This is a genomic window from Micromonospora sp. NPDC093243 (assembly GCF_044753725.1).
Taxonomy (GTDB): domain Bacteria; phylum Actinomycetota; class Actinomycetes; order Mycobacteriales; family Micromonosporaceae; genus Micromonospora.
Map to the genome: position 1 here is coordinate 1 of NZ_JBIVNT010000002.1, position 57,671 is coordinate 57,671.

The 57,671-nt window shown below is 72.4% G+C and carries 48 protein-coding genes and 1 pseudogene (1 of these 49 running past the window's edge); 26 read left to right on the plus strand and 23 right to left on the minus strand.

Annotated features, from left to right (window positions below; genetic code table 11):
* Positions 1–331 precede the first annotated feature (331 nt).
* Both ACIP9D_RS04725 and ACIP9D_RS04730 read right to left on the minus strand, forming a co-directional pair.
* Positions 332–1,009, minus strand: a complete 678-nt coding sequence (locus ACIP9D_RS04725; RefSeq protein WP_350868759.1) for an A24 family peptidase — start codon at positions 1,007–1,009, stop codon at positions 332–334.
* An 11-nt stretch (positions 1,010–1,020) separates the two neighbouring features.
* Entirely contained in the window at positions 1,021–2,037 is a 1,017-nt protein-coding gene (locus ACIP9D_RS04730) for an EamA family transporter (RefSeq protein ID WP_350868757.1), read from the minus strand.
* Positions 2,038–2,391: 354 nt separating this feature from the next.
* On the opposite strand from ACIP9D_RS04730, the gene ACIP9D_RS04735 reads away from it, so the two are divergent.
* From ACIP9D_RS04735 to ACIP9D_RS04745, 3 genes are all read left to right on the plus strand, one after another.
* Complete coding sequence (locus ACIP9D_RS04735) at positions 2,392–2,880, plus strand: hypothetical protein (RefSeq protein ID WP_350868833.1); 489 nt, start codon at positions 2,392–2,394, stop codon at positions 2,878–2,880.
* Between the two features lie 409 nt (positions 2,881–3,289).
* Positions 3,290–3,694 carry a hypothetical protein gene (locus tag ACIP9D_RS04740; RefSeq protein WP_350868832.1) on the plus strand — a complete coding sequence of 135 codons (405 nt, stop codon included), beginning with the start codon at positions 3,290–3,292 and terminating at the stop codon, positions 3,692–3,694.
* Positions 3,695–3,827: 133 nt separating this feature from the next.
* Complete coding sequence (locus ACIP9D_RS04745) at positions 3,828–5,069, plus strand: ATP-binding protein (RefSeq protein ID WP_350868755.1); 1,242 nt, start codon at positions 3,828–3,830, stop codon at positions 5,067–5,069.
* 57 nt (positions 5,070–5,126) lie between these two features.
* Here the strand turns inward: ACIP9D_RS04745 and ACIP9D_RS04750 are convergent, their stop codons facing one another.
* Positions 5,127–5,672 carry an N-acetyltransferase gene (locus ACIP9D_RS04750; protein ID WP_350868753.1) on the minus strand — a complete coding sequence of 182 codons (546 nt, stop codon included), beginning with the start codon at positions 5,670–5,672 and terminating at the stop codon, positions 5,127–5,129.
* Between the two features lie 134 nt (positions 5,673–5,806).
* On the opposite strand from ACIP9D_RS04750, the gene ACIP9D_RS04755 reads away from it, so the two are divergent.
* A complete protein-coding gene (locus ACIP9D_RS04755; protein WP_350868752.1) occupies positions 5,807–6,352 on the plus strand; it encodes a DoxX family protein in 546 nt (181 codons plus the stop codon).
* A gap of 218 nt (positions 6,353–6,570) precedes the next feature.
* Positions 6,571–8,046, plus strand: a complete 1,476-nt coding sequence (locus tag ACIP9D_RS04760; protein ID WP_350868750.1) for a glycosyltransferase 87 family protein — start codon at positions 6,571–6,573, stop codon at positions 8,044–8,046.
* A 31-nt stretch (positions 8,047–8,077) separates the two neighbouring features.
* Here the strand turns inward: ACIP9D_RS04760 and ACIP9D_RS04765 are convergent, their stop codons facing one another.
* From ACIP9D_RS04765 to ACIP9D_RS04785, 5 genes are all read right to left on the minus strand, one after another.
* A complete protein-coding gene (locus tag ACIP9D_RS04765; protein ID WP_350868748.1) occupies positions 8,078–8,506 on the minus strand; it encodes a molybdenum cofactor biosynthesis protein MoaE in 429 nt (142 codons plus the stop codon).
* Positions 8,503–9,762 (minus strand): molybdopterin molybdotransferase MoeA, encoded by a 1,260-nt coding sequence (locus ACIP9D_RS04770; protein WP_350868746.1) that lies wholly within the window; start codon positions 9,760–9,762, stop codon positions 8,503–8,505. Before ACIP9D_RS04770 ends, ACIP9D_RS04765 begins: the two co-directional genes overlap by 4 nt.
* 50 nt (positions 9,763–9,812) lie before the next feature.
* On the minus strand, positions 9,813–10,283 hold the full coding sequence (locus ACIP9D_RS04775) for a MogA/MoaB family molybdenum cofactor biosynthesis protein (protein ID WP_350868745.1): 471 nt from the start codon (positions 10,281–10,283) through the stop codon (positions 9,813–9,815).
* Positions 10,280–10,771, minus strand: coding sequence for a cyclic pyranopterin monophosphate synthase MoaC (gene moaC, locus ACIP9D_RS04780; protein WP_350868743.1), 492 nt, complete (start codon positions 10,769–10,771; stop codon positions 10,280–10,282). The genes ACIP9D_RS04775 and moaC overlap by 4 nt, the downstream gene beginning before the upstream one ends.
* Before the next feature lie 296 nt (positions 10,772–11,067).
* Positions 11,068–14,169, minus strand: coding sequence for an AfsR/SARP family transcriptional regulator (locus ACIP9D_RS04785; protein WP_400449345.1), 3,102 nt, complete (start codon positions 14,167–14,169; stop codon positions 11,068–11,070).
* Between the two features lie 539 nt (positions 14,170–14,708).
* Here ACIP9D_RS04785 and ACIP9D_RS04790 point away from each other — a divergent pair.
* The 5 genes from ACIP9D_RS04790 (at position 14,709) to ACIP9D_RS04810 (ending at position 20,530) form a co-directional block, all read left to right on the plus strand.
* A complete protein-coding gene (locus ACIP9D_RS04790; RefSeq protein WP_400449346.1) occupies positions 14,709–17,234 on the plus strand; it encodes a putative bifunctional diguanylate cyclase/phosphodiesterase in 2,526 nt (841 codons plus the stop codon).
* 94 nt (positions 17,235–17,328) lie between these two features.
* Positions 17,329–18,696 (plus strand): glycosyltransferase 87 family protein, encoded by a 1,368-nt coding sequence (locus tag ACIP9D_RS04795; RefSeq protein WP_350868741.1) that lies wholly within the window; start codon positions 17,329–17,331, stop codon positions 18,694–18,696.
* 9 nt (positions 18,697–18,705) lie between these two features.
* Complete coding sequence (locus tag ACIP9D_RS04800; RefSeq protein WP_350868740.1) at positions 18,706–19,338, plus strand: phosphoribosyltransferase; 633 nt, start codon at positions 18,706–18,708, stop codon at positions 19,336–19,338.
* A gap of 19 nt (positions 19,339–19,357) precedes the next feature.
* Positions 19,358–19,747, plus strand: a complete 390-nt coding sequence (locus ACIP9D_RS04805) for a zf-TFIIB domain-containing protein (RefSeq protein ID WP_350868739.1) — start codon at positions 19,358–19,360, stop codon at positions 19,745–19,747.
* A gap of 66 nt (positions 19,748–19,813) precedes the next feature.
* Positions 19,814–20,530 (plus strand): maleylpyruvate isomerase N-terminal domain-containing protein, encoded by a 717-nt coding sequence (locus ACIP9D_RS04810; protein ID WP_350868737.1) that lies wholly within the window; start codon positions 19,814–19,816, stop codon positions 20,528–20,530.
* Positions 20,531–20,584: 54 nt separating this feature from the next.
* Here the strand turns inward: ACIP9D_RS04810 and dnaB are convergent, their stop codons facing one another.
* Positions 20,585–21,991 carry a replicative DNA helicase gene (gene dnaB / locus ACIP9D_RS04815; protein ID WP_350868736.1) on the minus strand — a complete coding sequence of 469 codons (1,407 nt, stop codon included), beginning with the start codon at positions 21,989–21,991 and terminating at the stop codon, positions 20,585–20,587.
* A gap of 396 nt (positions 21,992–22,387) precedes the next feature.
* Here dnaB and ACIP9D_RS04820 point away from each other — a divergent pair, with 396 nt between their 5' ends.
* On the plus strand, positions 22,388–23,932 hold the full coding sequence (locus ACIP9D_RS04820) for a hypothetical protein (RefSeq protein ID WP_350868734.1): 1,545 nt from the start codon (positions 22,388–22,390) through the stop codon (positions 23,930–23,932).
* 75 nt (positions 23,933–24,007) lie between these two features.
* Here ACIP9D_RS04820 and rplI read toward each other — a convergent pair whose 3' ends face one another.
* The 4 genes from rplI to rpsF all read right to left on the minus strand — a co-directional run bounded on the left by rplI (position 24,008) and on the right by rpsF (position 25,651).
* Positions 24,008–24,454, minus strand: coding sequence for a 50S ribosomal protein L9 (rplI, locus tag ACIP9D_RS04825; protein WP_350868732.1), 447 nt, complete (start codon positions 24,452–24,454; stop codon positions 24,008–24,010).
* A 14-nt stretch (positions 24,455–24,468) separates the two neighbouring features.
* Complete coding sequence (gene rpsR, locus ACIP9D_RS04830) at positions 24,469–24,708, minus strand: 30S ribosomal protein S18 (RefSeq protein WP_007073789.1); 240 nt, start codon at positions 24,706–24,708, stop codon at positions 24,469–24,471.
* 41 nt (positions 24,709–24,749) lie between these two features.
* Positions 24,750–25,283 carry a single-stranded DNA-binding protein gene (locus ACIP9D_RS04835; protein ID WP_350868730.1) on the minus strand — a complete coding sequence of 178 codons (534 nt, stop codon included), beginning with the start codon at positions 25,281–25,283 and terminating at the stop codon, positions 24,750–24,752.
* A gap of 77 nt (positions 25,284–25,360) precedes the next feature.
* Positions 25,361–25,651, minus strand: a complete 291-nt coding sequence (gene rpsF / locus ACIP9D_RS04840) for a 30S ribosomal protein S6 (RefSeq protein ID WP_117668160.1) — start codon at positions 25,649–25,651, stop codon at positions 25,361–25,363.
* Positions 25,652–26,287: 636 nt separating this feature from the next.
* Between rpsF and ACIP9D_RS04845 the strand changes: the two genes are divergently transcribed.
* Together ACIP9D_RS04845 and ACIP9D_RS04850 are read left to right on the plus strand one after the other, a co-directional pair.
* Complete coding sequence (locus ACIP9D_RS04845; RefSeq protein WP_350868728.1) at positions 26,288–27,079, plus strand: deoxyribonuclease IV; 792 nt, start codon at positions 26,288–26,290, stop codon at positions 27,077–27,079.
* Positions 27,076–29,280 carry a hypothetical protein gene (locus ACIP9D_RS04850; RefSeq protein ID WP_350868727.1) on the plus strand — a complete coding sequence of 735 codons (2,205 nt, stop codon included), beginning with the start codon at positions 27,076–27,078 and terminating at the stop codon, positions 29,278–29,280. The genes ACIP9D_RS04845 and ACIP9D_RS04850 overlap by 4 nt, the downstream gene beginning before the upstream one ends.
* 46 nt (positions 29,281–29,326) lie before the next feature.
* Here ACIP9D_RS04850 and ACIP9D_RS04855 read toward each other — a convergent pair whose 3' ends face one another.
* The 3 genes from ACIP9D_RS04855 to ACIP9D_RS04865 form a co-directional block, all read right to left on the minus strand.
* Positions 29,327–30,832 (minus strand): glycosyltransferase 87 family protein, encoded by a 1,506-nt coding sequence (locus tag ACIP9D_RS04855; RefSeq protein ID WP_350868725.1) that lies wholly within the window; start codon positions 30,830–30,832, stop codon positions 29,327–29,329.
* 120 nt (positions 30,833–30,952) lie between these two features.
* Positions 30,953–33,826 carry a transglycosylase domain-containing protein gene (locus tag ACIP9D_RS04860; RefSeq protein ID WP_350868724.1) on the minus strand — a complete coding sequence of 958 codons (2,874 nt, stop codon included), beginning with the start codon at positions 33,824–33,826 and terminating at the stop codon, positions 30,953–30,955.
* A gap of 197 nt (positions 33,827–34,023) precedes the next feature.
* Entirely contained in the window at positions 34,024–34,488 is a 465-nt protein-coding gene (locus ACIP9D_RS04865) for a DUF5318 domain-containing protein (protein ID WP_350868722.1), read from the minus strand.
* 175 nt (positions 34,489–34,663) lie between these two features.
* Here ACIP9D_RS04865 and ACIP9D_RS04870 point away from each other — a divergent pair, with 175 nt between their 5' ends.
* Together ACIP9D_RS04870 and ACIP9D_RS04875 are read left to right on the plus strand one after the other, a co-directional pair.
* Positions 34,664–35,302, plus strand: coding sequence for a PadR family transcriptional regulator (locus tag ACIP9D_RS04870; protein ID WP_350868720.1), 639 nt, complete (start codon positions 34,664–34,666; stop codon positions 35,300–35,302).
* 23 nt (positions 35,303–35,325) lie between these two features.
* Positions 35,326–36,405, plus strand: coding sequence for an inositol-3-phosphate synthase (locus ACIP9D_RS04875; RefSeq protein WP_350868718.1), 1,080 nt, complete (start codon positions 35,326–35,328; stop codon positions 36,403–36,405).
* Between the two features lie 108 nt (positions 36,406–36,513).
* Here the strand turns inward: ACIP9D_RS04875 and ACIP9D_RS04880 are convergent, their stop codons facing one another.
* Together ACIP9D_RS04880 and ACIP9D_RS04885 are read right to left on the minus strand one after the other, a co-directional pair.
* Positions 36,514–36,996 carry a methylated-DNA--[protein]-cysteine S-methyltransferase gene (locus ACIP9D_RS04880; protein ID WP_350868717.1) on the minus strand — a complete coding sequence of 161 codons (483 nt, stop codon included), beginning with the start codon at positions 36,994–36,996 and terminating at the stop codon, positions 36,514–36,516.
* Between the two features lie 40 nt (positions 36,997–37,036).
* Positions 37,037–37,372, minus strand: coding sequence for a hypothetical protein (locus ACIP9D_RS04885; RefSeq protein WP_350868716.1), 336 nt, complete (start codon positions 37,370–37,372; stop codon positions 37,037–37,039).
* 159 nt (positions 37,373–37,531) lie between these two features.
* Here ACIP9D_RS04885 and ACIP9D_RS04890 point away from each other — a divergent pair, with 159 nt between their 5' ends.
* Both ACIP9D_RS04890 and ACIP9D_RS04895 read left to right on the plus strand, forming a co-directional pair.
* Positions 37,532–38,038 (plus strand): hypothetical protein, encoded by a 507-nt coding sequence (locus ACIP9D_RS04890; RefSeq protein WP_350868714.1) that lies wholly within the window; start codon positions 37,532–37,534, stop codon positions 38,036–38,038.
* Between the two features lie 28 nt (positions 38,039–38,066).
* A complete protein-coding gene (locus ACIP9D_RS04895) occupies positions 38,067–39,575 on the plus strand; it encodes an SPFH domain-containing protein (RefSeq protein ID WP_350868713.1) in 1,509 nt (502 codons plus the stop codon).
* Between the two features lie 70 nt (positions 39,576–39,645).
* Here ACIP9D_RS04895 and ACIP9D_RS04900 read toward each other — a convergent pair whose 3' ends face one another.
* Positions 39,646–41,106 (minus strand): CCA tRNA nucleotidyltransferase, encoded by a 1,461-nt coding sequence (locus ACIP9D_RS04900; protein ID WP_350868711.1) that lies wholly within the window; start codon positions 41,104–41,106, stop codon positions 39,646–39,648.
* Between the two features lie 123 nt (positions 41,107–41,229).
* Between ACIP9D_RS04900 and murJ the strand changes: the two genes are divergently transcribed.
* From murJ to ACIP9D_RS04935, 7 genes are all read left to right on the plus strand, one after another.
* Entirely contained in the window at positions 41,230–42,993 is a 1,764-nt protein-coding gene (murJ, locus tag ACIP9D_RS04905; RefSeq protein WP_350868709.1) for a murein biosynthesis integral membrane protein MurJ, read from the plus strand.
* A gap of 440 nt (positions 42,994–43,433) precedes the next feature.
* Positions 43,434–45,041, plus strand: coding sequence for a protein kinase family protein (locus tag ACIP9D_RS04910; RefSeq protein ID WP_350868707.1), 1,608 nt, complete (start codon positions 43,434–43,436; stop codon positions 45,039–45,041).
* Positions 45,042–45,084: 43 nt separating this feature from the next.
* Positions 45,085–45,858 carry an RNA polymerase sigma factor SigM gene (sigM, locus tag ACIP9D_RS04915; protein ID WP_350868705.1) on the plus strand — a complete coding sequence of 258 codons (774 nt, stop codon included), beginning with the start codon at positions 45,085–45,087 and terminating at the stop codon, positions 45,856–45,858.
* Entirely contained in the window at positions 45,855–46,967 is a 1,113-nt protein-coding gene (locus ACIP9D_RS04920) for a hypothetical protein (protein WP_350868703.1), read from the plus strand. Before sigM ends, ACIP9D_RS04920 begins: the two co-directional genes overlap by 4 nt.
* Positions 46,968–47,145: 178 nt before the next feature.
* The gene (trxB, locus tag ACIP9D_RS04925; RefSeq protein ID WP_350868701.1) at positions 47,146–48,099 is read left to right on the plus strand and encodes a thioredoxin-disulfide reductase; all 954 of its coding nucleotides are present in this window, start codon (positions 47,146–47,148) and stop codon (positions 48,097–48,099) included.
* Between the two features lie 31 nt (positions 48,100–48,130).
* Entirely contained in the window at positions 48,131–48,454 is a 324-nt protein-coding gene (gene trxA / locus ACIP9D_RS04930) for a thioredoxin (protein ID WP_350868700.1), read from the plus strand.
* Positions 48,455–48,606: 152 nt separating this feature from the next.
* Positions 48,607–49,773 carry an N-acetylmuramoyl-L-alanine amidase gene (locus ACIP9D_RS04935; protein WP_350868699.1) on the plus strand — a complete coding sequence of 389 codons (1,167 nt, stop codon included), beginning with the start codon at positions 48,607–48,609 and terminating at the stop codon, positions 49,771–49,773.
* Positions 49,774–49,814: 41 nt separating this feature from the next.
* On the opposite strand, the gene ACIP9D_RS04940 is transcribed toward ACIP9D_RS04935, so the two are convergent.
* A complete protein-coding gene (locus ACIP9D_RS04940; protein WP_350868698.1) occupies positions 49,815–50,483 on the minus strand; it encodes a GNAT family N-acetyltransferase in 669 nt (222 codons plus the stop codon).
* A gap of 291 nt (positions 50,484–50,774) precedes the next feature.
* Here ACIP9D_RS04940 and ACIP9D_RS04945 point away from each other — a divergent pair, with 291 nt between their 5' ends.
* Positions 50,775–52,088, plus strand: coding sequence for a PLP-dependent aminotransferase family protein (locus ACIP9D_RS04945; RefSeq protein ID WP_350868697.1), 1,314 nt, complete (start codon positions 50,775–50,777; stop codon positions 52,086–52,088).
* Between the two features lie 7 nt (positions 52,089–52,095).
* Positions 52,096–53,091, plus strand: a complete 996-nt coding sequence (locus tag ACIP9D_RS04950; protein ID WP_350868696.1) for a D-alanine--D-alanine ligase — start codon at positions 52,096–52,098, stop codon at positions 53,089–53,091.
* 70 nt (positions 53,092–53,161) lie between these two features.
* Here ACIP9D_RS04950 and ACIP9D_RS04955 read toward each other — a convergent pair whose 3' ends face one another.
* The 3 genes and pseudogenes from ACIP9D_RS04955 to ACIP9D_RS04965 form a co-directional block, all read right to left on the minus strand.
* Complete coding sequence (locus ACIP9D_RS04955; protein WP_350868694.1) at positions 53,162–53,971, minus strand: hypothetical protein; 810 nt, start codon at positions 53,969–53,971, stop codon at positions 53,162–53,164.
* A 2,021-nt stretch (positions 53,972–55,992) separates the two neighbouring features.
* A pseudogene (locus tag ACIP9D_RS04960) lies at positions 55,993–56,829 on the minus strand (ParB/RepB/Spo0J family partition protein); the annotation flags it as partial.
* Between the two features lie 207 nt (positions 56,830–57,036).
* On the minus strand, positions 57,037–57,671 hold the final stretch of the coding sequence (locus ACIP9D_RS04965) for a ParA family protein (RefSeq protein WP_350868690.1). The gene runs 703 nt beyond the window's last position; only the last 635 of its 1,338 coding nucleotides appear in the window; the start codon falls outside the window, past its right edge; the stop codon is at positions 57,037–57,039.

Genomic DNA, 57,671 nt, shown 5'->3' on the forward strand with positions numbered 1-57,671 from the left:
GATCAAACGCTGCCTCAAGCGCTACATCGCCCGAGAGCTCTACCGACGCCTCGAAACCCCACCACAACCACTTGACGCGGCATAGGAGCGTCCGGCTCAGGCCCACGGCCGGGCGGCCGACACGGCTCGCCGGGCCGGGGAGCGGCCGTGCCGGGCCGGGAAGCTGCCCGAGCCGGGCCGGGTCGGCCATCTGGTTGTCAGCGGTATACCTCAGAGTCATATTGATGCCTCTCCGGTATATCGCTCCCCGGCAGGGGCGGCGGTGAGTGTCGGCCCGGAGCGCACGGCCGTGCCGGTGGCACCTCGCCGGCGCGCACCAGGGCGGAAGGTGTCAGGCGAGAAGAGCGGCCAGCCAGGCGCCGGCGAGGATCGCCGGGCCGAACGGCAGGGCGGTGTCCCGCCGGACGCGGCGGGTGGTGAGCAGCGCGAGCACCACGAGTCCGTTGAGCACGTGCGGCAGGACCAGCCCCCAACCGAGGGTCGGCCAGCCCAGCCAACCGAGCGGCAGGCCGAGCGCGGCGGCGAGCTTCACGTCGCCGGCGCCGAGCCGGGAGCCGGGCAGCAGCGCCAGCGCCAGGTGAACGGCGAGTGAGACGGCGGCACCGGCCACGGCCAGCGCCAGCCGGGCCGGGGTGCCCCCGACGAGTGCGGCCACGAGCAGTGCAAGCGCGGCGGCGACCGTGGCCGTGGCCACCAGCGGGTCGGGGAGCCGCAGGCAGGCCAGATCCACCACGGCCAACACCAGCCCGACCGCCGCGACCAGCAGGAACGCCGGCAGGGCCGGGTCGGCGCCCCGAGCTGCGGCGAGCCCGCCGAAGACCGCCGCCCCGGCCACGCCCGGGATGATCCGGCCGCCGCTGGAGCGCATGGTGCGGGCGATCCGGCCGTCGCCGACGGTCGCGGTGGCGTCCGGTGAGGCGGCGGGCAGGAAGCGGCGAGCGACGGTCGGCGTAGCGAGGCCGGCGAGGACGCCGAGGAGCGTCGCTCCGGTCACCAGTCCCGTCGACACGGGCCGGGATGCTACCGGCGGGACGCGGCCGGCTCCGCCCCGTCGCGTGCCCGGCGGGGTCGCTCGGTGCTCACCACCAGGGCCACGCCGGCCACGATCACCGCACCGCCGAGCAGCACCTGCGTGGTGATCGGCTCGGCCACCAGCACCGCGCCGAGCGCCACCGCCACCACCGGGTTGACGTAGGCGTACGTCGCGACGAGCGAGATCGGCGCGTGGTGCAGCAGCCAGACGTACGCGGTGAAGGCGACCAGCGAGCCGGCGACCATCAGGTAACCGAGCGCGAGCCAGGAGCGGGTGCTCACCTGGCTCGGGTCGAAGCCGCGCAGCTCCCCCCGGCCCAAGGCGAGCACGGCGAGCACCACCGCCCCGGCGATCATCTCGTAGACGGTGGCGACGAACGGGTCGGCGGGCATCCGGATCCGCCCGGAGAGGAACGACCCGACCGACCAGGAGACGGCCCCCGCCACCACGGTGAGCGCCCCGGCCAGCGGCACACTGTCCGCCCCACCGGTCGGCAGGACCAGCAGGACCAGGCCGAGGAAGCCGAGGGTGACGCCGGCGAAGGTCCAGAACCGGGGTCGGTCCCCGGTGGCCGAGCGGAGCAGCACCACCAGCAGCGGCACGGTGGCGACCAGCAGCGCGGCGATCCCGGAGGGCAGCGCCGTACCGGGCGGACCGGATTCGGCGAGCACCACCAGCCCGTTGCCGCCGGCGAGCAGCAGCACCCCCACCAGCGCCGCGGAGCCGAGCTGCCGCCGGTCGACGCGGAGCGCGCCCGGCCCCCGGCGGATCCGGAGCACGAGCGCCAGCACCACGGCGGCGGCGGCGAATCGGGCCGCCGCCGAGGCGAGCGGCGGCAACGTCTCGACCGCGATCCGGATGCCGAGATAGGTGGAGCCCCAGAGCAGGTAGACCACGATCAGGGCGGTCCAGATCAGGCCCGGGGCGGTTGCGGCGGCGGCGATCACGGCGGGCCGTCCGGAAGGATCGGCGGGCCGGGTCGCACTTGGTGGAGTCGAGCTCATCGCTGGTCCACGCTACGGTGACCTCGGCGTCGGCGTCCCGCCTTGGTGGCCGGCCTCTCACCACTCCCGCAGGAGGCGTGCATGGCGAACTACGGATCTGCGGGCGGCGGCTCCCCGGAACCGTGGCAGGGGCGACCGGCTGAGCAGCCGTACGGGCCGCCGGCCGGGCAGCCCGGATGGGGTGAACCGAGGCCACGCCACGACGAGGACTCCCGCTACGACGACGGCTCCCGCTACGGCAACGGGTACCAGTACGACGCCGATCCTCGCTACACCCCCGAGCCCCGCTACGCGGCCGAGCCACATCCAGCACCCTCGCCGGGCTACGACACCTCCGCCTATCCTGGCGGGCCGGTGACGTACGGCGGTGATCCGGCGCCGCCGCCCCCGCGCCGCGGTCGCGGGCCGTTGATCGCGGTGCTGGCGGTCGTCACGCTGCTCGTGCTGGCCGGCGGTGCGGCGCTCTTCGTCCTCCTCGGCCAGGACGAGCCGGCACCGGTGGCGGGGCCGACCCAGCCTGCGACGGCCGAGGGGCCGGACGCGGACGTCGCCGACCCGACGGACGTGCCGAGCGCGCCCGCACCGGAGTCGTCGGCCGACCCGCGGTTCGTCAAGGTCGGGCAGTGCGTCCGTAACGAGGGTACGGCCGGTGGGAAGCCGAAGCTGCTGATCAGCGACTGCGCCCCGAAGTCGTACGAGGTACTGCGCCGCATCGAGGGTGTGACCAGTGGGGAGAAGGACGCCGAGGCGAAGTGCGCCAAGGTGTCCGGCTACACCAACTGGTACTTCTTCGACAGCGAGCTGGACACCCTCGACTTCGTCCTCTGCCTGAAGCAGCGCTGACCCACGCACCCCTGGGGATGAGATGAGCACCTACGGACCACCCGGTTCCGGCCAGCCGGACGACATCGAGCCACCCACCCAACCCCAGTGGGGTCCGCCGCCGGCCCAGGGCGCCGAGCCACCCACCCAGCCGCAATGGGCCCCGCCGCCGGCCCAGGGCGCCGAGCCGCCGACGGCACCGATGTGGGGCCCGCCGCCCACCTCCGGCTCCGGCTATCCGCCGCCGGGCGCGGCCGGGTCACCGCCACCCGGGCCCTTTCCGCCGGCCGGCCCGGCACCCGCTCCGGCCGCCGGCCAGTGGGGCGCGCCGCCGCCCGGGCCCGCTGGCTACGGGATGCCACCCGCGCCGGGCGGCTACGGAATGCCGCCGGCCGCCCCGCCGGCGAAGGGACGCGGCGGCCGGATCGCGCTGATCGTCATCCTGGCGGTGCTGCTCCTGCTCTGCCCCTGCCTCGCGCTGAGCGGTTGGGCCGTGTGGCGGGTGGCGAACGACGATTCGACGAGTTCGGCGCCGGCGCCGTCACTGGGTGCCCCCACCGAACCGTCCACCGGGCCGTCGTCGGCCGGGCCGAGCCCGAGCGAGGACGACGAGGAGTTCGCCACCGGCGACTGCGTGGTCAACGACGGCACGGACAACGAGGCCGAGCTGCGCAAGGTGCCGTGCGGCCCGAACACGTACCAGGTGCTGCTGCGGATTCCGGCGACGACCGACGGCGACCGGTGCGAGACGCTGGCACCGCAGGCCACCGCGAACTACGTCCACGACAACACGATCGACGTGCTGGACTACGTGCTCTGCCTCAAGGAGCGGTAGTCGTAGGCAAAACTAGGGCTGTCTAGCGTGGAGGCTAGACAGCCCTAGTTTTATGTCGACGGTCCCGACACGCCGGTAGCCCCATCTATCCATGTCTAGCCCGGCAGCTAGACGGCCCGATACTCTGCGATGCGTGGATCCGGTCCGCAACCCGTACGCCCCGGGCGCCGGCCAGCGCCCGCCCGAACTCGCCGGGCGGGGGCGGGAGCTGGACGTCTTCGACGTCGTACTGGAACGCATCGCCCGAGGGCGGCCGGAGCGGAGCCTGATGCTCACCGGTCTGCGCGGCGTCGGCAAGACCGTGCTGCTCAACACCCTTCGCTCACAGGCGATCAGCCGGCTCTGGGGCACCGGCAAGATCGAAGCTCGGCCGGACCAGTCGCTGCGCCGTCCGGTGGCCGCCGCGCTGCACATGGCCGTGCGGGAACTCGCCCCCCGACACCGCGCGCCGGACCGGATCGACGCGTTTCTCGGCGTACTCAAGGCGTTCGCGCTACGCGCCACGCCCGCCGGCCGGGCCGGGGCCGCGACCAAGCTACGCGACCGCTGGCAGCCCGGCATCGACGTGCCCGCCAGCAGCGGCCGGGCCGACTCCGGGGACATCGAGATCGACCTGGTCGAGCTGCTGAGCGACGCGGCGGCGGTCGCCAGCGACGTGGGCACCGGCATCGCCATCTTCATCGACGAGATGCAGGATCTCGGCCCCGAGGACGTCTCGGCGCTCTGCGCCGCCTGCCACGAACTCTCCCAGCTCGGCGCACCGCTGATCGTGGTCGGCGCCGGCCTGCCCCATCTGCCGGCCGTGCTCAGCGCGGCGAAGTCCTACTCGGAACGGCTCTTCCGCTACCAGCGCATCGACCGGCTCGACCGGATCGCCGCCGACCAGGCGTTCTGCGCGCCGGCGGAGCGCGAGGAGGTGGAGTACGAGCAGAAGGCGCTCGACCTGCTCTACGAGAAGTCCGGCGGCTACCCCTACTTCGTCCAGGCGTACGGGAAGGCCACCTGGGACCACGCCCCGCGCTCCCCGATCACCGCCGCGGACGTCCGGGTCGCCGCCCCCGAGGCCGAGGCGGAGCTGGCCGTCGGCTTCTTCGGCTCACGGTTCGAACGCGCCACGCCGGCCGAGCGCGAGTACATGCGGGCGATGGCCACCCTGTCGCTGGTGGAGGCCGAGACGGGCGCCCCGGTCCGGGACGACATGGACGCGGCGGTGCCGACCGCGGAGATAGCCCGGTCCCTCGGCCGCAAGCCGGCCAGCCTCTCCCCGGCCCGGGACGCTCTGATCAAGAAGGGCCTGATCTACTCCGGCGAGCGGGGTACCGTCGCGTTCACCGTGCCGCACTTCGGCCGGTACCTGCGCACCCAGCCGGCCTGACCGCGACCCGGCCGCGCCCACCCGGCCCACGCCCCGAGCGCGATCGGGCGGAGCGGCTCAGACCTTGGACCAGGGCGGCGGAAAGACCACCTCACCCTGTGGCGGCGGGCCGGCGTCGCTGGTCGACGGGGGCAGCACCAGGCACTGCCAGGGCTCGCCCAGCCCCGACCACGGGCTGGTCAGCCCCATCCGGTCGGCCCGCTCGAAGCCGAACCGCCGGTAGTAGCCCGGGTCGCCGAGCACCACGACCAGTCGCTCGCCCAGCTCGGTGGCGGCGTCCAACGCGGCCTGCACCACGGCGGTGCCGTGCCCGACCCGTTGTCGGTGCGGAGCCACCGCCAGTGGCCCGAGGGCCAGCGCCGGCTCCGAGCCCCGCTCGGACTTAACCCGCACCCGGGTGAGCAGCGCGTAGCCGACGACCTCGCCGCCGTACTCGGCGACCATGGCGAGCTCCGGAATCCAGACGTCGCTGCCCCGCAGCTCGTCGACGAGGCCCACCTCGGGCGGGGTGGCCACGTCGGGGCGCGCGAACGCGGCGGCGAGCACCCGCCGGACCGGGCCGGCGTCGGCCGGGTCCTCGGGTCGCAGCCGCAACGTCGTCACCCGCGCGACGTTACCCGCCGGAGGCGGTCCATCCGCGACGGTCGCTCGATTCGGCGTGGCGCAGCGTGCACCGTCGCCGATCCGGATCGGCGGTTGCAGGGGTGGCCGGGGTCGCGAGGGGGTATGACTGAGCCATGAAACCCGTACGCTCTCTCGCCCGCGCCATGTTGAGCGGCATCTTCGTGGTCAGCGGGTACCGCAACTTCACCAGCCCCGGCCGGCTGGTGCCGTCGGCCGAGCCGCTGACCGACCGGGTGGCTCCGCTGATCCAGCGGGTCAACCCCCGCCTCCCCACCGACACCGCGACCCTGATCCGGGCCAACGCGGCGGTGCAGGTCGGCGCCGGGCTGATGTTCGCCACCGGGCGGCTCACCCGGCCGGCGGCGCTGGTGCTGGCCGGCACGCTGGTGCCGGTGACCCTCGCCGGGCATCCCTTCTGGAAGAACGACGACCCCCTCGCGCGGACCAACAACCAGATCCACTTCCTGAAGAACGTCGGCCTCCTCGGCGGGCTGCTGCTGGCCGCCGCCGACACCGAGGGCAAGCCGGGGCTGCGCTGGCGGACCGGCCACCGCATCGGCCACTCTCGACGTTCGGTGGGTCGGGCCGTCCGCACCGCCCGGCGGGAGGCCCGGATCGCCGTCCGGTCCGCCGCCACAGCTCGGCGAATCCCTGGTTGACCTGCATCTATACCTCCCCTCAATGCGCCGCACCCCTCCCAACACCGCGAATCACCTGAACCACCCGGTAGGCGTTAACGCGGTGGAAATGTCAAAAACATGTGTGGGATCGGACACGGTCGCATAACGCGGGAGGCACTAACGTGAGGCGCCGTTCTAGGCTCCGTGCAGGACCTGGACGGGTAGGACGACGACCTTGGTATGGGGGTGGCCACGCCGTGCCGACGACCGTCGGGAGACGGGCGGACCGCCTCGCCCTCGTTCAGCGGGTCACGAGTGGGATCGATCGCACTGTCACGACCGCGTTGGTCGGAGGGCGGCTCGGGACACTGGTACGGGCCGGCATCGTGGCCTTCGTCGCCTACGCCGCGTGGCTCGCCATCGGCGTCTTCGGCCGGCCGTACAACTTCTTCGACATGAAGATCTATCACGGCGCGATCGTGTGGTGGGCCAGCGGCCACGAGCTCTACGAGTTCATCGCTCCGGACACCACCCTCGGGTTCACCTACCCGCCGTTCGCCGGCCTGGTCATGCTGCCGATGGCGCATCTGCCGGTGCAGGCGGCCGGTCTGGTCAACGCGCTGGCCAGTCTCACCGCGCTGGCGGTCGTGCTGGCCGGGCTGCTCCGCCCGATCGTCGACCGGCTCGCCTGGCCGCTGTGGTTCTCGGTCGCCATCGCGGTGCCGCTCGCCGCGGCCATCGAGCCGGTCCGCGAGACGCTCGGCTACGGCCAGGTCAACCTGCTGCTCTTCGCGCTGATCATCGCCGACATGATCGGTCTCCGCTGGCGCTCCCGCCGCGGCACCCACGCGGCGGCCGAGGACGGCCCGCTGCTGCGGTTCATCTACAGCGGCGCCTGGGCGGGCGCCGGCATCGGGCTGGCCACCGCGGTCAAGCTCACCCCCGCGCTCTTCATCGCCTACCTGATGATCACCCGGCAGTGGCGGGCCGCGTTCACCGCGATCGGCACCACGATCGGGGTCACCGTCGGCACGTTCGCGGTCGTCGGCAACGAGTCGCGCGCCTACTTCGGCAGCGTGCTCTGGCAGACCGAGCGGGTCGGCGCGGCCGACATGACCCCGAACCAGTCGCTGGCCGGGCTGCTGGCCCGGCTCTACGACTCGATCGAGACGCCCGGTCTGCTCTGGTTGGCGTTCTCCGTGCTGATCCTGGCGCTGGGCCTTTCCCGGGCCGCCAACTCACACGCGGACGGCGACGAACTGACCGCGTTCACCCTGGTCGGGCTGACCGCCAACGTGATCAGCCCGATCTCCTGGACGCACCACCTGGTGTGGGTGATCCCGGCGATCATCGTGCTGGCCGACGCCGCGGTACGCCGTCGCGAGGCGAGCCGAGGCCCGGCGCACCGGGCCGCCCAGCTGTCCGGGAACGGCGGCCTGCCGGGGGTGAGCGGGCTGCGCCCGCCGATCTGGTACCCGACGTTGACCGGGCTGCGGCACGGCGTCGCCGCGATCGGGCTCTACCTGCTCTTCCTGATCTCCCCGATCTGGCCGTACGAGCACCAGCTGCCCGAGGTCTCGCACTACCAGGACGGTCTCTTCGGCGCGCTGATGGAGAACTCGCTGGCGGTGGCGCTGATCGTGCTGGTCGCCGGGCTGCCCTGGCGGCCGGGGGCGGAGCCGGTGTTCTACAGCGACCGGATGGGCCGGGTCTCGGTCAACGCCCGCCGCTGAGCGCCGGGCCGCGACCCGGCGCCCGCACCGGTCACGGGCAGTTGACCCACTCCTCGGTGCCGTCGGCGAAGACCTGACGCTTCCAGATCGGCAGTCGCGCCTTCACCTCGTCGACCAGTCGCGCGCAGGCCGCGAACGCGGCGGCCCGGTGTGCCGTGCTGACCGCCGCGACCAGGGCCACGTCGCCGATGGCGAGCGGACCGACCCGGTGCGACACGGCGACCGCGTACACGTCGGGGTCCGCGGCGATCTCGGCCGCCACCTCGCGCAGGATCTGCTGGGCGCTCGGATGACCCTCGTACTCCAGGCTGGTCACGGCCCGGCCGTCGTCGTGGTCGCGGACCACGCCCTGGAAGGAGACCACCGCCCCGGCCCGGGCGTCGGCGACCGCCGCCTCGTGCGCGGCCAGGTCGAGCGGCCGGTCGGTGACCTCACCGAAGGCGAGCGCCGGCGCGGTCACGACGTCCGCTCCCCGGGCAGCAGCGGCAGCGGCACCACCGGCACCGGCGAGCCCGGCTCGCCGCTGGTGCCCGGGCGGATCACCGCGAAGCCGTCCGCACCGGCGAGCCCACGCAGCATCGCCGAGCCGACGTGCCGCACCGGGTGGGCGGTACCGGCCGCACGGTCCAGCCGGACCAGGGCGAGATGGGTGAAGTCACCTCGACCGGGCACCGGCTCGGCCAGGGTGACCTGCGGCAGCACCGGCATCGACCGGCCCTGCAGGCCGGCGAGCAGCGGTGCGACCAGCGAGACCAGCGCGACGATCGCGGACTGCGGGTTGCCCGGTAGCCCGGCCACGAAGCGGACCCGCCCGTCGGCGTCGGTCAGCTGGGCCAGCAGCATCGGGAACCCCGGCCGGACCGCGACCGTGTTGACCACGTAGTCGGCGCCGAGCTCGGCCAGCGCCGGGTGCAGGTGGTCGACCGGGCCGTGCATCGTGCCGCCCGTGGTGCAGACCAGGTCGGCGCTGCCCAGGGCCGCGCGCAGCGCCGCGACGTGCGCGGGAAGGGTGTCCGCCACCGGGCCGATGACGTCGTCGGCGGTCAGCTCGCAGCCGTAGCGGCGCAGCCAGGCCGGCACCGCCGGGCCGAGCGCGTCGCGGACCCGGCCGGCGCCGGGCAGGCCCGCCGTCAGCAGCTCGTCGCCGAAGACCAGCAGCGCGGCACGCGGAGCGGGACGCACCGGCAGGGTGTCGTAGCCGCACGAGGCGGCCAGCCCGATCACCGCCGGGTCGACCGGCGCTCCGGCCGGCAGCAACTCCTCGCCGGCGTACGCCTCCTCGCCGGGCTCGCGCCACTCCGGCGTGACCCGCGGCGTGCCGGCGACCCGGCCGTCCGGCGTCCGCTCGGACTCCTCGATCCGCAGCACCGCCGTGGTGCCCGGGGGCACCATCGCGCCGGTGGCGATCTCGACGGTGGTGCCGTCCTGGGTCAGCGGCGGAGGGCTGCCGCCGGCGAGCACCCGGCCGACGACCTGCCAGGGCCCGGCGCCGCGCACCGCCCAGCCGTCCACGCTGGAGGTGGGGAAGGCGGGCAGGTCGGTACGGGTGGTCAGCGGCTCGGCGAGGGTCTGCCCGTCGGTCTCGACGAGCGGTCGGGCGACCACCGGAAGCGCGGCGGCCAGACCGGCAGCGTGGACCCGGGCACGCGCCTGATCCCAGCCGACCGGCGGCGGCGCGGCGGCGCGGTCGGCGGCCGGTGCGGTTTCGGTTCTCACCCGCCGAGCCTATCGGGGCAGCGGACGCGGTGCCGGCGCAGTGACCCCGCTCAGTGGTCGCCGCCGCGCAGCTGGTCGACGGCGTGGACGAGGATCGGGCCGAGCACGGCGAGCCCGTCGCGCGCGCCGCCGGTGGAGCCGGGCAGGTTGACCACCAGCATCCGGCCGGCCACGCCGGCCAGACCCCGGGAGAGCGCCGAGGTGGGCACCCGGTCGCGGCTGTGGGCGCGGATCGCCTCGGCGATGCCGGGGATCTCGTAGTCGAGCAGCGCCCGGGTCACGTCCGGTGTCCGGTCGGACGGAGTGATGCCGGTACCACCGCTGGTGAGCACCACGTCGACCCCGTCGGCCAGCGCGGCCCGCAACGCGGCGCCGACCGGCTCACCGTCGGGCACCACGACCGGCTCGTCGACCTGGCAGCCGAGCTCACGCAGGCCGGCGACGAGCAGCGGGCCGCTGGTGTCGGCGTAGACGCCGGCGGCGGCCCGGTTGGAGGCCACCACCACCCGCGCCCGGATCACGGCCGGTCCTTCGGGCGGATCCACTCGCCGGTCTTGCCGCCCTCCTTGCGCAGCACCCGCACCGCCTCGACCGAGGCCGCCGGGTCGACCGCCTTGACCATGTCGACCAGGGCGAGGCCGGCGACCGCGACCGCGGTCAGGGCCTCCATCTCCACCCCCGTCCGGTCGGCCGTCCGCGTGGTGGCGGTGATCTCGACCGTGTCGGCGGTGAGTCGCAGGTCGACGGTGACCGCGTGCAGCGCGATCGGGTGGCAGAGCGGGATCAGGTCGGGCGTGCGCTTGGCACCCATGATGCCGGCGAGCCGGCCGACGGCCAGCGCGTCGCCCTTCGGCAGGCCGTCGCGGCGGAGCAGGTCGACCACCTCGGGCGTGGTCCGGAGCCGGCCGGCGGCGACCGCCGACCGCCCGGTCACCGCCTTGGCGGAGACGTCGACCATGCGGGCCGCGCCGGCCGCGTCGACGTGGCTGAGCTGCGCGGGTTCGGTCACGGCCGCGAGCCTATCCTCCGGGTACGACCGGAACCTGCTCCCCTGGCCCATGCGACCGACTGGCGGTGGGGAGGAGCGACGCCCGGCACTCCGCGCGCCGCGGTGCTGTCGGCGCGACCGCACGGCCTGACGCCGCCGCTCCCCACCTACCCGCCGCCAAGTCGCTGGGGGGGACCCGAGCAGCGGGCGATTCGGCGACCCGGTCCTGACCGCAGGCCAGAACCTCCCCCGTTGGCCGACACCGCGACGACGCTAGCGAGGCCGGCGATAAGAAATCGATAAGCGCGGCGGCCACCTCACCGCGACCGCTGTCGTTCGACGGCCGGGGGCTCGGCCAGCCGACGCTCCACCTCGACGCGTTCCGGCACGCCCATCCGGCGGAAGATGGCCAACGCCCGCTCCCAGTGCCGGCGCGCCTCGACCGGCTCGGTACGCGCGAAGTGCTCGGCCAGCCCGGCCAACGCCCGGCCCTGCTCGTACGGATGCCCGATCCGGGTCGCGAGGCGCAGCGCGGCGGCGTACATCTCGGCGGACTCGTCCACCCGTCCGGCCACCGCGAGGGTCCGGCCGAGTTCGTTCAGCGCCGCCGCCTCCACATGGCGCTCGCCCGAGTCGGCCGCCAGCGTCCTGGCCAGCTCGTGCTCGCGCTGGGCCTCGACCAGCCGACCGAGGGCGCGGAACGCGGCGCCGAGGTCGTTGCGTACCTCTGCTTCCGCGTAGCGGTGACCGGTCCGGTCGCGCAGCGCGAGCGAGGCCCGTAACAGCCGGATCGCCTGCCGATGCTGGCCGAGGCGCACCTTGACCCCGCCGATGTGGCTCAGCGCGTTGAGGATGTGGAATTCGCTGTGGCTGATCCGCGCCCAGTAGAGGTGGAGCCGGTGGACCCGCAGGGCGTCCTGGTAGCGACCGGATGCTGCCAGGGCCAGCCCGACGTTGGGCAGGCCGACGGAGATGTCGTGTCCGTCGCGGCCCCGTGGATCCCGAAGGCTCTCCAGTCCGACCGCCACCGCCTGTCGCAGGTCACCCCGGAGCCAGTAGACGACCACCAGGTTGGCCCGGTACCGGAACAGGCCACGGCTGTCCCCCTCCTGCTCGGCGAGGGCGGCGGCTCGGGACAGGTGATCCAGCGCCGGCCGGTAGTTGCCCGTCCGGACGTACGCGGAGGCCAGGTAGTTGTTCATCGAGGCGATGCCGTGCGCGTCACCTTCCGCCTCGGCCGCGGCCAACCCGCGCCGGTGTGTCAGCAGGATGTCGTCGAAGTACGCGCGGATGTAGCAGAACCGCCAGAGGCACCGGGCCAACCGCCAGGCGTAGCCGTGCAGGCCCGCCTCCTGGGCGCCGGCGACGAGGGCGACCAGTTCGGCCCGCTCCCGCGCCAACCAGTCGACCGACGGTGGGCCGGCGGTTTCCAGCAGTTCGGGACGGCGCGGTGGCGGCGGCGCCACCTGGTCCCGGATGAAGTCGGGCTCGAGCAACTCGGCCACCCGCAGCGACGCGTTGAGGGCGAAGTCGAGCAGCTCGGCCAGGGCCGATTGACGGGTCTCTGCGGAGTCGTCGCGCGCGGACAGCTCCGACGAGTACTGCCGGAGCAGGTCGTGCATGCGGTAGCGGCCGGTCTCCACCTCTTCGATCAGGTAGCCGTCGACGAGCTCGTCGAGCGCGCGGCTCGCGGTGTCGATCGGGAGTCCGGCGAGCGCCACCGCCATGACGAAGTCGATCTTGTTGCCCGGATGCAGGCTCAGCATTCGGAACATCCGTCTGGCGGGCTCGCTCAGCGGCTCGTACGACGTGGCGAAGACACCGGCCAGCGTGCGCTCCTCCTCGGAGAACTGGCCGAGCGCGTGGGAACCGTCAGCCAGGAGTTCGGCGAGATGGGCGACGCGCCAGCTGCGCCGCCGGGCCAGCCGGGAGCCGGCCAGCCGGATCGCCAACGGCAGGTACCCGCACCGGCGTACGACCGCGGCGGCCGCCTCCGGTTCGGCCCGCACCCGGTCGGCGCCGGCCGCGCGGGCGAGCAGCGCGAGCCCTTCCTCGATGGTCATTCCGGGTAGCGACTCCGGCGGCCCCACGTCCAGGCCGGTGAGCCGCCGGCGTGAGGTGACGATGAGCACCGTTCCCGTGAGCACCGGCAGCAGCGGTCGCACCTGCTCGCCGCTGGCGGCGTTGTCGAGGACGACGACGCAGCGGCGTCCGGCCAGTTCGCGTCGCCACGCCTCGACCCGGCACGCCAGCTCCGCCGGGATCTGCTGTCCCGGTACGCCCAGTTGACGCAGCAGGGTGGCCAGTGCGCCGGTCGGCTCGACCGGCTCCTCACCGCCGTGGCCACGCAGGTCGATGAAGAGTTGCGCGTCGGGATAGCGGGCGGCCAGCCGGTGCGCCACGTGTACGGCGAGAGCCGTCTTACCGCTGCCGGCCATCCCGTCGATGACGTGCACCGCGGAGGTCAGCTCCTCCACCCGCCGGGTCTCGGCCAACAACCGCTCGGTGGTCTCGCCGCGTCCGACGAAGTCGGTCACCGGCCGGGGCAGCCAGTTGACAGCACCGGACCGTTCCGCGGACGCCGTGGGTGCCGCTGGCCGGTGCCCACCCGGGCGGGTCAGCCCGGCCCTCGTCCGGGGGATCACCGTCTGCTGCCCGGCGGCGGCCGGCTGCCGCTCGTCCGCGTCGTCCACGGCCCGCCGGAAGCGCTGGAGCTCGGCGCCCGGCTCGATGCCGAGCTGCCCACGCAGCGCGTCGCGCGCGCTGCGGTACGCGGCGACCGCTTCGGCCCGGTCGCCTCGCTGGTACAACGCCCGCATCAGCAGCAGGTGGGCGGACTCCCGGAGCGGGTGCAGGCCGAGCAGCTCGCGAAGCAGCGGGATGGCTTGTTCGCCCCGGCCCGACCGCGTCCAGACGTCGGCCAGGAGCTCGACGGCCAACAGCCGCATCTCCTCGGCGGCCACGGTGCGCGCGGTCAGCACCGGTCCGAGCGGAACGCCGGCGAGCATCGGCCCTCGCCACCGGCCCACGGCCCGCTCGAGCAGCTCCGCGGTCGGGTCCAGCGCGCCGTCGTCGAGCCCGACCCGGGCCTGTCGGTACTCGGCCTCGAAACGGTTGACGTCAATCTGTTCCAGCCCGACCTGCAGCCGATAACCGCTGGCGTGTCGCACCAGGACTTCCGCGCCGGGTGCCAGTGCCTCGAAGTTCCGCCGCAGATTGGCGGCGTAGGTACGCACGTTCGCAACGGCGGATCGTGGCGGTTCGGCGGGCCAGAGTTCATCCACCAGATCCTCGACGGTCACGAGCTGACCAGGCTGTGCCACGAGCAACGCGAGAACGGTCTGTTGTTTCGGCGTACCCGGGTGCAGGCTGCCCGCCGAAAGTTGCACCGTAAGGCCACCCAGAACGCGAATCTCCACCGGTCCCTCTACTTTGGCCGTAATTGGGTATTCACATGATCACGCCTGGAAGCATAGGACCGGAGGTCACCGAAGTGGCGGCACATTCCGGCACCCGGACCGTCACCCTGCGCGACTGTGGCCCGCCGCTGCGGCGCCATCCGATCCGATCGCGCAACGCATCCGAAGTGCGGATGAAGGATCCGGCGCCCTTGGCCACACTGGACTGGCAACCGACCGTTAACGTTCAGCGGTATCGGCGACACTGCGGTGGATTTGTCGAATGAGTTAAGCGCGCTCCGCTCAGGAGTGCGGACAGAACGTGACAAACCAGCGCCATCTTGGCTTATGTTGCGCATACCGACATTAATGCTTCCGTATCACTCACTAACTCTCCTACGCTCCTCCCTACAAAGACGCCCCTTAGCGGGGCGCCGGCGATCGGGGAGGGAGACCTGTCATGCGCAGCACCGAGTGGAACTGAGCTCTTATCAAGCCCGGAACGCGAGAGGTACGCTGCCGGTCATCAGATACTGACGGTCGGCAACGGATGGGGTTGGGTGAGCCTGACGACGCGTCGTCACAGCGATACCGACCGACGGTTGCTGCTGTTGGTCGGAATTCTTGTGGCGTTCGCGAGCGTCGTGGCCCTGGGCGCCGCGACGGCCGTCTGGCACGACCCGCCCACCTCGATCGACGACTTCACGACGAGCGCCGCCGTCGCCGTCATGATCGCTCTCGGAGCGATCGTCAAGGCGCCGCTGCGGATCAGGTCGACCGCGTTCTCCATCGCGTGGGTCGAGACCGCCATCGTCCTCGGACTCGCGCTGGCACCACCACCGCAGGTGATCCTCGCCGCCGGAGTGGGCATCGCCTGCGCGTCGTTCCTGACCCGCCTGTCCGCCATCAAGACCGCGTTCGGCATCGCGAAGCACACCCTCGTCGCGGGAGGCGCCACAGCCCTGATCCTGCTCCTCGGTGACCGTTGGCCACCGAGGGATTTCTGGAGCGTCATCGTCGTCCTCGGCGCGGTATACCTGGTCGCCGCGCTGCTGGATGACCTTCTCGCCACCCCCGTCATCGCCCTCGCCTCGGGCAACAAGATCTCCCGGCAGTTCCGCAACAACCTCGACCTGCGACTGGCCGGGTTCGGCGTCCGCTTCGTGGTGGCCGCCTGCACACTGCTCATCATCCGGGCCGACCCACGACTGCTGCTGGCCGTCCCCCCGCTCGTGCTGAGCCTGCACCTCGCATACTCGGCCCGGATCCGCGGCCGGACCGAGCAGCAGGCGTGGCAACGACTCGCCCGGACCACCGACGCGCTCAACGTGGTCGACCTGGACAAGGTCCTCACCACCGCCGTCACCCAGGCGGCCGAGCTCTTCTCCGCCGACGAGGTGGAGATCGAGCTGCGCGACGGCGACCGGACCGTACGCGGCGGCGCGGGCGGCGTCATCACGTACGACGGGCCGGGGGGCGAGCCCACAGCCGTCGACGGCACCGTCGTCCCGGCGCCGCTCGAGGGGCACGACCGCGCGGTCGACGTCGGCGTGCTCCGGCTGCGGTTCCGCGGGCCGGTGGAGCTCTCCGAGCGGGAGCGGTACACGCTGCGGACCTTCGCCTCCGCGCTGTGCACCGCCGTCCGCAACGCGCAGGCGTACGCCGAGCTGGCCCGGGTCGCCGAGGAGCACGCGTACGCCGCCACCCACGACGCGCTGACCGGGCTGGCGAATCGGCGGCACCTGCTCGACCAGGGCACCGAGCAGCTGAGCATCCGGCACGCCGACGGGGTGACCGCGCTGGTGCTGATCGACCTCAACCACTTCAAGGAGGTCAACGACACGCTCGGGCACGCCGCCGGCGACCAGGTGCTGGTGCAGGTGGCCGAGCGGCTGCGCGGCGCCGCCCAGGGCGACGACGTGGTGGCCCGGCTCGGCGGCGACGAGTTCGCGGTGCTGCTGCGCGGCCTGCCGGCGCCCGCGGTGGCCGCGCACCGGGCGGAGGCCCTGATCGCCGCGCTGCACGAGCCCTTCGACCTGGACGGCATGCGGATCAGCGTCGAGGCGAGCGGCGGCATCTCCGCCGCGCCCGCCAGCGGCGGGATGCCCGAGCTGCTGCGCCGCGCCGACGTGGCGATGTACCAGGCCAAGCGGGCCGGCCAGCGGATCTCCACCTACGCCCCGACCCGGGACACCGCCGACCTCGGCCGGCTCACCCTCGGCGGTGAGCTGCCCCGCGCGGTCGCCGACCACGAGTTCACCGTCAACTTCCAGCCCATCGTCGATCTGGCCACCGGCGAGGTCACCAGCGCCGAGGCGCTCGCCCGTTGGCACCACCCCCGGCACGGGGTGATCGACCCGCTGCGCTTCCTGGAGGCGGTGGAGCGCTCCGGCCTGCTGCCGGCCTTCGCCGAGGCCATCCTGGACCAGGCGCTGATCGCCGCCGGCAGTTGGCGGGACGCCGGCTTCGACGTACCGGTTGCGGTCAACGTCTCCCCGCGCAGCCTGCTCGACGCCCGGTTCCCCGGCTCGGTGCTGGCCCGGCTGCGCGCCCACGACCTCCCGGCGGACCGGCTGGTGCTGGAGCTGACCGAGACCCTCACCCTCAGCCAACTCGACGTGGTCGACCGGGTGCTCAGCCGGCTGCGCGACGAGGGGGTACGGCTGGCGCTCGACGACTTCGGCACCGGCTACTCGTCGCTGAGCCTGCTCTCCCGGATCCCGGTCCACGAGTTGAAGATCGATCGCAGCTTCGTGAGCGCGATGGAGAGCTCCGCCGAGGCCGCCGCCGTCATCCGCTCCACCCTCGACCTCGGTCGCAGCCTCGATCTCACCGTGGTCGCCGAGGGAGTCGAGAGCGAGCCGCAGCGCCGCGCCCTCTGGGAGTTGGGCTGCGCCGCCGGCCAGGGCCACCTCTTCGCCCGACCGATTCCGGCCGGCACGCTGCTCGCCGCGCTCCAGCGCGGCGCCGGCGGCAGCCCGGGCACACTGGCACCCCCGCTGCACGACGCCGGCTCGGTGATCCGCCTCGGCGGGCGGCGCTCGAACGGCCGCGGCCGGGACCGGCTACCGCACCTGCCCGCCTGACCCCGGCACACCACCCGCACGCCCAGCCGTGGCGATCAACGACCAGGACGTGCGCGGCCCGGGTCGCCGCCGCCCGTCTGCCACACTTGCCGGCGTGACCGCCGCAGCCCCGACCGTCCGCCGCCGTGGCTGGCGGGCCATCGACTCCGCCGCCGGCGGCCTCGCCCTCGACCTCGGCCTCTACGCCGCGTCGGCCGGGTTCGCCGCGATCACCGCCGCCACCTCGACGCTGCTCCCGCACCGCGCCTGGGGCGGCACCGCCGCCGTCGGCTATCTCCTCGTCGCGCTGGCCGTCGCGAGCCAACTGCTGGTCCGCCGCCGTCGCCCGGGCTCGCCGCTCGTCGGGCTGCCGGCCCGCTGGGCGCTCACCGGGTTCGCGTGGGTGACCACCGCGCTGCTTCCGCTCGTGCGACAGAGCGTCGAGCGGGCGGGCGGCCGGACCGACCGGGCACAGGAGGAGGTGCACGTCGTCGAGCAGGCCGGCACCCGGCTCGCCGAGCACGGCACCCCGTACCTCGGCCACGACGCCATCGCCGCCCTGCCCGCCGACGAACGGCTGCTCGGCTACACCCCGTACCAACCGGGCATGGCCCTCTTCGGGCTGCCCCGAGCGATCGCCGACGGGTGGTGGACCGACGCCCGGGTCTGGTTCGCGGTCGGCACCGCCCTCACGCTCGCGCTCGCGGTCGCCACGCTCTGCGCCCACCACCGAGCGGGTCGCGCCGCCGCCCCGGCGCAGGCGGGCGGAACGACCCACCCGAACGCCGCGCTGCTGCGCGGAGTGCAGGCTGCGACCGTCCTGCCGATCTGCGCCCTCACCCTGGCCACCGGCGGCGACGACCTGCCCGTCCTCGCGCTCTGCCTGCTGGCCCTGGCCTACGCCGGCACCGACCGGCCCGGACGGGCCGGCCTCGCGGTCGGGGTGGCCGGCGCGCTGAAGCTCTTCGCCTGGCCGATCGCCCTGGTCCTGATCATCTGGGGGGCGACCCGGCGGGCCGGCACCCGGGTGGCCGCCGGAGCCATCGGGCTTCCCGTGGCAGCCCTGCTGCCCGCCCTGCTGGTCGATCGCGATGCCCTGGTGGAGAACGTGCTCCGCTTCCCCCTCGGCCACGGGCTGGTGACCAGCCCGGCACAGTCACCCTTTCCCGGCTACCTGATCGCGACCGGGCTGCCCGGCGGCAGGTTCATCGCCGCCGCGCTGCTCGTCGCGGCCGGTGCGGCGATCGCCGTCCGACTCGCCCGCCGCCCGCCGCGCACCGCCGTCGCCGCGGCGCTGATCTGCGGGTACGGGCTGCTCGCCGCGATCGCCCTGATGCCCACCACCCGCTTCGGATACCTGCTCTATCCGCTCTCCCTGCTGATCTGGGCACCCGCCCTGCGTGCCCCGGAGCAACCGGCCACCGAGCCGGCCGAGCCGCTTCTTTCCGGCAACTGGCGCGCGGCGGGGCGCGGCAGGGCGTAGACCTGAGGCATGACCACCTACCGCGACCGCGCCGAAGCGGGCCGGGTACTCGCCGAGCGGCTCACCGGCCTGATCGGCGAACCGAACCTCATCGTCCTCGGCCTGGTACGCGGCGGCGTGCCGGTGGCGCAGGTGGTCGCCGGACGACTCGGCGCGCCGCTGGACGTCCTGGTGATCCGGAAGCTCGGCATGCCCTGGGCTCGGGAGGTGGCCTTCGGCGCGCTCGGCCCCGGCGGGGTGCAGGTACTCAACGAGCAGGTGGCGAGCCGGCTCAGCGCGGAGGACATCGCCGAGACCAACCGGCGCGAGCAGGCCGAGCTGGAACGGCGGGAGCAGCTCTACCGGGCCGGACGGCCACCGCTGGACCTCACCGGCCGTACCGCGGTGATCGTCGACGACGGCCTGGCCACCGGCGCCACCGCCCGGGCGGCCGTGGAGGTCGCCCGCCGGCTCGGCGCCCAACGGGTGGTGGTCGCGATACCGGTCGGTTCGCAGGAGGCGTTCGAGATGTTGTCCGCCGAGGCCGACCAGGTCATCTGCGCCCAGCGCCCGCCCGAGTTCCTGGCGGTGAGCAGCTACTACGAGGACTTCCACGAGGTGACCGACGACGAGGTGACGGAAACGCTTACGGCAACCGCGTGACCCGACCAGGTACCGTCGGGTGATGAGCCTCACCTGTCCCAAGTGTCATGGAGAAATGCGTCAATACGAGCGCAGCGGCGTCGTCATCGACCAGTGCGGTGAGTGTCGGGGGATCTTCCTCGACCGCGGCGAGCTGGAGAAGCTGTTCGAGGCGGAGGCGAACTGGAACCGCCAGCAGGCGGCCGGTCCGGGCGGCCAGCCAGCCCACCAGCCCGCCGGCTACCCGCCCCCGCCGCCCCCGCCGGCGCCGCACCAGCCGGGTTACGGCGCGGTGCCGCCGCCCCCGCCGCCGGCGCACGGCTACCCGCCCGCGCCGGCCTACGGCGGCCACGGTCAGCAGCACCAGGGCTACCACGGGCACTACCGGCGCAAGAAGCACAAGAGCTTCCTCGACGACATGTTCGGCTGAGCCCACCCGCACAGCGTCCGACGGCCGGCCCGGTACCCGCCGGGCCGGCCGTCCTGTCGTGCTGTCGTGCTGGACGCCATCATCCATGCGAAGCTGCAACGCATGACCGCCGTCCGGCAGCATGACGCGCTGGCGCAGGCGTACGGGGCGATCACCGCCGTGGTCACTGACCTCGACGACGCCGACCTGCAGCGACCGACCCGGTGCCGCGGCTGGCTCGTCGCCGACCTGCTGTTCCACGTGCTCTGCGACGCCCAGCGGGCGCTGGTGGCGCTGGCCAGCCCGGCGCCCGGGCCGGCCGACGCGGACGACGTGAGCTACTGGCGCGCGTTCCCGCCCGGCGGCGACGCCGACGGTGCCCGACACGCCTGGTGGGCCCGCCGCTCCGCGGCGGCGTTCGACCGGCCCTCCGGCGTCGTCCGCATCTGGTCCGACACCGCGCCGGCCGCCGTCCGGGCTGCCGGCGCGGCCGACCCGTCGGGACACGTGGCCACCCAGGGTCACGTGCTGCGGGTGCCGGACTTCCTCGCCACGCTGACCACCGAGGCGGTGATCCACCACCTGGATCTGGTGCTGGACCTGCCCGACGCTCCACTACCCGGCCCGCTCGCCACCCGGGTCGCGGTGGCCACCATGGATGGCCTGCTCAGCGACGAGGCGGTCCGCCCGGCGAGCTGGGACGACCACGAGTTCCTGCTGAAGGCGGCCGGCCGTCTCCCGCTCACCGACCGGGACCGGTTGGAGCTGGGCGAGGTCGCCGGCTGGTTCCCGTTGCTCGGCTGACGCGCGGGGTCCCCCCGCCCGCAGTCGGCCGGGGCACCGCTCGCGCGGACAGGCTCAGACGATGGCCATGTCGACGAAGCGGGACAGGTGCAGCTGCGCCGCGACGGTGACCGTGTCGGTCGGACCATTCCGGTGCTTGGCGACAATGAAATCCGCCTCGCCCGCGCGCGGCGACTCCTTGTCGTAGTAGTCGTCCCGGTGCAGCAGGATCACCACGTCGGCGTCCTGCTCGATCGAGCCCGATTCACGTAGGTCGGAGAGCTGGGGTCGTTTGTCGGTGCGCTGCTCGGGGCCACGGTTCAGCTGACTGACCGCGATCACCGGGCACTCGACCTCCTTGGCCAGCAGCTTCAGACCCCGGGACAGGTCGGCGACCTCCTGCTGCCGGCTCTCGGTGCGCTTGGGCGAGGTCATCAGCTGGAGGTAGTCGACCACGATCATCTTGAGGTCGTGCCGCTGCTTGAGCCGCCGCGCCTTGGCCCGGATCTCCATCAGGTTCATGCTCGGGGTGTCGTCGACGAAGAGCGGCGCCTCGCTGATCTCGCCCATGCAGCGCGCCAGCTTGGTCCAGTCGTCGTCGGAGAGCTGACCGCTACGCAGCACGTGCAGGGGCACCCGGGCCTCGGCCGAGAGCAGTCGCATGACGATCTCGACCTTGCTCATTTCCAGCGAGAAGATCGCCGCCGCCTGGTTGGCGCGAATCGCAGCATTTCGGGCGAAATCCATACTCGCCGTTGACTTGCCCAAGCCAGGCCTGCCGGCCACGATTATCAGTTGCCCCGCGTGCAGGCCGTTGAGCAGCCGATCCAGGTCGCTGAAGCCGGTGGGCACACCGGTCATCACCCCACCCTGGGCGCCCACCGCCTCGATCTCGTCCAGGGTCGGCTGGAGCATGTCGGCCAGGACGGCGAAGTCCTCGCTGACCCGCCGCTCGGTGACGTCGTAGACGGCCTGCTGAGCGAGGTCGACAACGTCGTCGACGTCGCGGCTGCCCCCGCTGGCGGTGCCGTAGCCGAGCTGCACGATCTTGGTGCCGGCCTCGACCAGCCGCCGCAGGACCGCCCGTTCGCTGACGATCCGGGCGTAGTAGGCCGCGTTGGCGGCGGTCGGCACGCTGGCGATCAGGGTGTGCAGGTAGGGCGCGCCGCCGATGCGGACCAGGTCGCCCGAGTCGGCCAGGGCGGCCGCCACCGTGATCGAGTCGGCCGGCTCGCCGCGGCCGTAGATCTCCAGGATGATGTCGAAGATGGTGGCGTGCACCGGGCGGTAGAAGTCGTTGGTCTTGAGGATCTCCACCACGTCGGCGATGGCGTCCTTGGAGAGCAGCATGCCGCCGAGGACGCACTGCTCGGCCGCCACGTCCTGGGGTGGGGTCTTGTCGTAGTGGCCTTCGCGCTGCGCTGGCGCGGGGGACTGACCGCCGCCGCGTGGCTCCGCCCGCATGTCATCGGTGACCGACACCGGTCCCCCCTCCACTGCGTCGGATCCGCGTCCCAGCTCTACCGTCCGGGTACGACATTTCGCCGACCGGCCCGGTTGATCGGGGGCCATCGCGCGGGCGGTCGGGGGCCAACCATACGGACACCGAGCTCAGCGGCCAACAACACCGGTGGACGAGCCTCGGGACAACCTGTGGACACTGGTGGACGAGCATGTGCGCAGCGTGTGCACAGGCTGTGGACAACCGTTGGGGAATTCCCCGCCGCACGACGCTGACCTGGGACGATGCGATCCCCAGCCTGTGGAGGGCAAGTTTTCGGTCGGGTCTGCGAGTCGTTCGTCCCGTACTATCTCCAGCGAACGGCTACACCTGGACAGCGGATTGCGCTATCGGTTGAGAAGGGTCACGCTCCGGCCGTGAGTTACCGGGACTGGGGACGCGGGGAGGACAGCCCGCGCGAGCGCCAGCCGATCGCACCGTGGGACGAGCCAGCCTCGGGCGGCGCGTATCGCTCCGGCGAGCGCCAGAGCGCGCGTGGCCAGCGGCGGGCCCTCGACCCGGGTCAGGAGGAGCCGGTCGACGCCTACCTGCCGCGGTGGGCGCTGGAGTCCGGCGTCCGCCGGGCCGACGGCGGTGGTCGGCACGCCGCACCGGACGACGACGAGCCCGGACGGCCGCGTTCCGGCGCCGACTGGCGCACCACCGAGACCACCAGCAGCTGGCGCCGGGTCCAGGAGACCAGCTGGCGCGAGGTGCCGGCGATCGCCGCGGCGCCGGAGTCGGACCACACCCGCGAGTGGACGTTCGACCGTCCACAGGAGCAGGGGTACGTGGGAAGCCGCCGGGCCGAGTCGGCGGGCAACGAAGAGCCGGTCTCCGGTTCCGTCGCGGAGCGGCGCCCCCGGCGGTCGCCCGCCGGTCGGCCTCCGGTCATCTGGTCCGGCGGCGGCGAGGAGTCGCCCCCGGCGGTGGAGCCGACCCCGCGACGGGAGCCCGACCGGCCGACCCGGCGCGCTCGCCGGGCGGCGGAGGAGTCCTGGACCCGTCCGGCCGCCGACCCGTGGGATCGGGCCGCCACCCCGGCGGAGGATCCCGAGCCGGCGGACCAGCCGGCGGTGGACCCCTGGGACGCCTCGGGCGTGCAGGAGTGGCTACCGGCGGCCGGGACGGACCGGTGGGACGGCACCGGTCAGTGGGAGCAGCCCGACATCGCCGGCCGCTGGGAGCAGCCGGACAGCACGGGCCAGTGGGACAGGTACACCGAGCCGGCCCAGTGGGACCGGACGGAACCGCCGCGATCCGGGCGGTCCGCCGAGGCGGCGGGCTGGCCCGGCGCCACGCGGGACGACGAGAGGTTCTGGTCGGGCACCCGGCTGGCGGGCGACGATCCGCGGTGGATGGATCCGCCCACCTCGGCGCCGCGTTCACCGGTGATCACGTACACCGCGCCGAGACCGCGCAGCTCGCCCGGCTCCTACGGGCAGACACGGCGGCGGGCGGAACCGGTCGGCGTCGCACGCGGTGCCGGCATGACGTCGGTACGCCGCCGGATCGAGGCGGCCGGGGCGGGCGGCTGGCCCCGCCGGCTGGAGGACGACCTGCTCGACCCGGATCCGGGCGGCTCGGTCCGGCCACTGCTCTACACCGCCACGTGCTACCTGATCCCGGCCGTGCTGATCTTCGTGTGGCTGCTGACGCTCGACGCCCAGGCGCCGGCCGGCTGCGTCACCGACATCAGTGGCGGCGGCTGCGACTCACCGCGAGCACGCGCCCTCGGGTCGCTCCTCGCCGCCGCGCCGCGCTTCGGCCTGGCGCTGGTCAGCAGCCTGGTGGTCGCGGCGCTGCTGCGTCGGGTCGGGACGACTTGGCGTTCGACCACCATCGCGCTCGCCTCGGCGGTGGTGGGTGGCGGTCTCTCCACGGTGGTGATCAGCGCGGTGACCGGCCAACCGATCGGCTGACCTCCGCGAGGTGCCCGATGACGACCAGGGCCCGCACCGATCGCTCGGTGCGGGCCCTGGGTGGTGCAGGTGGTGTCAGGAAGCGACGACGTTCAGGTTGAACGCTGCCGTCACCTCGGGGTGCAGCTTGATCCGCACCGGGTAGGCGCCGGTCGTCTTGATGTGACCGGGCACCTCCAGCCGGCGGCGGTCGAGGGTCGGGCCGCCGGCCGCCTTGACGGCGTCGACGATCTCGGCCGGCGTGACCGAGCCGAAGAGCCGGCCACCGTCGCCGGCGCGGGCCTTCAGGTTGACCTTCAGGCCCTCGAGCTGGCCCTTGACCTCGTTGGCGTGGCCGAGGTCGCGGATCTCCCGGGCCGAGCGGGCCCGCTTGATGACCGTGACCTGCTTCTCGGCACCCTTGGTCCAGGCGATCGCGAAGCCCTGCGGCAGCAGGTAGTTACGGCCGAAGCCGTCCTTCACCTCGACGATGTCGCCGGGGGCACCGAGACCGGAAACTTCCTGCGTCAGGATGATCTTCATGTCGGTGCCTCCTTTCAGCGGGCCGTCGCGGTGTACGGCAAGAGCGCCATCTCACGGGCGTTCTTGACCGCACGCGCGATCTGCCGCTGCTGCTGCGAGGTGACGCCGGTCACCCGCCGAGCGCGGATCTTGCCGCGGTCGGAGATGAACTTCCGCAGCAGCGCGGTGTCCTTGTAATCGATATAGGTGATCCCGTCCTTGTCGAGCGGGTTCACCTTCTTCTTCGGCTTGCGAAGTGCCGCAGCCTTGGCCATTGACCTTGCTCCTGGTTTGCGATCGCGGGCGCTCGGCGCCATTAGAACGGAGGCTCCTCGTCGAAGTTGCCGCCCGAACCAGCGCGCGACGGAGACGGTGCGGCCGAAGCCCAGGGGTCGTCGAAGTTGCCTCCGCCGCCACCCTGGCCACCACCACCACCGGAACCGAAGCCACCGCCGCCGCCACCGGAGCGCGACATCTTCTGCACCTTCGCCGTGGCGTAGCGCAGCGACGGGCCGATCTCGTCGACCTCGAGCTCGATGACGGTGCGCTTCTCACCCTCGCGGGTCTCGTACGACCGCTGACGCAGCCGACCCGAGACGATCACGCGGGCGCCCCGCTGGAGCGACTCGGCGACGTGCTCCGCCGCCTGCCGCCACACCGTGCAGGCCAGGAAGAGCGGCTCGCCGTCCTTCCATTCGCCGGACGCCTTGTCCATGAATCGGGGCGTCGAAGCGACCCGGAACTTGGCGACCGCAGCCCCGGAGGGGGTGAACCGCAACTCGGGGTCATCGGTCAGGTTGCCGATGACCGTGATGGTGGTGTCTCCTGCCATGACCATCTCCTCGCGCACTCATCGTCTGCGTACAGGCTCTCAGAGCCGTACGACAGCGTCGATGAGGCTGATCCGGGCGAACCGGGGTTGAATGCTTAGCGCATCTCCGGCCGGATGACCTTGGTGCGCAGCACGGACTCGTTGAGTCGAAGCTGACGGTCCAGCTCGGCCACCGCCGCAGGCGTCGCCTGCAGGTCGATGACGGCGTAGATGCCCTCGGCCTTCTTGTTGATCTCGTACGCGAGGCGCCGGCGGCCCCACACATCGGTCTTCTCGACCGAGCCACCCGCGGTCCGGATCACGTTCAGGTACGTGTCGAGCGACGGGGCGACGGTGCGCTCCTCGAGGCTGGAGTCGAGGATCACCATGACTTCGTAATGACGCAAGACGTGCTCACCTCCTGTGGGCTAAGCGGCCACGGTCCTTCCGTGGCAGGAGGTCGTGCGTCGTGGCCCGCTCCGGGACCGGGGGAACCCGACCGGACGCGGACAACTGGACCAGGATACCCGGCCCGGTCGATCATGGCCGGGGTGGCCACTCGGGCCGGGTGCATGGCGCGGCGACGGGGGCCCACTCCCGGACCATCAGGCCGGTAGCGGGCCCCCGTCGACGGGGCCGCGGGGCGTCCCGTCCGCATTCCTTGGGTGGGACCTGGGGAGGAACGACCACACCGATGAGGTTGGACCGAAGACGCCCCGCGGAGCTTTATCGTGTTGTTATCTGACGATACAACGGCTGTTGTCACTTGTCGGAGGAAATAGCACAAATTTCCAAGAATCTCGGATCGGCGTGCTCTGCTCGTCCGGCGGGCCCTCGTCGCGCCGGGCCGCGCGACGAGGGGGCCCCGCTGTCCGCAGGTGACCGACCAACCGGCGCGGCGGGCGTACCCGTCCGTCGGCCTGGCGGGCCGGCCTTCCATCCCACCTCATCAACGAGCGTCGGTCCGTCGGGTGACGTGCGCCCCGGCGAATCGACGGCGGCCGTCACCCCGCTCGTCGGACGTCCGACGTAGGCTCGCCTGCATGCGTATCGGAGCCCACGTCGATTCGACCGACCCGCTGGCGGAGGCGGCCGACCGAGCCGCCGACACCGTGCAGTTCTTCCTCTCCGACCCGCAGGGTTGGAAGGCGCCCAAGCCACGGGAGGACGCGGAGCGGCTGCGCGCCGCGGCGGTCGACATCTACGTGCACGCCCCCTATGTCATCAACGTGGCGACCCTCAACAACCGGATCCGGATCCCCAGCCGCAAACTGCTGGTCGGGCACGCGACCGCGGCGGCGGCGGTGGGCGCGAAGGGGCTGATCGTCCACGGTGGGCACGTCAACGCCGGTGACGATCCGGCAATCGGTTTCGACAACTGGCGCAAGACCTTCGCCTACGCGGCCGACGCGGGCGGGTTCGGCGTGCCGGTCCTGATCGAGAACACCGCCGGCGGTGACAACGCCTGCGCCCGCCGGCTCGACGCGCTCGCCCGGCTCTGGGACGCGGTGGGCGACTACGAGGTGGGCTTCTGCCTGGACACCTGCCACGCCCACGCCGGCGGCGAGGAGCTGCTGGGGCTGGTCGACCGGGTCAAGGCGATCACCGGCCGGATCGACCTGGTCCACGCGAACAACTCCAAGGGCGCCTTCGGCTCCGGCCAGGACCGGCACGACAACCTCGACGGCGGGACGATCGATCCGGAGCTGGTGGTGGCGGTGATCCGGGCGGCCGGCGCACCGGTGGTCGTCGAGACACCCGGCGGTGCGGCCGGCCAGGCCGCCGACATCGCCTTCCTTCGGGAGCAGCTCGGCACGGAGCGCCCGGCGGCATGACGACCGGACAGTCGGAGACCGGCGGCGCACCGTCCGCCACCGGCGACAACCCTGAGCGCCCGAGCACCCCTACCGCCACGACCGACGCCGAACGCGCCCGCACCGGCGAGGCGAAGGCCGGCACCACAGGTGGCACCGCGACCGGCGGCACCGGCCGCGACGCCAGCGCCGACGCTCCGGCCGACGCCAAGGGCAAGGCCGGCAGCGCCAAGGCCGACGCCGCCAAGGCCGACGCCGCCAGCGAGACCGGCAGCGCCAAGGACGGCAACGACAAAGCCGGCACCGAGCGCGAGACCGCCGACGACAGGGCCGGCACCGGCACCGCGGACAAGGAACGAGCCGCCGGGAAGGACGCCACCACCGGCGACGCCGACTCGAAGGCCGACAAGACCGACGCCGACGGCAAGGGGGAGGCGGCCAAGCCGGACCCGTGGGAGGCCTTCGGGCCCGCGCCGGAGCGGGTGCTCACCCGCCCCCGCCGGATCGTCCGGGCGGTCGGCCGGTCCCTGGTCCACGAGTGGACGCTGGCGACGCTCGGCGCGCTCGCCCTCGCGGTGCTGATGACCTGGCCGACGCTTCGCTACCCGCGCTACACGTTGCCGCAGGACTACTGGGACCCGAGCCTGCAGTCCTGGCAGATGGCCTGGTCCGGGCACATCCTGTTGACCAACCCGGCGCAGCTCTGGCAGTCCAACACCTTCTTCCCGGAGTTGTGGAGCTTCGCGTTCTCCGACACCCTGCTGGGCTACGCGCCGGCCGGCATGATCGGTAGCGGTCCCGAGGACGCCGTCCTGCGCTACAACATCATGTTCGTGCTGGCTCACGCGCTGGCGACGCTCGGGGCGTACGCGCTGGCCCGGCAGCTCGGCTCCGGCCGGATGGGCGCCGCCGTGGCCGGGGTCAGCTACGCGTACGCGCCGTGGCTGCTCGCCCAGGCCGGGCACCTGCACGTGCTCTCCAACGGGGGCATTCCGCTGGCGCTGGCCATGCTGGCCCGAGGCCACGGCTGGTCCCTGCGGCACGGCTACCGGCCGGAACGCCGGCACGACGGCTGGATCTACGCCGGCTGGCTGGTGGCGGCGTGGCAGCTGAGCCTCGGCTTCGGGATCGGCCTGCCGTTCGCGTACTTCCTCGGCGCCACGGTGCTCGTCGCGGCGGTCACCTGGTACGTCCGGCGGACCTGGTTCGGGGCGGTGCGACGCCCGTTCGGCAAGAGGCTCGTCGTCGCCAACCTCGTCGGCGGGGCGCTCTTCGCCGGCGTCGGCCTGCTGATGGCGATCCCCTACTTCACGGTCACCGAGCTGCACCCGTACGCCGAGCGCAGCGTCGGCGACATCGCCATCTTCTCGCCGCCCGCGTCCGGCTTCGTCACCGCGCCGGCCGAGTCGCGGGTCTGGGGTGGGCTGCACGAGGGGGCCCGGGCCGCCCTGCCCTGGCACCCCGAGATGACCCTGCTGCCCGGCTTCGTGCTCTACGCGCTGGCCGCCGGTGGTCTGATCTTCTCGGTCTGGAAGCTGCGGCACCGGCTGCTGTTGCTCGCCGGGGTGCTCGCGGCGATGGTGCTGGCCATGGGCACCCGGTTCTTCGGTGGCACCTTCACCTACATCCCGCTCTTCGAGCACCTGCCCGGCTGGAACGGCCTGCGTACCCCCGGCCGGCTGATGCTCTGGGCCACGCTGCTGCTCGGCCTGCTGGCGGCGGGTGCGGTCACCGCCCTCACCGACCGGGTACGCGAACTCGCCGCGCAGCGGGTCCCGTCCTGGCCGGGTCCGTGGCTGCGGCTGGCCACCCTGTTGCCGTTGCTGCTCGTGACGGTGGAGGGCCTGAACACCACGCCGCACCCGGTGGTCCCGGCCCAGCCGGCCGCCATGCGCCTGGTGGACGGCCCGCTGCTGGTCCTGCCGAGCAACCAGAGCCTCGACCAGCACGTGATGCTCTGGTCCACCACCCACTTCCAGGACGTGGTCAACGGTGGCAGCGGCTTCACCCCACGCCAGCTCGACGACGTCCGCCGGGTGACGCAGACGTTCCCCGACCAGACCAGCATCGACTACCTGCGCACCCTGGGTGTGCGCAACGTGGTGCTGCTGCGCGACCAGCTCGCCGGCACCCCCTGGGAGATAACCGTCGACGCGCCGGTCGACTCGCTCGGCATCACCCGCGAGGAGATCGACGGCTCGGTCGTCTACCGGCTGTTCTGACCCGGCCCACTGCCGGCGCACCCGCGGGTGCGCCGGCAGTGCGGAGTCAGCGGACGGCCGGCACCGGCTCAGCGGGTAGCACCGGGCCGCGCCGCCACCGGTTCCACCACGGTGCGTCCGGCGCGCCGTCGAGTACGCCGCCGTCCGGGTCGTCGGCGTAGGTGGCCCGGACCGCGTCCTGCTCCGGCTGCAGGATCTCGCGCACGATCAGCACGCAGAGCACCACCACGGTGGTCAACCGCAGGGTGGCGGCGAGCACGAAGACGCCCTCCGGAAAGACCGGCCGGGAGGTGGCCGCCCCGAGCAGTTCTCCGTAGAACGCCGCGAAGTAGCAGACCTCGGCGAGTTGCCAGGCGAGGAAGGCGCCCCACTTGGGCCGGGCGAGCACCGCCAGCGGCAGCAGCCAGAGCACGAACTGCTGGGACCACACCTTGCTGAAGATCAGGAATGCGGCGACCACCAGAAACGCGACCTGGGCCAGTCGGGGGCGGCGCGGAGCCAGCAGCGCCAGCGCGGCCACGCCGAGGCATGTCAGCCCGAAGAGGGCGTACGACAGCAGGTTGAGGGTGGGGATGTTGGCGTTGAGCCACTCGAACGGCCCCAGGTCGGCCGGGTCCGCGCTGCCCACCTTCCCGTCCAGGTAGCGGCCGATGTACCAGAGCGTGCCCCAGTCGATGGGGCGGGTGCTGTTCAGCTCGAAGAACCGGTCCCAGTTCTCCTGGTACGGCAACGCCACCGGCAGGTTCACCGCGACGACCGCCACGACGGCCGCGACCACCGCGGTGAGGGCGGCGCGGAGCCGGTTCGCCCGGACCGCGAGCACCAGGATCGGGCCGAGCACGAAGAGGGGCCAGAGCTTCGCCGCGCCGGCGAGCCCGAGCAGCGCGCCGGCCAGCAGGGGCCGACGTCTCGCCCAGGCGAGCAGACCGAACGCGGCCAACCCGATGGCGAGCAGGTCCCAGTTCACGGTGGCGGTGAGCAGCAGGGCTGGCGCGAGGGCGAAGAGCGCGGCGTCCCAGGGTCGTCGCTTGCGCAGCGTCAGGATCACCGCCACCGTGGCCACGGCGAGCGCGCCGAGCACCAGCGCGTTCAGGTTGTAGAACCACATGCCCTGGTTGATGCCCGGGTCGTCGGCACCGAGGGCGTGCACGGGCAGTCCCAGCGCGCCCATGAAGTAGCCGGTCAGCACCGGGTACTCGACCGGGTGGTCGCGGTAGGGCACCTTGCCCTCGTTGAGCCCCTCGGCGTAGTAGAGGGCGAGCACGTCGGTGTAGCAGAACCGGGTGTACTGGACGTTGTTCTGCCAGGCACCGTCCTGGCAGGGCGACTTCTGCACCCAGTGCAGGGCCAGGGCGAGGCAGGTGAGCGCCAGCACGATCCGGGCCGCGGTCCAGAAGCGGCGTTCCCGTCCCGCCGGCCGGTCGATCGCCACGGCGTGGTCGCCGAGCGGGCCGCCGATCAGGCCGGAGATACCCCGGACGAAACCGTCGGACCGGGACGGGTGGTCACTGGTACCGGCGTCGTCGAGGCCGGGCGTCGACTGGGTGCTCATGAAGAGGCATCCTGCCGTACGTCCGGCTCGGCGTCCCGTTGTGGCGGCGACATGTCGGTGCCCGGAACGGCACCGGCGGCCGGACAGTTCGTCCGGCCGCCGGCGGCGGTTGAGCTGGGATCAGTCCCGGTATGTCGGTGTGCTCGGCAACAGCCCACCACCGTTGCCGCCCGGCCGCGGACCGAACGGGTCGGTGGGGGTCCCACCGCCGTTGTTCCCGCCGTTGTTGCCGCCGTTGTTGCCGCCGTTGTTGCCGCCGTTGTTCTGGCAGAAGATCGACAGCGGGTCGGGGCAGCCCGGCGGCGGCTGGACCGGCGGGGGCGGCGGCGCCTCGCCGTTGCCGGAGTTCGGGTCACCGATGTTCGCCGCCGGCGGGAAGTCCAGCTCGTCCTTGCCCTTGAGCGCGTCGTCCATGAACCGCTCCCAGATGGCACCCGGCATGCCGGAGCCACTGATCCGGGTGCCGTCCTTCGTCTTGAGCGGATCCCGCTTGTTCACGTTGCCCACCCAGACCGCCGTGGCCAACTGCGGGGTGTAGCCGATCATCCAGGCGTCGCCGTTCTCGGGGCTGCCCGCCTTCTGCTCCCAGGTGCCGGTCTTGGAGGCGGCCTTGCGGCCGTCGTCCAGCCGGTGGTTGACCTGGGCCGGGTACTGCTCGAGCACCGAGGTCACGTCGGCGACGACGTCCTTCTCGATCCGCTGTTCCGGCTTGAGCTTCTCGCCGCCGACCTTCTTCCACTTGCCGGTCACTTCGTCCTGCTGCTCCACCGAGTACAGGAAGTGCGCCTTGTTGTAGACGCCCTGGTTGGCGAAGGTGGCGACGCCGTTGGCGTGGTCGAGCACGGTGATCGGGTACTGCCCGTAGCCGACCACGTGGAAGAAGGGCGACGGGGCGATGTCCTTCGGGTCGGTCTTGGTCAGGTCGTAGGACTTGGCCGGGTTGGTGTCGGTACGCCACATGGTGGTGACGCCGGCCCTCTTCGCCATGTCGACGACCTTGTCGGGACCGATCTCCTCGGTGACGTGGTAGAACGGCACGTTCAGCGACTTGAGCGTGGAGACCTTCAGGGTGCAGGAGTTGCCGCAGGACGGGTTGTCGGTGCCCGCGTTGCTCACCTTGAACTTGGTGTCCTTCGGCGTGAAGGCCTTACCCTTCCAGCGCGACTCGAGCGCCTTGCCCGCCTTGAGGGCGGCGGCCAGAGTGTAGATCTTGAAACTGGAGCCGGGCGAGTGCCCGCCGGTCAGGTTTCCGTTGGAGTCGGTGTTCTTGCCGGCGTAGTCGGTGCCGGTGCCGTTGTCACCGCCGTAGTAGGCGCGCACCCGACCGTTGGCCGGGTCGATCGCCACCACCGCGGCCATCAGGTTCTTGGGCTGACCGGCCAGCTCCGAGCCCTTCGCCTTGCGCTGGGCGGCCGCAAGAGCGGCCTTCTGAATATTGACGTCGATCGTGGTGCGGATCCGGTAGCCGCCGGACATCAGCGCCTGCGAGCAGAGCATCTTGGTGTCGGTGACGTCGGCTTCCTTGTCGACGCAGATGCCCTGGTCCCGCATCTCGGCCTTGACGTAGTTGATCACGTTGCCGTAGGGGGTGTTCACGCCGTAGTCGACGCCGACGCCGCCGCTCTTCGGGCTCTGGAGCGTCTTGGTCGGGTACTCGGTGGGCGCCGGAGGCTTACCGGGGGCGTTCAGCCACCCCTCCTGGATCATGCCGCTGATGACGTAGTCCCACCGACCCTTGGCGTCGGTCGGGTTGATCGCCGGGTCGTAGCCCTTGTGGCTGGCGCTCGGCTCCGGTTGCTTGATGAGCGCGGCGAGCACCGCACCCTCCGCCGGGGTCACCTTGCTCACCGGCTTGCCGAAGTACTTCTGCGCCGCCGCCTCGATGCCGTACGCGCCCCGGCCGAAGTAGATCACGTTGAGGTAGTGCTGCATGATCTGCGGCTTGGTGTACTCGTCGTTCAGCTTGGAGGCGAGGATCGCCTCCTTGACCTTCCGGGCGTAGGTGTCGTCCTTCAGGTTGTCGTAGGCGTTGCGGGCGTACTGCTGGGTGATGGTCGAGGCACCCTGCTTGTCACCGCCGCTGACGTTGTTCCAGGCGGCTCGCGCGATGCCCTTGTAGTCCACACCGGAGTGCCGGTAGAAGTTCCGGTCCTCGGCCGCCGCCACCGCGTCCTGCACGTACTGCGGGATCTGCTGGATGGTGACCAGCGTGCGGTTCTCCTCGCCCACCTTCGCGATGATGTTCTTGTTGTCGAAGGCGTAGAGCGTCGTCGCCTGCGGCGGCGTGATCTCGTCGGGCAGCACCACGTTGGTCGAGTAGTAGGTGAAGCCGACCACGCCGAGTCCGGCGAGCATGATGAAGACCGCGAAGCCGGCGATCAGCATGTTGATCCGCTTGCGCTTCTTCGCCCGCGCCGCGCCAGCGGGATCACCTGCGCCGCGACGGCCGCGCCCCGGTCCGCCGGGGCCACCCGGCCCACCCGGTCCGCCGGGGCCACCCGGTCCGCCGGAGACCGGGGAGACACTCGCCCGGGCAACCGTGGCGCGGCCGGCGGAGCCACCGACCGACGCCGAGCCGACGCTCGCCCGCCCGGCCGACGCCGCACCGACTGACGCCGCACCGACGGAGGCGCGACCGGCCGGGCCGGCCGGGGAGACCGGTACCGACGCGCGGCCCGCCCGCCCGGGTGCCGGGGAGACCGGCACCGAGGCCCGGCCACCGCCCGCGCGGCCGACCGACGCCGCGCCGACCGATGCTGAGCCGGCGGCGCCGGCGGCGCGCGGGGTCACCGTGGCCCGTCCACCCGGGCTGCCGCCGGTCGGCGCCACCGAGGCGCGTCCGGCGGAGGCCGAGCCGTCCTGAGCCGACCAGCTGCCCGCCCGCGCGTCGCCGCCGGAGCGGCGGTAGGGATCGTCCGCCCCCCGCCCGGGGTCGCCGCTCGGATTGGGGATCTGGGCCCGCCCACGCGAACTGGGATCGCCGTACGAGTTCATTCCTCACACCCTGCCGGTCGCGGTGGGGCGCCGCTGCGCCGCCACCGGGTTGCCGTGAGCTGCTTCACGCGTCGTCGCGGCACGGGGGTGCCGGACGCGTGGCGTCGTACCCGAATCAATCGGGCTAATCAGACCAATCAACCGTCGCCTGTCCCGGCGGTTCCGCACGGCACCGGGGCCGGTCGATCGGGCTGGGGTCACCGTTGAGCCTCTCGCCTTCGCCTTACCGGACCGGTGCCGCCGGTGGGTTCGCCACCCATCGCGCCGCGCTCCGGACCCGCCTCGCTGCCGCCGGCAAGCCCGTCCCGGCCGAGCAGGTACTGCTCGACGAGATGGTTCCAGTCACAACCGAGGCACACCTCCACAACGAAGACCTGGAACTCACGTAGCGTCATCGCCAGCGGAGCCAACTCCGCCAGCGTCCGGGCCTGGCCGGCGGACTGCTTGAGTTCGTCTCCGTAAATGTAGTGGACGTGGATCAGATTCTCGCTCCGGCAGATCGGGCAGCGCTCGTCGGTCGGCTCTCCGTGGAACCGAGCCGCGTTCTTCAGGTACGGAGAGGCGTCACACACGTCGTACGTGCCGACCCGACTGGCCAGGAGGTCACGCAGCACCGCTCGCTTCTGAAGCGAGTAGTCGACGACCTGGCGCTGCGTACGCATGCGGAAGAGGGTACGCGGTCCGGCCGGACGAGGCGACCACGGTGACGATCCGTGACCGCAGGAACCCGAATTCGGGGTTTGCCCTGATCGGAGCGAGCCGCTAACGTGCGATGTATCGGTCCGATACATCGCGGCGGTTACCCGCTCCGCGCAGAGGGTAAGAGAGGGCGGCCCCGTGCTCGAGTTCGCCATCCTCGGCCTCCTGCAGGAGTCTCCGATGCATGGCTACGAGCTGCGCAAGGAGCTGGCCGCCAAACTCGGCGCGTTCCGGGCGGCGATCAGCTACGGCTCGCTCTACCCGACCCTGCGACGGCTGCAGGCGGCGGGCTGGATCACCGAAGCTGCCGAGACACCCGCCACCGCCGAGGAGGTTCCCGCGCTGACCACCCGACGTGGTCGGGTGGTCTACAAAATCACCGCGGAAGGCAAGGAACGCTTCGCTCAACTGATCGCACAGGCGGGGCCCGAGACGTACGACGACACGGGCTTCGGTGTGCACTTCGCGTTCTTCGCCCGGACCGACCAGGCGACCCGACTGCGCATCCTGGAGGGTCGCCGCCGCAAGATCGAGGAGCGTCGCGAAGGACTTCGTGACGTGCTGGGCCGGGCGGCCGAGCGCCTCGACGCTTACACCCTGGAACTGCAGCGCCACGGCCTCGACGCCTGTGAGCGTGAGGTCCGCTGGCTGGAGGAGCTCATCGCCAACGAGCGCTCCGGCCGAGCCCCGACGGTCCCGCAACCCGGGACGGCCGGCGGTCGACGAGAAGACAACAGCCCGCCCCCGCCTGGAGAGACCAGGACAGAGCGGCCGTGACAGAGAAGAAGGAGGCAGACGCTATGGGCTCCGTCCGCGTCGCCATCGTCGGTGTGGGTAACTGCGCCTCGTCCCTGATCCAGGGCGTCGAGTACTACCGGAACGCCGACCCCAACGACCGCGTCCCGGGTCTCATGCACGTCACCTTCGGCGATTACCACGTCTCCGACGTGGAGTTCGTCGCGGCGTTCGACGTTGACGCCAAGAAGGTGGGCATGGACCTCGCGGAGGCGATCGTCGCCAGCGAGAACAACACCATCAAGCTCTGCGACGTGCCGCCGACCGGCGTCAGCGTGCAGCGCGGTCCGACCTTCGACGGTCTGGGCCAGTACTACCGCGAGATCGTCGAGGAGTCCGACGCCACCCCGGTCGACGTGGCGCAGGCGCTGCGCGACGCGCAGGTCGACGTGGTCGTCTCCTACCTGCCGGTCGGCTCCGAGCAGGCCGACAAGTTCTACGCCCAGGCTGCGATCGACGCCGGCTGCGCGTTCGTGAACGCCCTGCCGGTCTTCATCGCCTCCGACCCGGAGTGGGCGCAGAAGTTCGTCGACGCCGGCCTGCCGATCGTGGGCGACGACATCAAGAGCCAGGTCGGTGCCACCATCGTGCACCGCGCCCTGGCGAAGCTCTTCGAGGACCGCGGCGTCGAGCTGCTGCGCACCTACCAGCTCAACTTCGGCGGCAACATGGACTTCATGAACATGTTGGAGCGCAACCGGCTGGTCTCCAAGAAGATCTCCAAGACCCAGTCGGTGACCTCCCAGATCCCGCACGAGATGAGCAAGAGCGACGTGCACATCGGCCCGTCGGACCACGTGCCGTGGCTCGACGACCGCAAGTGGGCCTACATCCGGCTGGAGGGTCGCTCGTTCGGCGACACCCCGCTGAACGCCGAGCTCAAGCTCGAGGTCTGGGACTCCCCCAACTCGGCCGGCGTCATCATCGACGCCGTGCGCGCCGCGAAGATCGCGCTGGACCGGAAGATCGGCGGCCCGATCCTGTCGGCCTCGTCGTACTTCATGAAGTCCCCGCCCGTGCAGTACGCCGACCACGACGCGCACGCCGCCGTCGAGGCGTTCATCGCCGGCGAGGTCGAGCGCTGACACGCTGACCAGCAGCACCGTCGAGGGCCGGGTCCGTACGGACCCGGCCCTCGCGTCGTCAGCAGCCGACCCACGGGTACGCGGACAGCCCGGCCCCCGGGCCGCCGGTCAGCCGAGCAGGGCACGCTCGAAGTCGACCCGGGCCTCCAGCTCGAGCAGGTAGCGCTTGCGGTCCAGGCCGCCGCCGAAACCCACCAGCTTCGCCCCGGCGCCGACGATCCGGTGGCACGGCACGATGACCGGGACCGGGTTGCGGTTGCAGGCCACCCCGACGGCCCGGGCCGCACCTGGGTCACCCACCCGGCGCGCGACCTCGCCGTAGGTCAACGTCTGCCCGTAGGGAATGCGGGTCATTTCCCGCCACACCGCCCGCTCGAATTCGGAGCCCCGCGGGATCGACAGCGGCACGGTGAACCCGGTCAACTCGCCGGCGAAGTAGGCCCGCAGCTCGTCCACCGCCTGCCGGGACAGCTCGTGGTCGGGCTCGTCGAGCCCCGACTCGACCCGACCGAAGTGGGTTCCACAAACCCTGTCGCCGTCGGTGGCGACGGAGAACTCCCCGATCGGCGAGTCGAGCACGGTCCAGCGCATCCACCCATTCTCCCCGTCGTGCCGGGCCGGGACCACCCGCCTACCAGCGCCGGGTCGAGCGCCACTCGTCCGCCGCCTGGATCGCCGCCCTCGCCGCGGCCCGCTCGGCCCGGATCTGGTCGCGGTGGCGGAAGCCGTGGTAGAGCTTGCGACCCGCGATGATCGGGAGCAGCAGAGCCGCGTAGAAGATCACCGTTCGCCCGTCGTCACCGACGCGGACCAGGTGGTACGCGTAGTAGCCGGCGAGAGCGGCGCCGAGGCCGGCGAACGCCCGGTCGACCCGCGAGGTAGTGGCGAAGGACGTGACCGCGACGGCCCCCAGCACGACGGCGGTCAGCAGCAGTGCGACGACGTAGAGAGCTATCACCACGGACAATTCGGACCACCCTCGGTTGCGGCGACCATCCGCCGGGACCCAGGGCGGCGGCGTCGACGATAGTCGAACGAAGATCGTCGGGAGGCCCCGTCCAACCGCCTTCGTTGCCCGGTCACGGCCCGGCTCCGGACGTTGCGAGGCGTCGATACCGTCCAGGTCGTGGCCACGGGGACCCTCATCTTTCTGATCATCGGCGGTGCGGGCATCGCGGTGCTCGCCCTCGCCCTGCTCGGCACGGAACTGCTCCACTTCGGCGGCGCCGACGGGCCGATCCCGATCGAGACGGTCGCCGGCTTCGCCGGCGCGTTCGGCTTCGGCGCGGCGATCGTCAACGAGCTGCTCGGAGGGCGTACCACCGGGGCGGTCGCGGTGGCGGCCGCCGGCGGCGCGCTCGCCGCAGTGCCCGCCGCCTGGATCGCGTCCCGGATCAGCCGGGCGGCCCGGAACATGCCCACCGATCCCACCCCCACCCGCGACCACCTGGTCGGCGCGCTGGGCCTGGTGGTCACCCCGGTGCCGGCGGACGGCTACGGCGAGGTCCGGCTACGGGTGGCCGGCCAGCCGGTCAAGCTCAACGCCCGCGCCGACCAGCCCATCCCGCTCGGCGCCCAGATCTTCGTCGTCCAGGCGCTGAGCGAGACCAGCGTGCACGTCGAGACCTACTGAACAACCCCTTCGCAGACAGGAAACCTGCATGCCGCTCTTCATCGCCATCGGAGGCGCGGTCCTCCTCGTCCTCATACTCATCCTCTTCGTGCTCTCCCGGATCAAGGTGGCCGGGCCGAACGAGGCGTTCATCGTCACCGGCCGCAAGGGCCGCACCACGCAGACCGCGGACGGCGGCCGGTCGACCGACATGTCCGGGCAGAAGGTCGTGCTGGGCGCCTCGGTCTTCGTCCTGCCGGTGGTGCAGAAGCTCCAGTCGCTCGACCTGTCCAGCCGCCGGATCGACGTCGGCATCCGGGGCGCGGTCAGCAAGCAGGGCATCCGGGCCGACCTACACGGCGTGGCGATCGTCAAGGTCGGCGGCACCGAGGACGCGATCCGGGCCGCCGCCCAGCGCTTCCTGCACCAGCAGGACGAGATCGACAACTTCACCCGGGAGGTGCTCGCCGGCGCGCTGCGCTCGATCGTGGGTCGGCTCACCGTCGAGGAGGTGATCCGCGACCGGGCCGCGTTCGCCAGCGCGGTGGCCGAGGAGGCCGAGCACTCGATGACCAACCAGGGCCTGGTGCTGGACACCTTCCAGCTCCAGGACATCCTGGCGGAGGGCTCCTACCTGCAGGACCTGGGCCGGCCGGAGGCGGCCCGGGTGCTCAAGGACGCCGCCATCGCCGAGGCCCGGGCCCGGCAGCAGGCCGAGCAGGAGCGGCTGCTCGCCGAGGAGGCGATCGCCGAGGCGAACCGGAACCTCTCCCTGAAGCAGGCCGCCATCCAGGCCGAGATCGACGCGGCGAAGGCGAAGTCGGCCGCCGCCGGGCCGCTCGCCCAGGCGGAGCGCGACCAGGCGATCCTCTCCGAGCAGCAGAAGGTGGCCGAGCGCAACGCCGAGCTGAAGCAGCGCCAGCTGGACACCGAGGTGCGCAAGCCGGCGGACGCGGCCCGCTACAAGGTGGAGCAGGAGGCGGAGGCGGCCCGCAACGCGGCGGTGCTGAACGCCGACGCGCAGCGACAGGCGGTCATCGCCGCCGCCCAGGCCGCCGCCGAGCAGTCCCGGCTGACCGGTGAGGGCGAGCGGGCCCGCCGGGCCGCGCTGGCCGAGGCGAACGCGATCGAGGGCGCCAAGGAGGGTGAGGCGGAGCAGCGCCGTCGGTCGGCCATCGCCGAGGCGGTCGAGCGGGAGGGCCAGGCCGAGGCCGCGGCGATCCTGGCGAAGGGGCAGGCCGAGGCGGACGCGATGGCCCGCAAGGCCGAGGCTTTCGCCGCGTACGGCGAGGCGGCCGTGCTCGACCTGCTGGTCACCGTGCTGCCGCAGGTGGTCCAGGCGGCGAGCGCCCCGATCGGCGCGATCGACAAGATGACAGTCATCTCCACCGACGGCGCTTCGTCGCTGACCAAGTCGGTGGCCGGCAACGTGGCGCAGGGGCTCCAGCTCGGCAGCGACCTGACCGGGATCGACCTGGCCGGGCTGCTCTCCCGGCTCGGCTCGGCCGCCGGCAACGGCAAGCCGTCCGTCGAGGGCGCGGCGGTCGAGACCCGCTGACCGTACGGCGAAGGGCGCCGCTCCCGGTCTGGGAGGGGCGCCCTTCGCGTTGTCTCGGTGGACCGTCGGATCAGTGGAGGATGCCCTCGTCGCGGGCCCAGCGCAGCAGTTCCGCCTCGGCGGCGTCGCGGTCCAGCGGGCCGTGCTCCAGCCGCTGCTCCTTGAGGTGCTTCCAGGCCCGCCCGACCACCGGTCCCGGCGGTACGCCGAGCAGCTCCATGATCGCGTTGCCGTCCAGGTCGGGCCGGACCCGGGCCAGGTCCTCCTCGGCGGCGATCCGGGCGATCCGCTCCTCCAACGCGTCGTAGTCGGCGGCGAGCTGGGCGGCCTTGCGGCGGTTGCGGGTGGTGCAGTCCGAGCGGGTGAGCTTGTGCAGCCGGGTCAGCAGGTCACCGGCGTCGGCGACGTACCGGCGCACCGCCGAGTCGGTCCACTCGCCCCGGCCGTACCCATAGAAACGCAGGTGCAGCGCGACCAGCGCGGTCACCTTGGCGGTGACGTCCTTGGGGTAGCGCATCGCCTTCATCCGCGCCTTGGTCAGCCGGGCGCCGACCACCTCGTGGTGGTGGAAGCTGACCCGCCCGTCCGACCCGACCGACTTGGTCCCCGGCTTGCCGACGTCGTGCATCAACGCGGCCATCCGGAGGATGAAGTCGCAGCCGTCCTCCTCGTAGCGGATCGCGTTGCCGACCACGGTGAGGGTGTGCTCGTAGACGTCCTTGTGCTGGGCGTGCTCGTCGATCTCGAGCTTGAGGCCGGTCAACTCGGGCAGGAAGCGCTCGGCGAGCCCGGTCTCCACCAGCAGCCGGAGCCCGGTGATCGGGTCGGCGCCGCACAGCAGCTTGGTGAACTCGTCCCGGATCCGCTCCGCGGTGATCCGGTCCAGGTCGGTCGCCATGCGGGTCATCGCCGAGTGCACGTCGGGGTGCACGGTGAAGCGCAGCTGCGCGGCGAACCGGGCGGCGCGGAGCATCCGCAGCGGGTCGTCCCGGAACGACTCGTGGGGTGCCGCGGGAGTACGGATCACCTTGGCGGCGAGATCGTCCAACCCGCCGTGCGGGTCGGTGAACCGGTGCTCGGGCAGGCTCACCGCCATCGCGTTGATGGTGAAGTCCCGGCGCTTCAGGTCCTCGCTGAGGCTGGTGCCGTACTCCACCACCGGGTTCCGGCTGACCTGGTCGTACGACTCGGCCCGGAAGGTGGTGATCTCCAGCCGCAGCCCGTCGCGCTGAAGGCCGATCGTGCCGAACTCCCGGCCGGTCTCCCAGATCGACTCGGCCCAGCCCTTGACGATCCGCAGGGTCTCGTCGGGGTGCGCGTCGGTGCAGAAGTCGAGGTCCTCGCCGAGGCGGCCGAGCAGCGCGTCCCGTACCGAACCGCCCACCAGGTGCAGCTCGTGACCGGCCCGGGCGAACCGGCGGCCCAGCTCGTCGGCGACCGGTGAGACCCGGAGCAGTTCGGCGACGGCGTTGCGCTGCGCGGCGGTGAGTTCGCGGCGGTCGGCGGTGTGCGATGCGGAGACTTCGGACATGGGATCGCCAGCCTATCGGGCCGGGTCGGGATCCCATCCGCCGGGCGCGGGTAACGGGCTGGGGTTGACTAAGGTCTGTGACGTGCGGGCGGGCGCCCGGCAAGGTACCGGGGGAGGCTGGAGATGAGCGGCGGGCTCTACCGCAGCGCGAACGCCGCACAGGGCGGCGACCCCGGGGGGTACGGCCACGGCCGGCCGACGCCGGACGGCGCCACCTTCATTTCCGCCGAGCCGCTGAACCAGCCGGCCATGGAGTCGACGGCCCCGCCGCAGGAACAGGTTGCCGAGGCCAGCGCCGCGACGAACAGCGCCGTGATGGCGATCGGCAGCCTGGTCAGCCGGGGTACCGGCTTCCTGCGCACGCTGGCGCTGACCGCCGCTCTCGGCGGCGCGCTCGTCGGCGACGCGTACACCACCGCGCAGATCCTGCCCGGGATGGTCTACGAGTTCCTGCTCGGCGGCATCCTCACCAGCGTGCTCATCCCGGTGCTGGTGCGCCGCCGCAAGGCGGACGCCGACGGTGGCCAGGCGTACGCCCAACGGCTGCTCACCCTGGCGGTGGTCACCCTCGCGGCGGCCGCGCTGGTCGCGGTGGCCGCCGCGTCGCTGCTGACCAGGCTCTACACCAGTGACAACCGCGGCACGGACTACCAGGACCTGGTCACGAACCTGTCCTACCTGATGCTGCCGATGATCTTCTTCACCGGCCTCAGCGCGCTGATCAGCGCGGTGCTCAACACCCGGGGGCACTTCGCCGCCCCGATGTGGGCGCCGATCCTGAACAACATCGTGGTGATCGCCACCGCCGGCCTCTACATCGCGATCTTCGGCGCGGAGATCGTCCGGCCGGAGCAGATGACAGCCGGGCGGATCCTGCTGATCAGCGGTGGCACCCTGCTCGGGGTGGCGATCCAGGCCGCCGGCCTGCTGCCGGCGCTGCGCAAGGTCGGCTTCCAGTGGAAGCTCCGGTTCGACTTCCGCGCCCTCGGCCTGCGTGAGCTGGGCCGGCTCGGTGGCTGGATGTTCTGCTACGTCGCGGTCAGCCAGATCGGCCTGATCGTGCTCTTCAACCTGCTCAACCGGGCGGGCGACGGGGACGCCGGCGCCCTGATCTACAACAACGTCTTCCTGCTGCTGATGATGGCGCACGGCATCATCGCCGTCTCGATCATCACCGCGCTGATGCCCCGGATGAGCGCCGCCGCCGCCGATGGCCGCTACGCCGACGTCGCCGCCGACCTGTCCCGGGGGACCCGCACGGTCTCCGCGGTGCTCGCACCGATCGCCGTCTGCTACGCGGTGCTGGCCACTCCACTTGCGGTGGTGCTGTTCCGCTACGGCGCGTTCAGCGAGGAGAACGCCGCCGACACCTCACTCGTGCTGCTGCTCGCCGCGCTCGCCCTGGTGCCGTTCGCGATCAGCCAGCTCTTCACCTTCGCCTTCTACGCGCTGCCGGACACCCGCACCCCGGCGCTTATCAACATTCCGGTGGTGGCGCTGCGGATCGGCGTGCAGATCGTGCTCTTCGCCGCGTTCGCCGCCCACTTCGCGGCGGCCGGAATGATGATCGGCAACGCGGTCTCGTACCTGGCGGCGGCGATCGGCTCCGCCTGGCTGCTCCGCCCGCGGGTCGGTCGGATCGGGCTGGCTCACATCATGCGCACCCTGGGCCGGGTCCTGGTCGCCGCGCTCGGCGCCGCGCTTGTCGGTCTGTTGGTGGTCGCCCTGCTGCCCGGCGACGACACGCCGAGCTGGACGCAGGCGCTCGTCCAGCTCATCGTCGGCGGCGCGGTGATCGGCGGGACCTACCTCGGCCTCGCCATGGTGCTGCGGATCGGCGAGATCACCGAGGTGGTCGGCATGGTCCGCCGCCGGCTCGGGCGCTGACCCGGCGGCTCGACCGCCCGCCGGTACGCACCGTGACCGTGGATCACCAGGGTTGGGGATGCGGCTGTGGATAACTCCGCGATTCACCGGTCAGCTACCGGATCGGCCTGTGGATAACCAGCCGTACGGCTGAGCGTGACCGGCCCGTCGGGGGGAACTGGTCTGGTGTTGGCGCGAACCGCCACACCAGCCCGGGCCCCTCCGGCGGCCTCTTGCGGTGAACCCGTAGATTGGCTAGTACATGTGCCAGCAACGTGGCCGACAACGGTCGCAACCGGACGACTTCCCCGGTACCCGGCTCCCCGCCGGGTACGGCGGGAAGATGACATGTCGGGAAGGCGGGCAACCCGGGTAAGGTCGCTCTCGACGGGTACGGCAGGCGCCGACGCTCAGCGTCGACACCGGTCGGCCGTTCCTTCGAAGGCAGAGCGGGAAGCCACATGCCCAGCAGCGCGGGTCCATCGATCGACACGATCACCGAGGGAGGACGGGTGACCCAGGTCGGCGAGGGTCAGGACGCGGACGAGAGCGCTCCGCCGGTCATGACCTTCGGTGCTCCCACGGCCGGTGAGATCCTCGCCGATCGCTACGAGCTGGTCGAGCACATCAACAACGACAGCGCCGGCCGGCTGGTGTGGCGTGGTGTCGACGTCGTGCTGCGCCGCCCCGTTGCGGTCGTGCTGCGCTACCCGGGTGGTGACTCCGCCACCGAGATGCTCCAGGCCGCCGTCGCGGCCAGCCGGGTCATCCACCCCAACCTGGTCGGCGTCTACGACGCGATCGACGAGGACGAGCGGGCCTACGTGGTGCGCGAGTGGGTCGACGGGCGCTCCCTGCGCGAGATGGTGGCCGAGGACCAGCTCGATCCCGCCCGGGCGACCGCGATCGGCAGTTCCGTCGCCAGCGCCCTCGCCGCGGTCCACGCCACCGACATGGTGCACGGCAACGTGCACCCCGGCACCGTCATGATCTCCGACGACGGCCGGGTGGTGCTGGCCGACGCCCGCACCGACGGCGCGGACAGCCAGGAGAGCGACATCCGGGCGGTCGGCGGCATCCTCTACTTCGCCCTGACCGGCCACTGGCCGCACGCCGAGGCCCCGCTGCACGGCGCCACCGCCGGCCACGGGCGCGCCGCCATTCCCGACGCGGTCCGCGACGCGAGCGGTGCCATCGCCGCACCCCGCCAGGTGCGCGCCGGCGTGCCCGCGTACCTCGACGACCTGACCATGGACCTGCTCGACACCGAGATCGCCCCGCCCTCGTCGGACGTGCTCGCCGCCGAGCTGGACCGCCTCGACGTGCCCTCCGAGGAGCACTTCCTGGAGGAGACCGGCGGGCCGCTGCGCTTCGCCGCCGACACCGACGAGGAGCCGTCGCCGCTGGCCGCCGCCGGCGGCCGCAAGGTCGCCATCGGCATCGCCGGCCTGCTGGCCGTCGCCCTGGTCGGGCTCCTCATCGGCATCAGCGCGCTGGGTGGTGACGGCGACGACGACCCGCAGACCAACCCCGTCGCCGCGCCCACCTCGAGCGCGCCGGCCAGCGAGGCCACACCGGCCGCTGCCGTCGGCCCGCTGCGCGTCCAGAACGTGCGGATCGTCGACCCGGACAGCAAGGTGCGTGACGAGCTCGGCGGTGCGAACAAGGTCATCGACGGCGACCGCAACGAGGGCTGGGGCACCGACACCTACACCGCGGCCAAGTTCGGCAACTACAAGTCGGGCATGGGTGTGTGGCTCGACCTCGGCGCGCTGCACACCGTGAAGTCGGTGCAGGTCGAGCTCTCGGCCACCGGCGCCTCCGCTCAGCTCCTCGCGGGCACGACCAACCCGCCGTCCAGCTCGTCCGGCGACAAGGACCTGGTCGCGAACTACAAGAAGACGCCGATCGGGCAGCCGTTCGAGGAGCACGACGGCACCCGGATGACCTTCGACGGATTCGACGCCGACAAGAAGTACCGCTACCTGCTGCTCTGGATCACGGTGCTGCCCTCGAACGATCGGGGCTACCAGGTCGACGTTCAGGAAATCACGGTCCAGGGCTCGTGAGCCGTCCACCACGATCCGGGCACCGCCTCCGCCGGACGTGGTGATGGACGAACACGAGGGCCGGACGACGAACAGGTCGCCGGCCCCGCACGGGCCCACCGATCCGCTCGGCGACCTCGCGCTGCTGCGTGCCCACGTCGCCGGCGACCGGGACGCCTTCGCCGAACTCTTCCGCCGACACCGTGACCGTCTCTGGGCGGTGGCGCTGCGGACGATGGGCGACCGGGAGGAGGCGGCCGACGCCCTCCAGGACGCGATGCTCTCGGCGCACCGTGCCGCCGCCAGGTTCCGCGGCGACTCGGCGGTCACCACCTGGCTGCACAGGATCGTGGTGAACGCCTGCCTGGACCGGATCCGCCGGCGGCAGGCGCACCCCACCGTGCCGCTGCCGGACGGGGCACGCGCCGACAACGGGTCGACCACCGGCGGTGTCGAGCCGGCCGCCCCGATGCACGACCACGACACCGCGCTGGTGGTCCGGGAGGCCCTCGCCGCACTGCCGGTCGAACAGCGCGCAGCGCTCGTCCTGGTCGACGTGCAGGGCTACCCGGTGGCCGAGGTCGCCCGCATCCTCGGCGTCGCCGAGGGGACGGTGAAGAGCCGGTGTGCCCGAGGGCGGGCCCGGCTGGCGGTGCTGCTGGGTCACCTGCGACCGGCGACCGGCGACCCGGCCGTGCCCGCGCGGGTGGTGAGCGACGCGCCCCTCAGCCCGGTCGCCGACGTGCCGCCCGTCACCTCCGGGAACCCACGCCCGCCGGAGGGCGTCGGATCAGGGCCGGGTCGATCCCGGCGCGACGCCAACCAGGAGGACACGTGACGGTCGGGGGGTTCAGGGGGGTCGACCACGACCTGCTCGCCGACTACCTGGGCGGCGCGTTGGACGGCACCCCGCAGGAGGCGGTCGTCGCCCGGCTGGTCACCGAGGACGCCGCCTGGGCCGAGGCGTACACGCTGCTCGCACCGGCGGTGGCGGGCGTCCGGGCCGACCTGGCCGGCTGGGGGGAGCCCGCGGTCGAGCTGCCGTCGGCGCTCGCCGACCAGATCACGGCAGCGCTCGCCGCGCTGCCCCCCGTCGACCCGACCGCGCGACTCACCGACGAGCCGGTCGAAGCCGGTGCCGCGGCCGACGGGGCGGTTCCGGAGGCACCCGCCCCGGCGGCCGTCGAGCCGACGCCGGCCGCCACCCCGGATCGGACACCCGCCGCCGCAGAGGCCGACCAGGATGGCCTCGATCCCGCGCCGGCCGGCACCGGGCCGCGGCTGGTACCCACGCAGGGCGGCCCGGGGCGGCGCCGGCCCAACAACGGCACCCCGCCGTCGGAGCCGGGCCGGGGTGCGCGCAACGGGCCAGGCCGGCGACAGCGGCGGTGGGGCCGGATCGCCGGGCCGGTGGCGGTTGCCGCGGTCTCCCTGGCGGCCGTCGGGCTCGGCGTGAACCAGCTGGCTCCGGGCCGGCAGGACGGCGGGGCCGACACGGCGTTGAACCAGCCGGCGAGCGCCCCGGACGAGGCCGGCCGGGTGGCCCGGACCATCGCCCCGCCGCTGCGCAGCGGCACCGACTACACCCCGCAGACCCTCGGCGCCCCCGCCTCGACCGAGGCACGGCCGCTCGGGAGCGAGGCACCGGGCGAGCAGCCCCGGATCGACCGCGACGAGGGGCGGCTGCCCTCGCCCGACGGGCTGGACCGGCTCGCCCGGCTGACCGATCAGAGCGCGCTGAGCACCTGCCTCAACGAGATCTCGGTCGAACACGGCGCCGGTGCTCTGGTGGTCGAGCTGGTCGACTACGCCACCTTCCAGGGCGAGCAGGCGTTGGTGGTGCGGTTCGCCGACGGCACGGGCGCTCGCTGGGCCTGGGTGACCGGTCCGGAGTGCGGTGTCCCCGGCTCGGGTGCGGACACCCGCTACCGCACACGGGTAGGGTGAAACTGCGGTCACCGGGCGTTTGACCGTCCACGTGACCTGACCCACCGGATGCCCGGCTCGGGAATTCCCGGTTCGTACGATGAGTTTCGCAAGTAGCTGCCGGCTCTCTCCAGGGGTCGGCACTCGGATCGGCGTCGGTGCGCACCGACGCCGAACACACACAACTCGGGAGACGGCAGTGGACGAGGTCCGCAACCTGATCATCATCGGCTCCGGGCCGGCTGGCTACACAGCGGCGGTCTACGCCGCGCGCGCCAACCTCAAGCCGCTGGTGATCGAGGGCGTGCAGTCCGGCGGCGCGCTGATGACGACGACCGAGGTCGAGAACTTCCCCGGCTTCGCCGACGGCATCCTCGGGCCCGAGCTGATGGACAACATGCGCAAGCAGGCCGAGCGGTTCGGCGCCGAGTTCCTCACCGACGACGTGACCCGGGTCGAGCTGGTCGACACCGGTGACACCGGCGCCCACGCGGTCAGCACCGTCTGGGTCGGCGAGACCGCCTACCGCGCCCGCGCCGTCATCCTCTCCACCGGTTCCGCCTGGCGCCCGTTGGGCGTGCCGGGCGAGCAGGAGTACCTCGGCCACGGCGTCTCCTCCTGTGCCACCTGTGACGGCTTCTTCTTCCGTAACCAGCACATCGTCGTCGTCGGCGGTGGCGACTCGGCGATGGAGGAGGCCAGCTTCCTCACCCGCTTCGCGGATTCGGTCACCATCATCCACCGGCGTGACTCGTTCCGGGCCAGCAAGATCATGGCCGACCGGGCGCTGAACAACGAGAAGATCAAGGTGGAGTGGAACTCCACGGTCGAGGAGATCCTCGGCGCCGACGGTAAGGTCTCCGGCGTCCGCCTCCGCAACGTGCACAGCGGCGAGACCAAGGTGCTCGACGTCACCGGCGTCTTCGTCGCGATCGGGCACGACCCGCGCAGCGAACTCTTCCGGGGGCAGGTGGAGCTCGACGACGAGGGGTATGTGAAGGTCGAGGCGCCGACCACCCGGACCAACGTGCCGGGTGTGTTCGCCGCGGGCGACCTGGTGGACCACACCTACCGGCAGGCGATCACCGCCGCCGGCACGGGTTGCGCCGCCGCCCTCGACGCCGAGCGCTTCATCGCCACGCTGCAGGGCTGAACAACCGAAACACACCCGGAGGAGGGTCATAGTGGGAACAACCAAGGCGGTCACCGACGCGAGCTTCGCCGCCGACGTACTGAAGTCCGACAAGCCGGTGCTGGTGGACTTCTGGGCCGAGTGGTGCGGTCCGTGCCGCAAGGTGTCGCCGCTGCTCGAGGAGATCGCGGGCGAGATGGGTGACCAGGTCACCATCGTCAAGCTCAACATCGACGAGAACCCGGAGACCGCCCGGAACTACCGGGTGATGTCCGTGCCGACCCTGACCGTGTTCAAGAACGGCGAGCCGGTGCAGTCCATCGCCGGGGCCAAGCCCAAGGGCGAGCTGGTGAAGCTGATCGAATCGGCGCTCTGACCCGGCGCTGAAAGCATCCGGACCCCGTATCCGCCTCACGGCGGGTGCGGGGTCCGGCGTTTTTCCCGCCCGAGCCACCTCGCCGGTCCGGAGCGCATAACCTCAAGCCGGGGCCGCCCGGCCAGCCAGCTTCCGTGCAGAGGGGGTCGTGCGTGCGTCCGATCCGTCCCGGTGACCGCGGGCCCGCGGTCACGGAGATTCGTACGGTCCTGACCGGTCTCGACCTGCTCCCGAGGACGACCGGTCCGCACGACGACGAGTTCGACGTCGAGACCGAGCGGGCGGTACGGGCGTTCCAGCAGTCGCGCGGGCTGAGCGTCGACGGCCGGGTCGGCGCGGAGACCTGGCGGGCCCTGGATGCCGCACGCTGGCGACTCGGCGCCCGCACGCTCTACCACGCGGTGCCCGAGCCGCTCACCGGCGAGGACGTCCGCTCACTGCAGGAGCGCCTGCTGGAGATGGGGTACGACGCGGGCCGGGCGGACGCGATCTACGGCGTACGGACCTCCCGGGCCGTCGCCCAGTTCCAGCGTGAGGTGGGGCTGACCCCGGACGGCTCGTGCGGACCACACACCATGAACGCGCTGCGCCGGCTGGGCCGCAAGGTGGTCGGCGGCCGCCCACAGTGGCTGCGCGAGTCCGACGCGATCCGGCAGTCCGGCCCGACCCTGGTCGGCCGGACCGTGGTCATCGACCCGGGACACGGCGGCACGGACCCGGGGGTGGTGGTGCCCGACGGGAATCTGCGCTGGACCGAGGCCGAACTGGTGCACGACCTGGCCAGCCGGCTGGAGGGTCGGCTCGCCGCCGCAGGGGTACGGGTGCAGCTCACCCGCGGGCCGGCTCCCGGGGAGTGCCTGCCGGACACCGAGCGGGCGCAGCTCGCCAACGCCCTCGGCGCCGACGTGTTCATCTCGCTGCACACCGACGGACACGCCAATCCGGATGCCGACGGCGTGGCGACCTACCACTACGGCACCGACAACGGGGTCACCTCGGCGACCGGTGAGCGGCTGGCCGGGCTGGTGCAGCGGGAGATCGTGGCGCGTACCGGGCTGCGCGACTGCCGTACCCACGCCAAGGCGTGGGACCTGCTTCGGCTGACCCGGATGCCGGCGGTCCGGGTGGAGCTGGGCTATCTGACCTCTCCGGCGGACCGGGGCCGGCTGGTGGATCCCCGGTTCCGGGATCGGGTGGTGGAGGCGATCGTGGCCGCCGTGCAGCGGATGTACTTCCCGATCGAGCGGGACGTGCCGACCGGCTCGATCGACGTCAGCGAGCTGCGTGCGGTGGTCGCCGCCGGCACGGTGGTGGACTGAGCCGCGCTGGCCGGCCCGGCTGGGCCGCGGCGCCGGGCGGGTCAGCCGGAGGTGGTCGACCGGGTGGCCGGGGCGGGGCGGACCGGGCGGAGCAGCGTTTCCGGGCTCATCGAGCCGAGCAGCTTCTCCAGCGCGTACTCGACGTCGGACTTCCAGCTCAGGGCGGTACGTAGCTCCAGGCGCAGCCGGGGGAAGCGCGGGTGCGGACGTACCGTCTTGAACCCGACGGAGAGGAAGAAATCGGCGGGGGCGACGCAGCCGCCGGCCGGGTCGTCGGCGTCGCCGAACTTCGCGTCACCGAACGCCTCGATCGCCTTGATACCCCGCTTGGTCAGGTCCCGCGCCACGCCCTGCACGAGCATCCGGCCGAGCCCGCCGCCGGCGAAGGCGGCAACCACGTTGGCGGTCATCAACAGCGCCGCGTCGGCGGAGACCGGGGAGGTGGGGAAGGCCATCGAGCGGGGCACGTAGGCCGGCGGGGCGTACATGACGAAGCCGGCCGGCATGCCGTCGACGTAGGCGAGCTTGCCGCAGGAGCCCCACTCCAGCAGCGTCTGGGAGACCCAGGCCTCCTTCTCCAGGCCGGGATCGCCGGCGGCGCAGGCGCGGTCCGCGGAGACCGGATCGAGCTCCCAGTAGACGCACTGCCGGCACGGGCGGGGCAGATCCTCCAGGGTGTCCAGCGTCAAGCTGACCAGGCGTCGCGACATGGCGCATCCCCACAAATAGGCTCGGTGCTGAAGCCGGCACGGAACGACAGCGCCGCCTTCCTGCCCCCGACGAGCGATCGTACGCCGCCAACCGACCGTACGGGAGAGGACGCGCGAACCCTCACCGTGGCGGGTGACCGCGTCCGGGATATGGACGGTCCTCGTATCCGTACCGCCGCCCCTGGTCACGGCCGACTAGGATCGACATTCGGCGTCCCGTGCCGCCATGGTCGCCGGTGTCCCGGGTATGCCCCGAACGGGAGTCCGCCCCGCAGCGATCGAGGTGATGTCATGACCGGTACGACGCTCGACGACTACACCGACCGGTACGCCCGTCGCGTCCGAGGGATGACCGCCTCGGAGATCCGGGCCCTCTTCGCGGTGGCCAGCCGGCCGGAGGTCGTCTCGCTCGCCGGCGGTGCGCCCTACATCGCCGCGCTGCCGCTCGACGCGGTCGGCGAGATGCTCGGCCGACTCGGCGCCGAGCAGGGCGTGTCCACCCTCCAGTACGGCATCGGCCAGGGCACCCTGGAGCTGCGCGAGCGGATCTGCGAGGTGATGGCGCTCTCCGGGATCGACGCCGGGTGCGGCGCCTCCCCGGAGGACGTGGTGGTGACCGTCGGCGGGCAGCAGGCGCTCGACCTGGTGGCCCGGCTCTTCCTCGACCCGGGCGACGTGGTGCTCGCCGAGGGCCCGACCTACGTCGGCGCGCTCGGGGTGTTCCAGGCCGCCCAGGCGCAGGTGGTGCACGTGCCGATGGACGACGACGGGTTGATCCCCGAGGCGCTCGAGGCGGCCATCGCCGACCTGGCCCGGGCCGGCCGGCGGGTGAAGTTCCTCTACACCATCCCCACCTACCAGAACCCGACCGGCGTGACGCTGACCGAGGAACGCCGGGAACGGGTCCTCGACATCTGCGAGCGCGCCGGCCTGCTGGTGGTCGAGGACGACCCGTACGGCCAGCTGGGCTTCGAGGGTGAGGCGCCGGCACCGCTGCGGGCCCGGCGGCGGGAAGGCGTCTTCTACCTCAGCACCTTCTCCAAGACCTTCGCGCCGGGGCTGCGGGTGGGCTGGATCCTGGCTCCGCACGCCGTCCGCGACAAGCTGGTCATCGCCAGCGAGGCGCAGATCCTCTGCCCCAGCGGCTTCGCCCAGGCGGCCGTCTCGACGTACCTCGGCACCATGCCCTGGCGGCAGCAGCTCAAGGTCTACCGCGAGGTCTACCGCGAGCGCCGCGACGCGATGCTGGACGCGCTCGCCGACCTGATGCCGGCGGACACCACCTGGACCACTCCCGGCGGGGGCCTCTTCGTCTGGGCCACGCTGCCCGACGGCCTCGACTCCAAGGCGATGATGCCGCGCGCCGTCGCCGCCCGGGTCGCCTACGTCCCCGGGACGGGCTTCTACGCCGACGGCACCGGTGGCGGCAACATGCGGCTGAACTTCAGCTTCCCGCCGCCCGAGCGGATCCGCGAGGGCGTACGCCGGCTGGCCGGGGTGATGGAGCAGGAGCTCGCGATGCGCCGGGTGTTCGGCACCGTGCGCGGGGCCGGCTCGCGTCGGGGCCGGGCCGGCTCGGACGCGCCGGGACCCGACTTGGCATGATTCCGGCATGGGTACGACCGCTGCCGAACAATCCGTGACCGCTTCCGCCGTCACCGACGATCTGCGCGTCCTGGTGCTGGCCGGCGGGCTCTCCTACGAACGGGACGTCTCGCTGCGCTCCGGCCGCCGGGTGCTCGACGCGCTGCGCGGGGTCGGCATGGACGTCGAGCTCCGGGACGCCGACGTCGCGCTGCTGCCGGCGCTGGCCGTCGATCCGCCGGACGCGGTGGTGATCGCCCTGCACGGCGCGACCGGCGAGGACGGCTCGCTGCGCGGCGTGCTCGACCTGTGTGACGTGCCGTACGTCGGCTGCGACGCGCGGGCGTCCCGGCTGGCCTGGGACAAGCCGTCGGCGAAGGCGGTGCTCCGCGAGGCGGGCATCCCCACACCGGACTGGGTCGCCCTGCCGCACGACCGCTTCTCCGAGCTGGGTGCGGTGGCGGTGCTCGACCGGATCGTCGACCGGCTCGGCCTGCCGCTGATGGTCAAGCCCGCGCAGGGCGGCTCGGGCCTCGGCGCCGCCGTGGTCCGCGACGCCGCGGCCCTGCCGGCCGCGATGGTGGGCTGCTTCGCGTACGACTCGACGGCGCTGGTCGAGCGGTACGTCCCCGGGATGGACGTCGCGGTCTCCGTGGTCGACCTCGGCGACGGCCCCCGGGCGCTGCCGGCGGTGGAGATCGTGCCGCGCAACGGGGTCTACGACTACGCCGCCCGGTACACGGCCGGCCGGACCACCTGGCACAGCCCGGCCCGGCTGGAGCCCGAGGTGGCCGACACCGTGGCCAAGGTGGCGCTTGCCGCGCACACCGCTCTGGGCCTGCGGGACCTGTCCCGGGTCGACCTGATCGTCGACGCCGACGGGCAGCCGCACGTGCTGGAGGTCAACGTCTCGCCGGGCATGACCGAGACGTCGCTGCTGCCCCTCGCGGTGGCGGCCGACGGTCTGGACTTCGGGCGGGTACTCAGCTCGTTGGTAGCCCGGGCCGCCGCCCGCCGCCGCTGACCGCCTCCGGCGAGCGCCGGCTCAGACCTCGGCGGCGGCCGGGACGCGCGACGGTCCCTGGCCGTCGCTGCTATTCGGCGGCCGGCTTACCCTTCGCCGCACCGGACTCGGCTTCGGCGTCAGCTTCGGTCTCGGCTTCGGCATCGGTCTTCGCTTCCGAGTCGGAGTCGGGGTCGGGTCCGGCTTCGAATTCGGCTGCGACCACCGGCTCCGGGTACTCCTCGGCCGCCTCGATCACCGACGTCGGCTCCTCCTCCTCAGGGCTGCTGACGGGGGCGCTGTCGGTGAGGCTGGACGGCGCCTGCCACTGGATCCGAGGCGGTTCGGCCAGCGGGCGGCCGCCGAACTCGGCGAGCCAGGCCGCGATCATCGCGAGGTTCTCTCGCCACTGGGATTCCGGGATCGGCGGCAGGATCGAGTCCCAGAGCGGCAGGAAGGTTCCCCGCAGCTGGAGACGGCCGTAGGGCCGAGCCAGGAACCACATGTGCAGGTGCGCGGAGCCGTCGCCCCAGCGGTTCACGTGCACGCGCGCGACCCCGTCGAGCGAGCGGATCGCCCGCTCCAGCCGCACGGTCATCACCCCGAGTTCCGCGGCGAGCAGGTTCGGCAGATCACCGAGATCGAGGTGGGACCGGGACTCCAGGATGAGGACCATCGGGAGGCCGGTCGGGCGGTCCATTGCGCGTACCCGCCACCGCTCGCCGACCCAGATGTAGGCGTCGTCGGGCGCGCTGCACGCCGTGCATTCCCGGGGGCCCTCGCCCTTGCGGGGCGGTTCGACCGGGACCGGATCATCGAGCTGCTTGACGCGGATGTCGCCTTCGAAGGGGAACGAGGGCCACTGGGTGAAGTCCGGAACTACGGGAGGGGTGTCGGGCACGAGGCTGACCCTAACCGAGTCGAGCACCGGTGTCCCTACCCGAATCAGCGGTTGTCGTCGGCACCCCCGAAGACCCGCGCCGGGCAATCCACACGGTTATCCACAGGCCTCCGCAGCCGCGAATACGCCCCGTCATCCACAGGCCCACACCCCGTTCCACGCGCTGTTTCACGTGAAACTGCGGTCGCCTGTGGAAAACCGGTGTGGATAACTTTGGCCGACTCCGCCACCGCGCTGGATCGAGGACGCACCGCTCGGCTCGCGCCCCGTTTCACGTGAAACGGGGCCCTGCGCCGGCGTGGCCCCGCTGGGCTCGCGAGGCTGCGGAAGCGGGGTCGGCGCTGCCTCCGACGTTCGATGATCGCCGGTTCCGACCGCCGGTGTCCGCCCTCGCCGCAGGGCAGCAGCGGCAGTCGCAGGACACGGGCTCGCGTCCTACTGGGTGCAGGCGGGACGGACGCCGGCTCGACGCCTCGGGGCCGGGCCGCCGGCCAAGGCCTCCGCGGCGGCGGGTTCGAGGCGGCGGCGGACCGAGCGGGGGCGGTCCGGCGAGAGTGCCGGGTCGGGGACACGAGGGATCGGGCGACGGCGAGTCGGCGTGACGCCAGGTCGGCGTGACGGCGGCGTTTGAGACCGGACCCGGTTTCACGTGAAACAGAAAAGACCGCCTTTCGGTGCGTGGCCGCCCACGACGTGCGCCTCGGATTTCGGCCTGGAAGATCGCGATCCGCCGTGCCGGCAGAGTCGGTTCCGTCCGACGGCGTCGCGGCATCGCTCCTCGGCCCGCACGGGCGACCGCGGCCGAGGTTCCGGCCCCGGCTCTTGTTCCTGGTGAGTCGCACAGTCCCGCTCAGGGCCGCGCTGCCGTGCGGGCAGAGTTGGGCGGCAGGAGCGGGCAGGGTCGAGCCGGCCGGTAGGAGCGGGCAGGGTTGGGCCAGAGCGTTACAGGCCTACGGCGGGCGAGGCGACTCCGGTCGAGAAGACTCTGAGCGAGGCGACTCCGGGCGAGGCGACTCTGGGCGAGGCGACTCCGGGCGAGGACACTCCGGGCGAGGACACTCCGGGCGAGGAGACTCCGGCCGGGGCGAGACGGTCGGGGTGCGGACAGGCCCGACACTGGGGGCGGGTCGAATCCAGCGGCCATGTCCATGGCGCACCGCCTCAAGCTTGAGACGGCGGTCCCCGACGGGCGGTCACGCCCGGAGGCCCTGACGCCCCAGTCCGACTGGCGGAGAGATGGCGATTCGGTCGAGGCTCCGCCTGGGGCGAATCCCAGTGGCCCGTGCCGGCCCTGAGCGGGCCGGTGGCGGTCCGACCGCGCCGGACCCATCCGGTAAGACGTCCGGAGCGGATGCGATGCGCCAGGGCGATCTGGAGGGGTGGAGCTCCTCTCACCGCTCAGCAGACGGCTCCACGACAGCCGTAGCCCAACGGCACCGTGTCGTGCCGGGTCCCCCGGGGGCGCGACCCTGGGGACGGGCAGCGTCGCCGCACCGGCCTCCGCAGCGGGGCCGCCCCCGATGACGCACGGTCCGGCCGAGCGGACTTCTCGGATGCTGGAGCGCAGCACCAGGGCGGCTCGCGCATTCGCCATTCGGCCGTTTCACGTGAAACGGGGGCGATGCCGATCGCACAGCGGCCGTCCTCCACCCGGCGAGCACCTCGGGACGGATACGCCCGACGACCAAGCCGAGGGCGACCTGAGGAACCGCTCGGCAAGCGCGGCCGGTCGACCGGACCGATGACCGCGCAGACGAAGCTGAGCGGCAAGCGCCGGCCGCCGACCGAACAGATGCCAGCGCTGACGAAGCTGAGCGGCAACCGCCGCCCACCGAGCGAACAGATGCCAGCGCTGACGGAACGGAGCGGCAACCGCCGCCCACCGACCGAACAGATGGCCGCGCTGACGAAGCTGCCCCGGTGCGGCGCCGGCAAATCCGCTGGGGGGCGGATTCGGAAGGTCGACGGTAACGACAACGGCCGCGCACCCTGGTCGGGTGCGCGGCCGTTTGACGATCGGGTCAGTCGGTCGCGGACTCCTCCTGGCCGACCCCGATGATCCCGACGATCCGCTCCAGGTCGTCGACCGTGGCGAACTCGATAGTGATCTTGCCTTTGCTCCGTCCGATGTCCACCTTGACGCGGGTGTCGAACCGGTCGGAGAGCCGGTCGGCGAGATCGGTCAGCGCAGGCGCGTGCGGCTTGGTACGCCGTTTGGCGGCCTGGGTCTTCGCCGGCCCGTCGCTCAGTGCCAGGGCGACGATCTCCTCGGTCGCCCGTACCGACAGACCCTCGGCCACGATGCGGAGTGCGAGCTGCTCCTGCGCCTCCGTGTCGTCCAGGCTCAGCAGGGCCCGGGCGTGCCCGGCGGAGAGCACGCCGGCGGCGACGCGGCGCTGTACCTGAGCGGGCAGGTTCAGCAGTCGGATGGTGTTCGAGATCTGTGGCCGGCTGCGGCCGATCCGGCGGGCCAACTCCTCGTGGGTGGCCCCGAACTCCTCCAGCAGCTGCTGGTACGCGGCCGCCTCTTCCAGCGGGTTGAGGTTCGCCCGGTGGATGTTCTCCAGCAGCGCGTCCCGGAGCATCGCGTCGTCACGGGTGTCCCGGATGATCGCCGGAATGCTCTCCCTGCCGACCGCCTGGGCGGCCCGCCAGCGGCGCTCGCCCATGACCAGTTCGTACTTCTCGTCGTCGAGCTGGCGTACGACGATCGGCTGGAGGAAGCCGACCTCCTGGATCGAGGTCTTCAGCTCCTCCAGCGCGTCCTCGTCGAAGACGTGCCGCGGCTGCTTCGGGTTCGGCACGATCGCGTCGACCGAGATCTCCGCGAACCGCGCGCCGGGCACCGGGCTCAACGTCGACTCGGGCTGCTCCGGAACGGGGGTCGGGCTCGGCGGCGCTACCGCCCCGTTGACCGGCTCGGCGTCGACCGGTCCGCTCTCGGGCTCAGCCGTGATCGCACCGGCGCCCGGTACCGGCCCGGTCGGGATGAGCGCCCCCAGGCCTCGACCCAGACCGCCCCGAGGACGGTTCTTCATGCCTCGCCTCCCGACGACTCGTCCGCACTACGCATTCCGGCTCACCGGCTCCATGGCGCCCCGCTCGGCGATCTCCTGGGCGGCCTCGAAGTAGCTCGTCGCGCCCCGCGACCCGGGATCGTAGGTCATCACCGACTGGCCGTAGCTGGGCGCCTCGGAGACGCGCACGTTGCGCGGGATGACCGCCTGGAGGACCTTGTCGCCGAAGTGGTTGCGTACGTCCTGCTCGACGGCGTCGGCCAGCCGGGTACGCCGGTCGTACATGGTGAGCAGGATGGTGGAGACCTCGAGCCGAGGGTTGAGGTGCTGCCGGACCAGGTTGATGTTGTTGATCAGCTGGTTCAGCCCCTCCAACGCGTAGTACTCGCACTGGATCGGGATGAGCACCTCCTGCGCGGCCACCAGGGCGTTCACCGTGAGCAGGCCGAGCGAGGGCGGGCAGTCGATGAAGACGTAGTCGAAGTGACCGGGGTACGCGGTGATCGCCCGGTCCAGGCGAGACTCCCGGGCGACGACGGAGACGAGTTCGATCTCCGCACCGGCGAGGTCGATGGTGGCCGGCACGCACCAGAGATTGGGGATGCCCTCCACCGCCTGGGCGACGTCGTCGAGCGGCACGCTGTTGATCAGGCAGTCGTAGACGTCCGGCACACCGGTGTGGT

Excerpts from the sequence above, each read along its gene's own strand:
- ACIP9D_RS04730 (WP_350868757.1), bottom strand. The coding sequence starts at position 2,037 with ATGAGCTCGACTCCACCAAGTGCGACCCGGCCCGCCGATCCTTCCGGA.
- ACIP9D_RS04755 (WP_350868752.1), top strand. The coding sequence starts at position 5,807 with ATGAAACCCGTACGCTCTCTCGCCCGCGCCATGTTGAGCGGCATCTTC.
- ACIP9D_RS04800 (WP_350868740.1), top strand. The coding sequence starts at position 18,706 with ATGACCACCTACCGCGACCGCGCCGAAGCGGGCCGGGTACTCGCCGAG.
- rplI (WP_350868732.1), bottom strand. The coding sequence starts at position 24,454 with ATGAAGATCATCCTGACGCAGGAAGTTTCCGGTCTCGGTGCCCCCGGC.
- rpsR (WP_007073789.1), bottom strand. The coding sequence starts at position 24,708 with ATGGCCAAGGCTGCGGCACTTCGCAAGCCGAAGAAGAAGGTGAACCCG.
- ACIP9D_RS04845 (WP_350868728.1), top strand. The coding sequence starts at position 26,288 with ATGCGTATCGGAGCCCACGTCGATTCGACCGACCCGCTGGCGGAGGCG.
- ACIP9D_RS04850 (WP_350868727.1), top strand. The coding sequence starts at position 27,076 with ATGACGACCGGACAGTCGGAGACCGGCGGCGCACCGTCCGCCACCGGC.
- ACIP9D_RS04855 (WP_350868725.1), bottom strand. The coding sequence starts at position 30,832 with ATGAGCACCCAGTCGACGCCCGGCCTCGACGACGCCGGTACCAGTGAC.
- ACIP9D_RS04860 (WP_350868724.1), bottom strand. The coding sequence starts at position 33,826 with ATGAACTCGTACGGCGATCCCAGTTCGCGTGGGCGGGCCCAGATCCCC.
- ACIP9D_RS04865 (WP_350868722.1), bottom strand. The coding sequence starts at position 34,488 with ATGCGTACGCAGCGCCAGGTCGTCGACTACTCGCTTCAGAAGCGAGCG.
- ACIP9D_RS04875 (WP_350868718.1), top strand. The coding sequence starts at position 35,326 with ATGGGCTCCGTCCGCGTCGCCATCGTCGGTGTGGGTAACTGCGCCTCG.
- ACIP9D_RS04880 (WP_350868717.1), bottom strand. The coding sequence starts at position 36,996 with ATGCGCTGGACCGTGCTCGACTCGCCGATCGGGGAGTTCTCCGTCGCC.
- ACIP9D_RS04895 (WP_350868713.1), top strand. The coding sequence starts at position 38,067 with ATGCCGCTCTTCATCGCCATCGGAGGCGCGGTCCTCCTCGTCCTCATA.
- ACIP9D_RS04900 (WP_350868711.1), bottom strand. The coding sequence starts at position 41,106 with ATGTCCGAAGTCTCCGCATCGCACACCGCCGACCGCCGCGAACTCACC.
- murJ (WP_350868709.1), top strand. The coding sequence starts at position 41,230 with ATGAGCGGCGGGCTCTACCGCAGCGCGAACGCCGCACAGGGCGGCGAC.
- ACIP9D_RS04910 (WP_350868707.1), top strand. The coding sequence starts at position 43,434 with ATGCCCAGCAGCGCGGGTCCATCGATCGACACGATCACCGAGGGAGGA.
- sigM (WP_350868705.1), top strand. The coding sequence starts at position 45,085 with ATGGACGAACACGAGGGCCGGACGACGAACAGGTCGCCGGCCCCGCAC.
- ACIP9D_RS04940 (WP_350868698.1), bottom strand. The coding sequence starts at position 50,483 with ATGTCGCGACGCCTGGTCAGCTTGACGCTGGACACCCTGGAGGATCTG.
- ACIP9D_RS04945 (WP_350868697.1), top strand. The coding sequence starts at position 50,775 with ATGACCGGTACGACGCTCGACGACTACACCGACCGGTACGCCCGTCGC.
- ACIP9D_RS04950 (WP_350868696.1), top strand. The coding sequence starts at position 52,096 with ATGGGTACGACCGCTGCCGAACAATCCGTGACCGCTTCCGCCGTCACC.